Here is a 57,671-nt window from a genome sequence, read left to right as displayed (position 1 = left end):
CCAGATATCGTTTTTCTCCTTTAACAGCCTGAATATATAAGATATTGTTTACAGGTATCAAATGTTCTTTTCCATGTGAGTCAATTACAATTTTAGTTATATGAGAATGTTTATATCGACGGATGATATCGGAAAGTAGTTTTTCTATTCTTGTATAACTAACAGGTTTTGTAAGGAACTGAAAAGGCTGTACATCAAAACTTTCCTGCATGTATTGTGGATAGGATGTTACAAAGACAATGAAAACATCATCATATAATTCATCACGTAGATATCGGGCGATCATCATACCATTAATTTCAGGCATTTCGATATCAAGCAGTAAAATGTGAAATGTCTGCTCCTTTTGTGCCTGCAGAAGGGCTGCCCCAGAACGGAAGGATTCGATTTCAAATTCAATATTATAAGATGCCATATAATGTTTAATGTGTTTTTCCAAATGAATAATGTCTGTTTGTGTGTCATCACAGATGCCGATTCGTAATATCATAAATTCCTCCTGTTTTTCCAGATGCCAATATATACACTTATTACACCCTCGACCATACACAGCATAATAATTCCGCAATAGGTGATCTGGTGATGTAGATATAGAAAACCTGTTAAGATTGTTAAAATGAAACAGGTTATCAGGCATCGGTGAAATAATTTCTTTTTCTGATGTTCAGATAAACGCTTGTTTTTTGTATCTACTGGTGCAACCGGAAGTATCATACACCAGGTGAGCAGATATAGGATAAATATCCAGACAGGCTTTATATGTTTAAGAATAAGCGAACAAGAAAAAATAGTTATAAGATAAATCCCATAGGATAGTATGGTACAGCCAAGTCTGGTATTTGCATGAAATCCACCTGCGAAGTGGCGGAGAGGAATGGTGACCAGAAGATAGCAGAGCGTTAGGTCGAGGCGGTGTACGAGTAAACCGATAATAAGAACAACTATATCATATAGTAGGGCTTCAATCAGATAATCAAACAGATAAGCATAGATTGCCTGTTGTTCTTTTGATATCTGTCCATCTTCGGTTAAGGTATCTGCCAGATATGTTCCAAGTTGTTTCATGTGTATTGTCCCCCTTTTTATAGATAAAGCCAGTATAACATGATTTAAAAAAAAGTGCATTTTTTTGGAGTGAACGGTCGAAATTAGGGAGCAAATGGTATAACTACTACCGTTCACTCCTTAATTTCGACCACTCACTCCCAAATCGACACAATTTGCAAATAATATGCTAGAATATAACTACGGTTTGGATTTTAGCCGTGATAAACAAAGGCTAAATAATAAGAAAGGGGGAGATGCTTATGAAGAAGGCAATAGCCAGACTAATCTGTAAGTTTGGAACACAGCTTTGTGCTGTGGCTATGGTCATTGCACCACTGGTATCTGATGTATGTAAGAATAAGTATTATCAGGCAGAAGAACCAGAAGGATTAGATGCATTTGCAGATAGTCAGAGATTCAAATTGAGGGGATAAAAGCAGAAAGCGATTCTTCAAATAATGAAGCACGTTATATTTTCCATGTTGTTTATAATAAGAAAAATCGACTGTAAATGGAAAATATGACGTGCTTTTGTTAAATAAAAATATTGAGCGCAGAGAGGTGGATATCATGATAAAAATAGAACATTTGACAAAAAAGTATGGAGAAGGAGATTCCTGTTGTCTGGCGCTTAATGACGTTAGTGCAGATATTCAGGAAAATACATTTACAGTTATTACAGGCAAAAGTGGAAGCGGAAAAACAACATTATTAAATATGATCGGATTGATTGATAAGCCGGATTTTGGAAGCATATTGGTTGAAGACAGGAATATATTGGACTATGGTAAAAAAGACTGTTTACGATATCGTCGGGAAATGATTGGAATGGTATTCCAGTTTTTTCAGTTAATACCGGTTCTTACATGTCGGGATAATATTATGATCGCAAATGAATGTGTAAAGAAATGTAAGAAGGATTATTTTGATACATTGACAGAACAATTAGATATAAAAGATCTTTTAAATAAATATCCGGATCAGTTATCAGGTGGACAACAACAACGGATTGCAATCGCGAGGGCATTGATCAATCAACCCAGGATCATTCTGGCAGACGAACCAACCGGTAATCTGGATTCGGAGAACAGCAGACGTGTCATTGATCTGTTGAAACAGACAACAAATGAATATGGCATGACTTTGCTCATGGTGACGCATGATGCTGATATTGCAAAGCAGGCAGATCACTGTATTCATCTTGTTGACGGAAGAATCCAGCAGAATTAAGGAGGGGAAACAATATGAAGTGCCGATTGATATTTCACAATATCCTGCACAACAGGAAAAAAGCGGTTCGGGCAATTATAAGTATTTGTTTTTCTGTTATGCTTATCTTTTCCTCGATCAATGCATATATATCATTTCAGGATATGCGGCTGCAAAATGCGTATCAGACAAATGGAGAATATAATATTACTTTACATAATGTAACATATAAGGTTCGTGACTGGATATTGGAGCAGTATAAGGATCAGGCAACACTTGGTGTAGAAAAAATAGTTGCAAATGTAAATAATGAATTATGCATCGTGGATAGTGATGCAGCTTCGATCACTATGAATCATTACCAATTAGAAAAGGGCATTTTTCCCCAAAAAGAAAATGAGATTGCTATATCGGCAACAGCCAAATACAAAAATGTATATATTGCTAAACAATTTGATCTGGGAGACACAGTTACCTTCAAGGATCAGACCTATACGATTAGTGGAATTTTAAATGATTATGATTATAGTACACAGGACGTCTATAAGGTTGCGATCGTAAATGGAAGTATACGGGGAAATTTATACAACATCTATATTCATTTTAATGATCGACGGGACTATCAGCCGGGATATAAAGCAATAAAAAAATATATGGATCTGAGTTCCAAACAGATTTTTAATGGTGATATCGCCCATGGATTTATGGAAGGATACCATATGATTACAAATGGAGATCTGAATGCGATAGAGATTGACAGATCAGGCGGGCTGGAGGATACCAATATTGGACAACTCCTCATGGGTTTTATCATACTAATCATACTTACTTCACTCATTCTTGGTATTCATATTTTCCTGTCGTATATGAGTGAAAGAAGTAATCAGCAGGGAATCCTAATGAGTCTTGGATTTTCAAATAGCTATATTTTTTCGGCATATTTCCTGGAGGGTTTCATTCTGATAATTATTGGATGTGTGCTTGGACTTATACTTGGAAGATATATTACCATTTTGATCTTTAAGCTTATACAGTCATTACGAACCATCCCACTGGAACATTTCGCTCCACAGTTCCAGCCAATTTCATATATGGTCATTTGGGGAATCTGTGTATTGGATTTTATAGTTGGAATCTGTCCTGTATTAATATATCGTTCAAGAATGAAAATGATCGATATTATGAAAGGTGGAAAGAACAATTATAAGGTAAAGGATAAACGTGGATCTGAAAAAGGAAATATCATGATGCGGTATTCCATTCGGGATACCGGAGATTATGAAAAGGTATTTTCATTCCTGTCTCTTGTCTTGATCGGAATGGTAACGATGCTGGTTCTTATGGTAAATCGTTATGTATCATATCAGTTATTGTCTGAGGAAAGTCAGGATGTACAGTTTTCACTAATATCCGATGATGTCAGTCATATGGACGATTTTGAAAATCTGATACCGGGCGTTTCCTACTATGATGAGGTTTATGATACTATGGGTGAGTTTTTCATTGATCCTTCTCTTATCAATATGGACTATGCAGATGATTTGATATTTTCAGATGATGAAAAGGGTGTGTGGTGTGAGATTGTTGGTGTCAGTGAAAAACAATATAACCGAAAAATAGAGATGTCACAGGAGGTCAGCTATAATAAGTTTGTCCAATCTGGAGGAGTGATCATAATTGATAATTATAAGAATACAGAAGATTGTATTTTAAATGATATCCCGGATACACTAAAGTATGCGGGTCGTCAGGAGGAAGAAGGACCGGTATTTTCAGAGGGAGAAGTACCGGTTTTCGGAAGAAGCAGATTCTTAAACTGGAAGGATCAGAATGGAATCGCTATCATTGTTCCTGAAGAGCTGTTTAAAAAACAATTCGATTATACAAATGTACTTATTAATATAAATGTAAAGTCGGGTTATGAGTTAAAGGCAGCAGAGTTTCTGAATACACATGCACCTGTATATGAATATTCTTTCTTTGATACTTTGACAGATTACATCCGGGATCAGGATAATAAGAAAACGATTCAGGGTGGTACTTATGGAATTTTTGTAATCATTATGGTAATTAATTTCCTGGCAGTTTTATATATTCATGCACTGACATTCGTTCGACGCAGACACAACTTTGCCATCCTGAAGGCAATTGGCCGCACAGACAGCAGTATTATTTTGCCGATGCTTCTGACCAAGATTGGTCAGGGAATTGTTGTATCTATTGTAGCTGTCTTTATAGTGACACTTTTGTGCCGCTTATATTTGTCAGAAATAACAAAAAATATTGTGTTAGTTGATGGCTGGAAAAGCATAGCACTGGTGCTTGCATTTGTTCTGTTTATTCAGATAGTGGCAATTTTTATGGATGTTATTCAATTAAAAAGACAAAGAATCTTAAGGGATCTGAGAGAGGAATAAGGGAGGGTAATTATGAAAATGAAGGTAAAGATTCTTTTATGATAAGAGCTGACACGATAACAATAGAATTGTTAGGTGTCAGCTCCTTTTTTTAAGATATATTATTTCAATTCTTTCAATATCTTTAAGGTATATTTCCATGTTCTGCGGACACTTTCCACGTTCATGGATTCGTTGGTTGTGTGGATATCGTCCATATCCGGTCCGAAGGATACACAGTCAAGTCCCGGAAGTTTAGAAGCAAAGATTCCACATTCTACACCGGCATGGAGTGCCTGTATTACAGGTTCTTTTCCATACTGCTGTTTGAATATTTTTACCATCAGATCGCGAAGCGGAGAATCTTCCCGGTATTCCCATGCGGGATAATCTCCGGTTACTGTCAATGTTCCGCCTGCAAGAGTGGCGAGAGATTTCAGGCTGTTTAGCAGAGCATCTTTTTCGCTTCCGATACTGCTTCGGACGGAGCTTTTAAAAGATACCATGCCATTTGTTGATTGATCGTCTGGTTTGATCGTTGACAGGATACCGAGGTTCAGGGAAGTCTGAACCAGCCCTGCGATATCTTTGCTCATTTTCCGGACACCATTTGGGTAAGTCATTAAGACATCGATCACGGTATGGGTAGATGTATCCGTCATTGTGGCTGTCGGAAGATCAACAGGCTCTAAGGTGATACAGATATCCGGGTCTGTATGGGTGCATTCATGACGGATGATCTGATTCCACTTGGAGATGAGATCCTGAAGACTTGCGTGCGCAGAATTCGCTGGAATATCTGCATGGCCTAGTGTGTTTATGTCAGACATATCGGTATCAGAAAAGATAACGACAGCTTCTGCATCGGTCGGAATGGCGTTATCCTTTAAGCCACCGGAGAGTGTAGATAATTTCATATCAAAATCGTTTGCAAGGGCGTTCAGAACACGTCCTAACACCTTGCTGGCATTTGCACTTTGCTTGTTGATCTCGACACCGGAATGACCGCCACAGGCATGTGCGACAGAGAGCTTATAGGCAGATGCCTTTTCGTTCGTATTTTCCCATTTAACAGGGATCTGAACATCTGCGGTTGCGCCGCCTGCACAACTGACAAGCAGATAGCCTTCGTCCTCGGAATCAAGATTTAACATGATACGGGATGAAAGTGGTGTGCAGTCAAGAGCCGCCGCACCGAGCATGCCAATCTCCTCATCAACCGTGAAGACTGCTTCCAGTGGTGGATGTGGGATATCGTGAGAGTCGAGTATTGCAAGTGCAAAAGCGACAGCGATTCCATCATCACCGCCAAGGGTCGTGCCTTCTGCGCTGATAATGCCGTTTTCCAACTTGAGTTTCAGACCGTCGGTATCCATATTGATCGGGCAGTCCTTTTCTTTCACAGCAACCATGTCAATATGTCCCTGCAGCATGACAGGGGCGGAAGTTTCATAGCCGGATGTTCCCGGCTTAAAGATAATGACATTGTTGGAAGCATCTTTGATATATTTCAGTTTATGTGCTTCGGCAAATGTAGCCAGATAATTACTGATCGCATCGGTATGACCGGAGCCATGTGGGATGGAGCAGATTTCTTCAAAATAATGGAATACATTTTGCGGTTCTATAGATGATAATATAGACATATGTGCCTCCTTGAAATAAGCTCATGATATAATGCTGAAAAATCACTTGCTTGCAAGAGATGATTTTTCGAATGCATTGAGTGATGAAATCACGATATAATGCTGAAAAATCACTTGCTTGTAAGGGATGATTTTTCGAATGCATTGAGTGAGCTATGCTTACACTATAATATAAAATAAAATGTGCATATCCAGTATAACACAAGATATGCACAGATAGTTGTTGTATTATTTTCCAAGGGCAGTTGTTCGTAAAAAAGATTCCTGATATTTTCTTGGAGTGACTCCAGTTGTCTTTCGAAATACTTCTGTAAAATAACTCTGGCTGGGAAATGCCAGAATTGAGGAAATTTCAGAAGGCGAGAAATCAGAATAAAGTAACATATTTTTCGCTGTTTCAATTTTTTTATCACGAATATAGTTGCTGATTGTCTGACCGGTTTCCTTTTTAAAAAGCCTGGATAGATAGGAGATATTTAATCCTGTCAGCTTAGCAAGTTGTTCTGCTGTGATATGGGTATGAAGATGATCATAGATATAATCCAGACAGACAGCAATATGGAGTGATGATATTTTAGATTTTCGAAGGTTTCGCATTCGTTTCGCATAATCCATACACATGGCAGGATGAAGTGCTGCAACTTCCTCTGGCGTTTTGCAACGGTCCGCTTTTTGGATATAGAAATCGCTCAGACTGTAGGCATTTGACAATTCCATACCACCTTCAATGCAGTAACGTGCAATAATTGCTGTTGTAATGACATAATGGTATTTTATGTTTTGAAGATAGTGGTCGGACAAAGTGCCTAATCCTTCTTTATCTAATAAGGATTCCTGACACAGCTGTTCAACCTTTGCTACATCTCCTTCTTTTATCGCTGCATAAAAGGAAACCTCCGGATTGTATGGAGCCCGCAGAAGATTATTTTCCCTTTGAACAAATTCTCGGTATACAAGTTCTTTTTTCAGTTGCATATTCTATCCCCGTTCGTATAAAACAGTCATAAGACTATATAGTAAATATGACAGATAAAACAATGAGACTATTAGTAAATTTGTATAAATTGTATCATAAAACATGACTATGGTCAATAAAACGATATAAAAGTAATATAAACGATATAAAGAAAACAGTAGTTTTCTTATACTATTTGCATAACGAAAATTTATACGGGAGGTATGTATTCATGAAAAATGCAAAAAAGATTATTGCTTTTTTAATGGCTCTTACACTTTTAGTAAGTACCATCCAGATGCCGGTTATGGCTGCAACAACAAAAAAAGCAACAATCAAGACGGTATCGATTGTAAAGCCTGAGACAAAAACGCTTGTTTTAAAAGCAAAGAAATCATACCAGTTGAAAACAAAAGTAACTGTAAATGGAAAAATCAGTAAGAAAGTAACCTACAAATCTTCAAATGAAAAGGTTGCTACCGTAAGTAAAAACGGTAAAATCAAGGCATTGAAGAAGGGAAAAACAACTATAACAGTAAGAAGCAAGGTAAATAAGAAGAAAAAGACAACCTTGAAGGTTATTGTTGGAACACCTGTTAAATCTGTAAAGCTCAATAAAAGCAAGGTGAAAACACAGGTTGGCAAGAAGGTAAAATTAAAAGCAACAGTTTCACCTAAAAAATCCAGTGTAAAGGGTGTAAAGTTTACTTCAAGCAATAAGAAGGTTGCAACAGTAAGTAAAAAGGGTGTTGTTACCTGTAAAAAGGCTGGAAAAGTTACAATTACAGCTACGGCTAAAGATGGCAGTGCAAAGAAGGCAAAATGTACAATTACTATTAAAAAGAAGAAAACTGAGCCATCCAATAAACCGGAAACACCAAATAAGCCGGGAACATCAGACAAGCCGGGAACGCCAAACAAGCCGGGAACACCAAACAAGCCGGATGATAAAGACGACCAGGATAACAAGGGCGATGAAGACAACAAGCTTTCTTATGATGGATATAATCTGAAATGGGAAGATGACTTTGATGGTGATGCGTTAAATGAGGATGACTGGAATTATGAAGAGCATGCACCAGGATGGGTAAACAGTGAATTACAGGCATATGTAAAGTCTGATCAGAATGTATATGTAAAGGATGGAAAGCTGGTTATCCAGCCTGTCAAGACAAAGAATGAAGATGGTTCATATTCTATTACTTCAGGAAGAATCAATACACAGGGTAAGCATGATTTTACATATGGATTGTTTGAGGTAAGAGCTAAGGTTCCAAGTGGAAAAGGTTTCCTTCCGGCATTCTGGATGATGCCAACAGATGAAAATCTGTATGGACAGTGGCCAAGATGTGGTGAGATTGATGCTATGGAAGTTATGGGGCAGGAAACAGATAAGGTTTATGGCACGATTCACTATGGAAGTCCACATGCGGAAAAGCAGGGAACATATACATTAGAGAATGGAAATTTTGCAGATGAATATCATACATTTTCATGTGACTGGCAGCCGGGTAAGATCACATGGTATGTAGATGGAATAAAATATCATGAGACAAGTGACTGGTTCACAGCCGTTGAGGGTGAAACAGAGGTTGCTTATCCTGCACCATTTGATCAGCCATTTTACATGATCTTAAATCTTGCAGTTGGTGGATCATGGGTTGGATATCCGGATGATGATGCAGATTATATCAATACTCAGAGTTATAGTATTGATTATGTAAAAGTATATCAGAAGGACAGCTACAATGAAGATGTAGAAAAACCTGTTAACGAAGTAATTATCCGTGATCCGGATGCAAATGGAAACTATGTAAACAATGGAGATTTTGCTAAGACAGAAGATCTCACAGATGACATAGACTGGAAATTCCTTACCGCTTTAGAAGGAGAAGGAAATGCAGTTATTAAAAACAAGGCAATTGAAATACATACAGATAAAGTCGGAACAGTTGATTACAGTATTCAGCTTGTTCAGCCATCAATTCCTGCAGAAAAAGGCGGTGAATATACAGTAACATTTGATGCATGGGCAGATGAAGCACGTACTATGAAAGTAGATGTATCTGCACCAGATCGTTCTTATAAGCGTTACCTGAATGATACAGTTGTTGATCTTACAACAGAGAAGCAGACCTATACTTATACATACACCATGACAGATAAGCCGGATGCAAATGCACGTCTGGAGTTCAATTTCGGTGCTACAGATTCAACAGCTACTGTATACATTACAAATGTATCAATTAAAAAGACAGCACAGAAGGAAATTGATAATAGTAAAAAACCTTTATCAGATGGTAACTATATTTACAATGGTGGTTTTCAGGAAGGTAAGAATCGTCTCGGTGACTGGACTGTGACAAATAACTGCCAGGCAGTAGTTAGCGTAACAGGATTGGCAGATGGCCGTCGTCTTATGGTAAAGGCTGATACAAAGAATAAAGCGGATGTAATCCTTTCACAGGATGGTCTTCCACTTAACGTTGAGACAGAATATGCATTGAGCTTTGACGCACAGGCAGATACAGATATGCAGCTTGATGTAGTTATTGCAGGTGAAACATTTACTGCAGATGTAACAACAGACAAACAGACATTTAACTATGTATTTAAAACACCGGAAGAGTTAACTGATGCATTTAAGACGATAACATATTTCCTTGGAAATAAGGGAACGATCTATTTGGACAATGTTCGCGTTGTTGAAAATACACTGATTAAGAACGGAAGTTTTAAGGCAGGTTTCTCCGGTTACGAAGTATATGCAGAAGGCAGCACAGATGTATCTTATGTAGTCGACAGTCAGACAGAAGATTATGCAGCAGATTTTACGATCAAGGATACAGGTGCTCAGGACTGGATGATCCAGTTAAAGCAGAACAATATTAGTCTTGAAGAAGGTCAGTGGTACAGACTATCATTAAAGGCAAAATCAGATATGAACCGTAAGCTTATGGTTGCACTTCAGAGAGATGGTTCATCTGATGATGACTGGACACCATATTCAGGATCAAAGACAGTTGATCTTACAGATGAATATCAGTCTATTGTCGTTGAGTTCAGGATGAAGAACAAGAGTGATCCTAGAACAATTTTAAGTATTTCTATGGGTGCTGTAGGCGATGTTCAGATCAAACAGCAGCATAGAATCTGTATTGATGATATTATTCTTGAGAAAATTGATGCTCCAAAGGTTGATGAGACGGAGTCAGATGTGAATCTGATTAAGAATGCAGATTTCTCAGAGGGAGACAATGGACTTTCAAACTGGGAAGGTGGTATTATGGGTGATGCTGTTGGAACACAGACAGTTGATAAGGGTGTTATCACTTATGAATTATCAGATGCTGGAACTGCTGACTGGAATGTACAGTTGAAGCAGATGGGACTGGCATTGGAAAATGGAAAGACCTATGAAGCAAGTATTACTTTAAAGTCAACCGAAGCAAGAACGGTATTATTGAATTTCATGAGCAACTCTTATAAATGGTATGGTGGAGAAACAATTGTTCTTCCAAAGAATGAAGAGGTTGTAAAAACCATTACATTCACAATGAATGAAGAGACAGATACTGATGCTGGATTCTTCCTCTCTATGGGTAAGATTGCGGATGTTGATACCCCTGCATCTACAATCACAGTATCAAATATCTCTTTAAAAAAGCTTGCTGAATAATCCACAGGCATATAAACACATAAGTATTTATGCAAGACAGGCACTGGTGATAATACCGGTGCCTGTTTCTGTTGCGCAAATAAGTTATTGAGATATTATTGTTTGTTAAAGCTGTAAACCTCGGCAATCTCGCTGATGGAGACATAGGCTTTATCATCAAGCTCATGGACAATATTCTTCATCTTTCCGATCTGGAAGCGGTTTACAACAATGTAGATCATGGTCTTTTCCTGATCCGAATAGAAGCCCTTTGCATCGATCATCGTTATACCGCAGGAAAATGTATCCGAGAGTTCCTGACAGATTTCCTGTGGTTTTGTTGTAATGATATAGGCGGCTTTGGAACGGTCAATACCTTCTACGATAAAGTCGATGGTCTTAAGTGCAGCCATATATGTAACGATGGAATAAAGAGGCAGGATCCAACTGTTCAGGATAATGCCACAGATGATGTAAAGCATTACATTATAGACCATAACAAAGGTTCCGACGGTGATGCCAAGGCGTTTGGCAAATATGATCGCAAGTGTCTCGATACCGTCCATTGCACCGCCAAAACGGATTGCAAGTCCGCTTCCTGCACCGGAGATCAGACCGCCAAAAAGTGCGCATAGAAGCAGATCGGAGCCTGCAAGTGGGGATACAAACCGGACATCGATAGGAAGGATGTCGGTAATCAACCATGCGCCCAGAGAGTAGATTGCAACTACATAGATCGCATAGATGGTGAAGGTAGATCCCTGTTTTTTCCAGCCATATAAGAATAGTGGAATATTTAAAATAATAAGGAAAACAGAAAGTGACAGGTGTTCCGGAGTGATCTGGCTTAGCAGCATGGAAGTACCGGATATGCCACTGTCATAGAGATTAACAGGACTTAAAAATATCGTAATACCGAAGGCATTGATAAGCCCGGCAATGGTCAGCCCGAGGATATTTTTCCAGTGTAGGGAACGAAAGATGGTTTTTAGTTTATTCATATAAAAGCCTCCTGTTCTGTCATATACATTTTTTACTATGGTCAAATATTACATGAGAAAACCATTGATTACAAGAGAATTGTGTTTAATTTAATTAAATCTTTACTGGAAGTTTATTGTTTTCTTGCATTCGTATTTGTCAGAGAGTAAGATAGACTCATATATTATGTGATATTAGAGGAAATAGAATAATATGAAAAATGTTTCAGAAATTATAAATCAAGGAAATAAAAATGCAGAGCTTCCGGCATGGTTAAATATGCGGCATGCATGGAGTGCCAGTGATGCAAAGCGGGATGAAGGGTTGGCATATCCGGATAATGTAATTCAGATCAAGAATTTGGACTATAAAAAAGAGCCGGATCATCAGAAGTGGTGTGAGGCAGTTGAATTATTAGCTTCACAGAGAACTATGGGGGAAAAGACATCGGAAAAGTATAGTCGGATTTTCTATTATAATGAACCGGACGATGCTTCGAATCTTGATTCTGAACGTTATGCATCAAACAGTTTATTTGATATATATTATCCGGCTGAGTTGGATGCACAGACATCATATCCGGTGATCGTCAGCGTTCATGGCGGTGGATGGTTTTATGGAGATAAAGAGCTGTATAGTTATTATTGCTGCCATCTGGCATCAAAGGGATTTGCGGTTGTGAATTTTAATTACCGGCTGGCACCTCAGAACAAATATCCGGCAGCGATTGAGGATGTGGCATACATTATCCATTATATTCACGAGAATGCAGGGATGCTTCATCTGGATATGGAAAAGTTTTATATGCTGGGGGATTCAGCAGGAGCACAGCTTACGGCAAATTACTGTATTATTGCCGGGAATGCAGCGTATCGGAACAAGCTGGATTTCTTTACATATGACAGACTTCCAAAGGCTGTGTGTCTGAATTGCGGAGCATATGAGATGGACAAGCGGGAGGATAATATTTCCGACTGGTATATGAAGAACGAAGATGAAAGTTATGCAGTATCTGAAGAGCAGAGAAAGCTGTTCCTTTCACAGCTTGAGTATCTGACGAAAGATTTTCCACCGGCATATCTGATGTACAGTGTAAATGATGATCTGAGATTTCAGACCATTTATCTGGATGAACGAATGGAGAAGCTGGGTATCCGGCATGTGATCCGGTCATTTGGAGAGAAACATCCGGACAGCGGACATGTATTTCACATTAATCTGAAAAACCCGGAAGGCGTACAGTGCAATGAGGAAGAATGTGCATGGTTCCGTCAATATGAATAAGTACATGGCGGTTCATATAGAAAGTATATGCATTTGTAAGACTTGAAAAAATATGAAATGAAATTTGGAGTATAAGAAAATGGCAGAAGGTTGTAATCATAATTGTAGTAGTTGTGGAGAGAGTTGTTCATCAAGAACCGCTCCTCAGAGTTTACTTGAAGTACCACATGAAGGAACAAAGATCAAACATATCATAGCAGTTATCAGTGGAAAAGGCGGTGTCGGAAAATCATCCGTAACGACATCCCTTGCGGTTACCTTGAATCGTCTTGGTTATAAGACTGCGGTTCTGGATGCAGATATTACCGGACCTTCGATTCCGACAGCATTTGGAATAAATGAAGAACCGGAGAGAGGCGACGATTTCCTGTATGCGGTTGAAACAAAGACCGGAATCAAGATGATGTCGATCAATCTGTTGATCGAAGATCAGACAGCACCGGTTATCTGGCGTGGTCCGATCATCGCGGGAGCAGTAAAACAGTTTTATACGGATGTTGCCTGGGGAGACATTGATTATATGCTGGTTGATTGTCCGCCCGGAACCGGAGATGTACCGCTTACGGTATTTCAGTCTCTGCCGGTGGATGGGGCAGTTATTGTTACAACACCTCAGGATCTGGTGTCTCTTATTGTGGAGAAGGCAGTCCGTATGGCGGACGATATGGGAATCCGTATCTTAGGTCTGGTTGAGAATATGTCATATTTCAAATGCCCGGATTGCGGCAAAGAGCATAGCATCTTCGGTGAGAGTAAAGTAGAGGAGATACAGGATCGTTTTGGTATCGAGACGGTCGTAAAGCTTCCGATCGACCCGGCACTTGCCGGCTTGATGGATGAAGGTAAGATCGAGGATATGCCGGAATCAAAGCTGAAGGAATTCGCACAGACGATCGTGGGAAAGATAGGATGAAACTTAGAAAATTACTGGAAAGCTGCCACCTGTGTCCGAGAAAATGCGGGGTGAACCGCATAAACGGACAGACAGGGGCATGTAATGAAACATTATCAATATCAGCCGCAAGGGCGGCATTGCATATGTGGGAGGAGCCTTGCATTTCCGGAGAGAACGGATCGGGCGCGGTATTCTTTTCCGGGTGTTCACTTGGATGTGCATATTGCCAAAACCATGATATATCCGGGGGCTTGAATGGAAAAGAGATCACGATAAAGCGCTTATCGGAAATCTTCTTTGAGTTAAAAGAGCAGGGAGCCAATAATATCAATCTGGTAACGCCGGATCATTTTATTCCTCAGATCATAGAGGCAATCGATATGGCAAAGGAGCAGGGGTTCAATCTTCCGTTTGTCTATAATTGCAGTGGATATGAGGAGATCGACGCCCTGAAGCTGTTAGATGGATACATTGACATTTACCTGCCAGATTTTAAATATATGTCGGCAGAACTGGCGGCGAGATACAGTCACGCACCGGATTATCCGGAGGTGGCGAAAACGGCACTGGCGGAGATGGTACGGCAGGTTGGAGGAGATCAGACAACATTTGACGAGGATGGCATCATGAAGCGTGGTGTTATTGTCCGTCATCTGGAGCTTCCGGGATGTATCGAGGATTCCAAGGCTGTCATTCGTTACTTATATAAAACATATGGAAATAATATTTACATCAGCATTATGAACCAGTATACTCCGATGGAGGGAATCGGTGAGAAGTTCCCGGAATTGAACCGCAAACTGACGGAACGGGAGTATGATGAACTGGTTGATTATGCGATTTCGATCGGTGTAGAAAATGGTTTCATCCAGGAAGGGGAAACGGCATCAGAAAGTTTTATACCTCCATTTACAAATGAAGGGATATGATGCAGAAATGTCCGGTATAATAGTTGAAACAGATCAGATGAAAATATCTGGTTTAAAATAAAAAAGGAAAGGAAGATGGGAGTATGAAAAACATCTTAAAGCAGGCGGCAATGAGTATTTTACTTGTTGCGCTGGTGTGTTCTTTCTGTATAACACCTGCAATGGCAGCGACAGAGTTTATCGGAGAGACAAAAGAAAACAGTGCAGTTGTTTCAGATGAAAGTGCAGAACTTGCTGCAAGTTCAGGCTGGGTAAAGAAGAGTTCCGGCCGTTTTGAATATTACAGCAAGGCAGGCAAGGTAACGAAGAAGCTGGTGAAGAAGAATGGGTTCTTCCGTTATTATCTGAAAAAGAATGGCAAATGGAAAGCGCAGAAAAAGGTATGGGTGACAATCTCACATAACCAGTATTATGCGAACGCAAAAGGCAAGGTCACCACGATCTACTATGGTGCCAGCAAAAAGGCAAAGCGGTATTCCGGTGGTAAATGGAAGTATGTGAAGAATGATACTTTGCGTCTGGCAAATGGGAACGTGTATTATTTCAGTGCAAATGGTATCCGTCAGACGAAGCATAGCTGGTATAAGATCAATGATAATCGTCATGTTCTGGTCGGCGAAAAGGGTTCCGATACCGTAGATTATCTGTTGAAGAAGGATCGCGGTGCATGGAAATGTTATGTCAGCACAAAGAAAGGCTGGGATAAGTTCAGAAGCAAGTGGGCACAGGCATATGGCAAGATCTATTACTTTGATGCAACCGGAAAGGCATCCAGAATCTACTATGTGGAGTCCATGAAATGCTATGAATACAAAAATGGCAAATATGTAATGTGGAGAAATACAACAAAATACATTGGTAAATATCTGTTGTATTTTGGTTCCGATGGTGTACGTGTTACCAAATCCGGTTGGTATAGGATATCATCAGATAAAGAGATTTATGTAAATTCACAGGGAATTGTTACGGATTCCAGAACACCTGTAAAAGAAACAACCGGACATTCTGCAACCGGCTGGTATACGATCAAGCTTAGTAATGGCAGTACAAAGCAGGTATATGGATATTTTGATTATGATGCAGAAAATACGATCATCCGTCAGTTAAATGCATACAGAAAGGCAAATGGTCTTAATGAATTGACAAGATCACAGAGCCTGATGAATTCTGCAAGAGTACGAGCATATGAGTGTTCTTATTCCTTCTCACATACAAGACCGAATGGTACGCAGTGTTTTACTGCTTCATCAGAAATGAATGGCGAAAATATTGCAGCCGGATATCCTTCTGCAGATGCAGCAATGACAGCCTGGAAAAATTCACCGGGACATGATGCAAATATGAAATTGTCACTATTCAGTAAAATTGGTGTTGGTGTATTTGTAGCAGTATCCAGTGATAATTGTGGATATAAATATTACTACGTTCAGAACTTTGGTATTTAGAAACAGATTGTATATTTTATTCATAAAGTAAAAGGTACTTCAGAATGTTTAACATAATTTGTATGACATTCTGAAGTACCTTTATTTTTATAAGCCTGCTTTTATAAGGTCATTTTCATCAGAAAAAGTAATGCAGTTATACAAGAATAAAACCTGATCGTAGTCTTCGACGTTTACCAGATTGCTGATAGATTGATTTGTGTACCGGAGATCGATCATGGTCACGGTATCGTAGTTGTTGATTAGAAACTGCATCATGGAATTGGCATAGCTGTCCTTGATCACCAGAATGGAACGCTTGTCAGTTCCGGCTGTATCTTTTGGATCGGATGCAGCTTCTGCAGTCGTTGTGTTGTTTCGATGGAGCGTTGCAACCGCTACGTTCTGTCCGGTATAGGATGCGTATTTGTCTTTTACGTCCAGATAGTCACGGAAGAAAATGGAGTCATAGGAAGCTTCTTTATCAAGTCCATTCGAGGTTGTCATGGATGGTGTTGCACTATTATCTGCCAGAGTGTAGAAATCAATCTCATCTTTTGTAACAGACTGATCTAAGGTCTTTGAGAACAGGGTTCCCTGAAATTCTGTGCTGGCGGTTTCCTTTGTAAAATCCTTCAATTCATAAGGAGTATATCCAAGTTCTGCTCCGGCAGACTGATATGCATAATATGCACCGAGGGATGTCCAGTGGTGGTCGGTACGATAATAGATATACTCGCTATCATGTTCCTTTAATGTATTATATATATTGATCGGTGTCACACCGGATAGTTCGTTATAACAGGATTCGATCATGTCTTTTTCATCAACTGATACATTCTTAACAGCCGAAGGCAGCAGGGAATCTCCATAGACACCGACAGAGGTCGGACACAGCATGAAGTAGGTTGGAATCTCCGAATGCTTTGCAGCGAAGCTGTTAATGACAGCAAGATTTGTATGGATCTTATCAGCATCATATGCCGCACCGATATCGTCATAATCTGAAAGTACCTGCAGCATCTGGTCGTTTTTCGTATATACCGTTGAGATCTCGGTTTTTCCCATCAAGCGTTCAGAATCGTTCATGGCTGATATCCATTGTTCGCGACCATAGAATCGGTCGGAGAACCAGGAATCAAAACCGTTCATAAATGTCTCATCCTTGATGGAAGAAAGATTGACGGTTGGAAATTCCGACAGATAACGATTTTCATTTTCGGAAAAAGGCGCTTTCTCTTTTGGCAGCTTAAAAAGTGTCAAAATGGGAAGAACAATGATGATACATGCAAATATGATAATTCCGATTTTTTTATGCATAAGGGCTCACCTCTAAAAATTAAAGTACAAAAATGGGTTATAGCTTGCATTGACAAGGTAGGCGGTGGAAAGCAGCATCAGAATCGCCATCAAAATGACGCTTCCGTAATTGCCGACAGCCGGAACTTTGTCTGCGAGCTTAATAGCCAGCTTCTTTGGCAGATCCGTAGAACCGATGATCGCAATGATGAATAACAATCCGAAGTTCACAAGGATATATATGGTATAACTGTCGTAGAAGCTACTGCCAAAGCGGAACATCCGTCCCATATAGGAGAATGCCTGTGCGATCGTTGATGTATCAAAGAGTACCCATCCAAGCATGACGAGGACGATCGCATAAACACGTTTTATAATAGAAGGAATCTTTGTAAAGATATCCTGCTTTCCTGCTTTTGTCAGAGCAGTTGTAACCAGCTTTTCTATAATGATCAGAACACCGTACAGAGAACCCCACAGAATGAAGTTCCAGCTTGCACCATGCCAGACACCGGTTAAGAACCAGACGACTGCGGTATTGAAGATTGTGCGTGCAAGTCCTTTACGGCTGCCACCCAGAGGAAAATAGACATAGCTCTTGAACCAGCCGGAGAGGGTCATATGCCATCTGCGCCAGAATTCACTGATACTCTTCGACATATACGGATAATTGAAATTTTCCGGGAAATGGAAACCGAGCATCTTACCCAGACCGATCGCCATATCAGAATAACCGGAAAAATCAAAATAGATCTGTAAGGTATAAGCGGCAATACCAAGCCATGCGGTTGCAACCGGAAGCTCGGATAAGTCCATAGCTTTGACATTTGTCCAGACAACACCGATATTATTTGCGATCAGAACCTTCTTGCCAAGACCGACCGCGAAGCGGAGAATACCATCCCAGATCAGGTCGATGTCGATCACACGTTCATTCAGCTCGGCAGCTACATCTTCATAACGAACGATCGGACCTGCTACGATCTGTGGGAACAGCGTGACAAAGGCTGCAAAGGTGATCGGATTCTTCTGAACAGAGATGTTCTTCCGGTACAGGTCGATCGTATATGACATGGACTGGAAGGTAAAGAAGCTGATACCGATCGGAAGCAGAGAGGTCGGTGAACCATAGTGCGTTCCGAATATGTTATTAATATTTTCTATGATAAAATTGCTGTATTTGAAAAAGCCAAGCAAAGACAGATTCATGACCATCGATACGATCAGTGCAAGCTTTCGAAGTGCCTGACGGTCGCCTGCCTTATAAATGACCAGACCTGCAAAATAATCGATCATCGTCGATGCGATCAGTACAAATACATAGATTGGTTCGCCCCATGCATAGAAGAACAGACCGCTGATCAGGATGAACAGATTCCGTAACTGCTTCGGGACAATATAATAGATAACCAGTGTAACCGGTAAAAAAATATATAAAAATGTCAAACTGGAAAAGACCATGTGATACCCCAACTAACTTCATTATTATGTCGACTTCTGTCGCCGTAACAATTATAAAGTTAACGTATGGTAGTGTCAATCAGATTAAATATTAAATATTTGTGAGAAACCGGCTAAGAAACGGGAAAATATATAGATTGTGTGCATAGTTACAATACCGGCAGGCATATACAGATATACAGCAGTATTAAGACTACCAATATAGGATTTTAAGGAGATGAGAAAAAATCAGCCCATGTGAAACCATGTGACTATATAAAAGAACTGCCTTACTTAGACTCGTTGTGGTTTCTATGATCTGCATATACGTGATTCGCAAATGTTCCTGTGCCAACTCGCCTTTCAGGCTCAGACAGGCACCCACATTTGCTCGTATATGCATCTCATTACGAAATCCTCACTAATGTCTTAGTAAGGCAGTTCTTTTATATAGATTGTATAGTTTCACATGGGTGTCCGTCTATCGGATAGCGTCCTTCATGCGCTTTACATAGTCTTTGATGTAAGGCACGCAGTCCCTGCCATATTTGGCGCAGAGCTTGACAATGGCAGAGCCGACGATCACACCATCAGCATGAGCAGCCATTTCCTTCGCCTGCTCCGGTGTGGAGATTCCGAAGCCGATCGCACACGGAGTATCCGTTACGGCTTTGACCAGCTTGGTCATAGCATCGATATCGGTCGTGATCTTGCTTCTTGTTCCGGTAACACCGAGAGAAGAAACACAGTAGATAAATCCATTTGCTTCTTTTGCGATCATGCTGATCCGGTCATGGGAGGTTGGTGCGATCATGGATACCAGATCCAGATCATACTTCTTACAGATGCCGTCGAACTCATCCTTTTCTTCGTAAGGGATATCCGGCAGGATCAGTCCGTCAATGCCGATCTCCTTACAAATGCCGATAAATTTTTCAGAGCCGTAAGAGAAGACAACATTTGCATAAGTCATAAATACCATAGGGATGGTAACTGTCTTACGGAGCTTTCTTATAAGGTCAAATACATCATTTGTCGTAACATGGTTTGCGAGTGCGCGGATATTTGCACCCTGGATAACAGGGCCTTCTGCGGTTGGATCTGAGAATGGGATACCAAGTTCGATCAGGTCTGCACCTGCTTCTACCATGGCATATACGATCTGTTCTGTTGTTTCAAGATCAGGGTCACCACATGTAACAAATGGGATGAACGCCTTTCCGTTTTTGAATGCATTTTTAATATTACTCATAGAGATCCTCCCCTCTGTATCTGGCGATGGCGGCAACGTCCTTATCGCCTCGTCCTGAAATGTTAATAACCATGATCTGGTCTTTGTCCATCTGTGGTGCAAGCTTCATTGCATAGGCAACTGCATGAGCACTCTCGATCGCAGGGATAACACCCTCGATCTTGGACAGATATTCAAATGCATCAACAGCTTCATCATCTGTAACAGCGACATATTCTGCTCTGCCGATGTCATGCAGGTATGCATGTTCCGGTCCGATTCCCGGATAGTCAAGACCTGCGGAAATAGAATAAACCGGTGCGATCTGTCCGAATTCATCCTGACAGAAGTAGGACTTCATACCGTGGAAGATACCAAGTCTTCCGGTGTTGATCGTTGCGGCTGTCTCAAATGTATCAATTCCACGTCCGGCTGCTTCACATCCGATCAGACGAACGCTCTTATCCGGAATAAAGTTATAGAATGCGCCGATCGCATTGGAACCGCCACCGACACAGGCGAGAACTGCATCCGGCAGTCTGCCTTCCTTCTCCATAAGCTGTTCCTTGATCTCCTTGCTGATAACAGCCTGAAAATCACGAACCATCTCAGGGAAAGGATAAGGTCCCATAACAGAACCAAGAACATAATGAGTATCTTCAATTCTGGAAGTCCATTCACGGAAGGTTTCGGAAACGGCATCCTTTAATGTACCGGTACCGGTTTCTACCGGGTGAACCTTTGCACCTAATAATCGCATACGGTAGACATTTAATGCCTGACGGATGGTATCTTCCTTACCCATGAAGATCTCACATTCCATACCCATCATGGCAGCAACTGTAGCAGTTGCAACACCGTGCTGACCGGCTCCTGTCTCAGCGATAACTCTTGTCTTACCCATTCGTTTTGCAAGGAGCATCTGACCGATAACATTGTTGATCTTATGTGCTCCGGTGTGATTCAAGTCCTCACGCTTCAGGTAGATCTTTGCACCGCCGAGATCCTCTGTCATTCTCTTGGCATAGTACAGACGGCTAGGTCTGCCGGCGTATTCATTTAACATTTCTGTCAGCTCCCGGTTGAATTCCGGGTCATCTTTGTATTTCTTATATGCTTCTTCAAGCTCAAGCATGGCGTTCATCAGTGTTTCCGGTATGTACTGTCCGCCATGGATTCCAAAACGTCCTTTTGACATATATGTTTCCTCCTGTATATGTTGTTTCTATATTATAAAATATCTTCAATGCTTTCTAATAAAGTTCGTTGTTCCTGCAGAAACAGGATTAGGTTCTATTCTACATCTTCCCCCCCCCGTAACCATGCAAATGCGGCTTTCTTATCAGGGCTTCGCATAAAGGTTTCTCCGATCAATACTGCATCTGTGCCATTTCCCTTTAAACGGTCGATGTCCTCCGGTGTACGGATGCCGCTTTCGGATACATAGACGACCGGTTTACCATTTATCGAATCCGGGATCAATGTCCGAAGTCTTACACTGTTCATGATGTCAACGGTAAAGGTCTTCAGATCGCGGTTATTTACACCGATAATGTCTGCGCCGATCGCGATCGCCCGCCTGACTTCTTTTTCGTCATGTGCTTCTACCAGAACGGACAGCCCGAGGCTTGTTGCAAGCTCGTAATAGCTTTTGAGCTGCTCGTCGGTAAGGATCGCACAGATCAGAAGGATCGCAGAGGCACCGATCACCTTTGCTTCATAGATCATATAAGGATCGACGGTGAAATCCTTCCGCAGGATCGGAGTGGATATTGATTCATGGATCGCTGTCAGATATTCGTTGCTTCCCTGAAAATAAAAAGGTTCGGTCAGCACGGATATGGCGGAAGCACCGGCGGCTTCATATTCTTTCGCAATCTCGATATATGGGAAATCCGGTGCAATCAGTCCTTTGGAAGGGGAAGCCTTTTTTACTTCGCAGATAAAGGAGATTCCCGGCTTTGCCAGATTGTCGCGGAAAGGAAAAACGGTATAAGGTTTTGTTCCGTTCTCTGTTTCCTTTTCTACGATCGCAAGGGCTTTTGCCTTCATTTCTTCAAATGGGATCTGTTCTTTGCATCCGGCAACCCGTTCTTTTGTTTTTGCTGCTATTTCATCTAAGATCATATATATTCCTCCATAGCGGCTCGGAGATTGAAGGTTCCGGGTCGGTTATGTGTTTTGCTTTTACAAATAATTAAGCGTTTGTTGCTACTATAAAGTCTTCCAGCTTCTTCAGACCGCTGCCATTTGCCAGAATATCGGCTGCAAGGGCGAAGCCTTCTTCAAGTGAGATCCGGTTTGTGATATGCAAAGCTGCACCGGCATTTAAGATAACGGCTGTACGCTTGCCATCTGTGATCTTGCCGGATAAGATATCCTTTGTGATCTGTGCATTTTCTTCCGGTGTACCACCGACCAGTTCGGCTTTGTCGCAGAGGGCAAATCCGTAGGCGGTTGGATCTAAGGTGTAAGTGTGAAATGAACCATTGTCAAATTCACATACAGTTGTTGTGGTAACGGCAGAGATTTCGTCCAGACCATCATTTCCATGAACGACCATGCCACGTTTTACACCGAGGTTGCTGAGTACTTTTGCAAGCGGATCAACGAGGGAGGCATCATAGACACCGAGTAACTGAAGATTTGCTTTTGCCGGATTTGCAAGAGGTCCTAAGATATTGAATACTGTAGGAATCTTGATCTCTTTTCTTGGAGCGCCGACAAATCGCATTGCTGTGTGATATTTCTGTGCAAATAAGAAGCAGGTACCAAGATCCTTCAGACAGGCTTCGCTGACTTTACAGTCTGCTGCGATGTTGACGCCAAGGGCTTCCAGGCAGTCGGCTGTTCCGCATTTGCTGGATGCTGCACGGTTGCCATGCTTTGCCACCTTACCACCGCCTGCGGCTGTTACTAATGAGGAAACAGTTGAGATGTTAAAGGTTCCTGCGCAGTCTCCACCGGTTCCTACGATGTCGATCTCCTCATTGACATCCGGTGTAAATTCACCACAGTGTTTTCTCATGATCTCAGCAAATGCTGTGATCTCCTCGATTGTTTCACCTTTAATATGAAGGGCTGTTAAGAAGCTTCCGATCTGTGCCTGTGTTGCTTCTCCACTCATAATTTCATCCATAACGGCTGCTGCCATTTCTTTGTCAAGATCCTTACCATTAACAACTGCTGCGATTGCTTCTATAATCATATTCATATCCTCCTTGAATGTATGTTCTAATAAACATTTGCGAATTCTATAAAGTATATTCATGATTAAACATTCTGACTTGCCAAAACAGTGGCATTTGAGACCGCCGGTTCTTGATGGTGCGTTAGCAGCATCTTAGTACCGCTGCAGGTCTCAACGAGCGGAAGCGTCCACTGGTTGGTAATGTCAGGAATGTTTAATCATAGAAATATAGTGCTGATTGCAAATGTTTGATTATGCCTCTAAAAAGTTTCGTAAGATGATCGTTCCTTTTGGTGTCAGAATCGATTCCGGATGGAACTGGACACCATATATTTCATAATCCTTGTGTTTGACTGCCATGATCTCATCATCGTCGGTTCGGGCAATAACGGTAAGAACATCCGGGAAGTTTTCTTCGGAAGCGGCAAGGGAATGATATCTGGCAACCTCGATCCGTTTCTGAAGTCCCTTGAACAGTTTGCAGTTGATGTCGACATTTGCAACGGACATTTTGCCATGCATCAGCTTTTTGGCGTATGTGATCGTTGCACCGTAGGTTTCACAGATTGCCTGATGTCCGAGACAGACACCAAGGATCGGAACCTTGCCGGCAAAATAGGAGATGGCTTCTTCACAGATACCTGCATCGGAAGGCCTTCCGGGACCCGGTGAAATGATGATCTTATCCGGATTCATTGCTTCAATCTCCTGACATGTATATTCGTCATTTCGTATCACCTTGATGTCAGGATTGATCTTTCCTACAAGCTGATACAGATTGTAGGAAAAGCTGTCATAATTATCGATCAGTAATATCATGCTTCGTCACCTCGTATCTTCTGAGAATTAATCAATGCATCCGTTACGGCTTTTGCTTTGTTGATGCATTCCTGGAATTCGTTTGCCGGTACACTGTCGGCTACGATGCCGGCACCGGAACGGACAAATACTTTATGTCCCTTGCGGTATGCGATTCGGATCGCGATGCAGGTATCCAGATTTCCTGAGAAATCGATATAACCGATCGCGCCGCCGTAAATACCTCGTTTGTTATTTTCAAGCTCGTTGATGATCTCACATGCCCGGATCTTCGGTGCACCGGATAAGGTTCCGGCCGGAAGAACCGCATCGACAGCGGAGATCGCATCCAGATCCTCACGGAGTGTTCCGCGTACGGTAGAGCCGATATGCATAACGTGTGAATAACGCTGGATGGACATGTACCGTTCGACTTCGACCGTTCCGAATCGGCTGACCTTTCCGAGATCATTTCTCCCGAGATCTACTAACATGTTGTGCTCTGCAAGTTCCTTTTCGTCCTTCATCAGACCTTTTTCCAGTTCCAGATCTTCAGCTTTTGTCTTTCCTCTTGGTCTTGTGCCTGCCAGTGGAAATGTGTGGAGGACACCATCCTCTACCTTAACCAGAGTTTCAGGGGAAGCCCCGGCAACCTCGATCGTGTCACCGTCAAAGTAGAACATGTAAGGAGATGGGTTTGTGCTTCGGAGCAGCCGGTAGGTATCGAACAGGCTTCCTTCCATTTCGGCTTCCAGTCGGTTGGAAAGCACGACCTGGAAAATATCTCCTTCATATATATAGTGCTTTGCCTTTTCTACCATCCGGCAGTAGGCTTCTTTGTCAAATAATGGTTTGAATTCTGTCTTAAGAACAGGAGCAGGAATATCGGCTTCTGCGCCATGGAGAATGAGTTCTTTCATTTCTTTGATATCTTGTAAGGCTTTCTGATATCCTTCTTCGATATTTGCTGTGTTGGCATTTGCGATCAGGATCAGCTTGGATCTTACATTGTCAAATGCGATCACCTTGTCAAATAACATCAGGTCGACATCCTGAAATCCTTCCTCGTCCTTTGCATCAAGCACCAGCTTCTTTTCACTGTATTTCAGATAGTCATAAGAGAAATATCCAACCAGTCCGCCGGTGAAGGTAGGGAAGCCTTCGATCTTCGGACTCTTATAATCTTTTAAAACCTCACGGATAAAGATTTCCGGATGGATGCCGGAGGTCTCTTTGATGACTGCTCCGTTCTCATCCTTTAATGTCAGTGTTCCGTTCATACAGGTGATATCCAGTTTTGGACTGTATCCAAGGAAGGTGTATCTTCCCCAGAGCTCCTGATTCTCCACGCTTTCCAGAATGTAGCAATGCTCATTTTCCGCTTTCAGTTTCTTCAACAGATTGATCGGAGTGATGATATCAGAGAGCATCTCATAACAGACCGGAACCATGTGATATCCCTGTTTCGCATATTCTTTTGCTTCGCTAAGTGTTGGTCGTATCATATGTTTCACCTCGTTCATAAATAATAGTTTAATAAGTTATTTGAAATTGTTCATGTATGGTGAGGTGCGCTTTGCCTGATCTGCTTTTTATAAAAAGAAAAAGCACCGTCAGAAGATTGTATAAAAAAATCTCATCCAAAAGCAAAACGCTTATAGGACAAGATACAAATACAACACTCCTGCGGTGCCACCTATATTCATCAAAATCTGATGCACTCAACCATATACTAACATATATGTACTTTCTATAACGGGAAGTCTCCGTCGCCCCTACTAGATTCGCTCGTTCGGTTTGCCCTCGCAAGTCCATTCACTTAAGAAATCATCACTGCAATCTCACCACCTGCAGTTCTCTGGACATGTTGTTCATAAGCTACTCTTCTTGCTCATTGGTTTGTTTTATTGTATTCATATTGCACCAGTATGATATATTTGTCAAGAGAAAATTTGTACAAAGAATTGAGTTATCTACAAAAAAACATTATACTAATCTTTATAATACAAAGAATGAGGAGGAAAGATATGAAAATAATAAAAAAATGTATTATATTTATAATTGTAGCAAGTTTGTTATTAACAAATTATGTAGGAGTTGTTAAGGCGAAAACAATTGAAGATTGTAAAACGATTTTATTTGATGTAGAAAATGAATATACAATTAACAAGGATGAATGTGTATTATATATAGGTGAAAGTCTACAGTTGGAAGTAAAAAAGAATGGGGAATCATTTCATGAAATAATATGGACGTCAGATGATCCTTTGATTGCAGAGGTTGATTCAAATGGAAAGATAACTGCTCATGGACAGGGTGAGACCACTATTGTTGGGGAAGTAGAAGATGATTATGTATTGTGTTATGTGACGGTTAAACAAGAATATATGTTAAATAGAACATCGATAAAAATGGTTGAAAAAGATTCATATCAATTAAGTGTTTCTTATAAGAATAAAAAATGTTCTAAATGACAGCCTTGCATAAAGCATGACAAGAAAAACAGCGGTGCAGACAATTAGAAATCGAAAAAGCCACATTCCGATGACTGGGCAATCCAGCACATCAGAGTGTGGCTCTTTTTATAGGCGGTCAGAGTTGCTTTCGGTTTTCTTTTGTAAGGCCGGAGATAGACAGATAGGTGAAATGACTGTTGTGATAAGAGTTGAAATATGACGGTTTTCCCGTTTTTAAACGGCGTTTGAAGTGCTGGCTGTGTGTTTTCCTGTTCAGTCGGCAAAACGGCGCAGAACGCAAACAAAGGCCGATTTTTACCTTTTTTCTGCCGCCGTTTAGCAACCACTCTGCAAGGCATCGTTTGCCGTTGTTGGGTTATCCGTTATCGGGAAAATCCACGCGCCAATTAAGTAATTACAAAAGAAAGAATTACTGGCTCTGTAAATTATCTATCTATTTTAGCAATGCGCATTTTCATATGCTTTTCGGATTTCCTCCGGCAAGTGGTCGGGAATCAGTTCCTTTAGTCTGTCCTCACTGCCGTCCTTGATTGCCTGCTCATAATACCAGCACTTGAATTTCAGCATATTCAGCGCCCGGTTCATGTGCGCGATCTCCGCTTCCATGTGGGCTTTCCGTTCCTCAAACATGGCTTTTCGCTGCGGGTAGGTGGCCGATCCTTCTACACACCAATCCATTCCTAACGGATACCAACCGAAGAAGAATTGCTGTCAAAGTGATGGCAATTTTTCTTTTTCGGCAAGTATTCAAGAAGTCATTAAGTCGTGAGTATAGTCGATGTGATAGAAAAATTATCTCATCATATCGGTTGCAACTTTTTTATGAACTCTATTGACAGCCCAGTCTCGACTGTATATAATAGCTATACACAGAATTAACAGAGGTGATGGCGTGAATATTTTGATTGATAATAAAAGTGGAACACCGATTTACGATCAGATATATTCTCAGATTAAAAGTCAAATTATCAGCGGCGCACTAAAGCAGGACGAATTGCTGCCGTCGATACGAGGTCTTGCGAAGGATCTTCGTATAAGCTTTATTACGACAAAGCGTGCATATGAAGAACTGGAAAGGGAAGGCTTTATTTACACTTTGCCTGCTAAGGGGTGCTATGTAGCTCCTAAAAACATAGAACTGCTGCGAGAAGAAAATCTGAAAAAGATTGAAGAGTATATTGATGAGATTGTCAAACTCGCTGTTTCCTGCAATCTAAGCAAACAGGAAATTATAGAAATGGTCAATTTCAGTCTGGAGGAACAATAATGAACGCACTTGAGATTAAGAATCTTACGAAGTCATACCCCGACTTTACGCTCGACAACTTAAATCTGACACTGCCAAGTGGCTGTATTATGGGGCTTGTTGGCGAGAATGGTGCCGGTAAAAGCACCACCATAAAGCTCATTCTTGATATGATTCACAAAGACAGTGGTAGTATTACCATTCTCGGAAGGGACAACGGGGACAATATTAAACTTACAAAAGAGGATATCGGCGTTGTGCTGGACGAGGTGGGTATCCCTGAATGTTTGACCGTTAATCAGGTCGGAAAGGTAATGAAGCATACCTTTCAAAACTGGAACGATGCCGAATATTCTCGACTGGTACAGAAACTTGCACTGCCGGACAAAAAGCAGTTCAAAGAATTTTCTCGTGGAATGAAGATGAAGCTGGGAATTGCCGTTGCTATGTCCCATAACAGTAAGCTACTGATTCTGGATGAAGCGACATCAGGGCTTGACCCAGTGGTTCGTGATGAAGTTGTTGAGATGTTTAGCGAGTTCACAAGAGATGAAAGCCACTCTGTTCTCATTTCTTCTCACATTGTCAATGATTTGGAAAAGCTTTGCGATTATATCGCATTTTTGCATAAAGGGAAGCTTTTGCTGTGTGAAGAAAAAGATTTATTGCGGGAGGAATATGGTCTTGTTCATTGTTCCATTGATGAATTTCAGGCGATTCCATTCAACTCCGTTAAGTATAAAAAAGAAAATGCTTACGGCGTGGAAGCAATGGTGTTGAGAAATGCTGTTCCTTCCGATATTCATATCAGCCCAATCAGTATCGAAGAACTGTTTGTATTTATGGTTAAGGAGGCGAAATAACATGAAGGGACTTCTATTGAAAGATTGGTATATGATACAGAAGTATTGCAGATCATACATTCTCATTACCGCTGTTATTATTGGGATATCCCTTGCAAATGGTGAGAATTTGTTTTTTACATTCTATCCCTGTATGTTGTGTGGTATGATCCCTGTTACCCTGCTTGGATATGATGAACGTAGTGGGTGGATGCAGTACAGCGGGACAATGCCCTATGCAAAAGAACAAATCGTTTCTGAAAAATACTTAATCGGGGTACTTGTTCAACTAACTATGTTGCTCGTTACGGGAATTGCACAAGCAACAAAAATGATGATTGCCGGTGATTTTGTTCTTGGAAAGCTTGCTGTCCTTATGCTGTTGATGCTGGTCGTATCAATGCTTGCGTCCTCCATACCGCTCCCGTTCATATTCAAACTGGGTGTGGAAAAAGGAAGGACTGCTTACTATGTGATGATCGGTTTTGTATGCGGTGCAAGTGTTTTGGCAACCAGTTTCTTCAGGAGTCAGCTTGGGATAGAAATCAAACCCAACTTGGTGTTGGCAATACTTGCTGTCGTTGGAGTTGGAGCATGTGCACTTTCTTGGCGTATGGCTATCACTTTTTATAAAAAGCGTGAGATACAATAATAAACCTTAGCTAAATGAAATGACTGTCAGTGTACCTCTTGAAGTTTTCAAGGCAAGTGAAATTGAGCAGAAAGAAGTGCAATGGCTGTGCTATCCGTATATTCCGTTCGGCAAAGTTACGCTGTTGCAGGGCAATCCCAGCGATGGAAAAAGCAAGCTAATGCTTTCCATTGCCGCCCTGCTCTCAAAGGGCGAACCTCTGCCCTTTACCGAAACGGAAGCAAACGAGCCTATGACTAACCGTTCTATGGGAAGACAATGAGACCGTCAGCGAGGTGCTTACAGCGGCGCAAAATGGTGCGATTGAAGTTTTTGCTTCGCGCTATGGCGGCTTTGAGCAGGTCGGCAGTCTGTCGCAGAGTTTTTCAAGAAACGATGTCCAGACAACGACGCAGCCGGGAGATATCGTTTTATATTCCGGCAATCAGCTTGTCATATTCTTCGGCTCCAATTCGTGGAGCTATACGCGTCTGAGCCACATTGAAGGACTTTCTACTGATGAACTGACCGCATTGCTGGACAAAGACGTAGCAGTTATTGAAATAAAAACGGCTAAAATAACAATCGATCATAAGGGCTTGGGACTTTCCCAAAAATGAAAACAGAGCGTTTCGGCAGTCAGCCGGAGCGCTCTGTTTTTCCGGTGTGGGGCCACACAGGATTTGCTTGCTACTCTGCAAGTAAATCCCGGTCAACCCACGCCGTTTTTCGCAAGTGTATCTACACTTGCTGTGCTTGCTCTTCCTCCAACAATCGCATTGACTCGAACGTTTGTTCTTGTTATAATTGGAATGAGAGATTGAAAAAAGCCTTGGAATGCAGTTGATTTTCATTGGCAAATGGCGGCATCGCCGCCTTGATTACCGGCTTGCACAGGCGAACGAGCCTGTCAAGGACGCGCAGCGAGGCAAAGCCAATTCCTTGACAGATTTGCTCGGCTGTGCTACCAGCCATCCCGAAATTACGGAGGACATACGAAGATGAAAACAGACAATTTCTGCAAAGAGAACCGTCCCGAAGCAAAGAAAAAATTGCGTCTGCCCGATCAGTTGGAGCTGGTGATGGAGGACGGGACTGTGTATCGTGTACGCAGCTTCTTTGTCGCAGAGCAGCAGATGGGGGACGTGCTGGATGCCCTCTCCCTCGAAAAAGTCAATCGGGAGAACTGAATCCCGGCACATTGCCCAGTGGAATCTATAGCCGTGCTGTGGTATAATCATTGCAGATTTCTGATTGTATCACGCACTGCATTTCGGGAGGTTAAATAAGAAAATGCAGGAAAATTATATCGTTGGTATTTACGCACGGCTGAGCCGGGACGATGAGCGTGCCGGGGAATCCGTGTCCATAGAAAATCAAAAGGAAATGCTCTCCCGCTATGTGCGGGAACAGGGTTGGACGCTGTACGATTATTACTGTGATGACGGCGTTTCGGGTACGACCTTCGACCGTCCGGGACTGAACCGACTGGTGCAGGACGCCACGGATCACAAGATCAATCTTGTCCTCTGCAAAGACCTATCGCGCCTCGGTAGAGATTACATCGAAGCGGGCAAGTACACAGACTTTGTGTTTCCGTCCCTCGGCTGTCGATTCATCGCTTTGAACGACGGCGTTGACACGCTCCGCAAGAACAATGAGATGCTGGTCATTCTGAAAAATGTGATGAATGACCTCTACGCGCGGGACACCAGCAGCAAGATCAAGGCAGTGAAGCTGTCCATGTTCAAGAGCGGCAAGTATGTCGGCTGCTATGCGCCCCTCGGCTATAAGAAAAGCGAGGCGGACAAGCACGTTCTTGAGATCGATCCGGTGACGGCTCCCGTGGTGCGGCACATCTTCGATCTGCGCTTGCAGGGGTACGGCTTCCGCAAGATCGCCTTGCAGCTCAACGCGGAAAAAGTCCCTGCGCCAAGGAGCTTCTATTACATGGCGGAGGGGCGGGAAAATCTGCGTGGCGAGACACCGTTCTGGAACGATGTGACGGTCAAAACCATTCTCCGCAATGAGGTTTATATCGGTCACATGGTACAGAACAAGACCGGCACGGTGTCCTACAAAAACCACAAACAGGTCAGCAAACCGGAATCCGAATGGATCAAGGTGGAAAACACCCATGAGCCGTTGATCCCACAAGAGACGTGGGACGCCGTGCAGCGGATGGACAACCACCCGGTAAGAGGGCGCAGCGGCAAGAGCGGCACGGTTGCCCTCTTTGGCGGTCTACTTCGGTGTATGGACTGTGGATCGTCCATGCGGTATATGCGGGACTATCGCAAAAAGGTTTCCGAGAAAGAGCCGGAATACAAGGCGTATGTCTGCAACCGCTACGCATCGGGCGGCAAAAATGCCTGTTCGTCCCATTACATCAACCAGAAGGTGCTGACGCAGATCGTCATGACAGACATTCGTTGCAAGGCAATGTGGGCGCAGAACAGCCGTGAGACGCTGAGGACGCAGCTTTTAGCGAGGGAACAGAGCGCCAGCGTGGAGCGCACCAGAACATTGCAAGCAGAGCTGAACGCCATCGGCAAACGGCTTCCGGAGCTGGATAAGCTGATTCAGTCCGCTTATGAAGATAAGGTTTTGGGGCGCATCCCGGAAAGCGTGTGCGTTAATCTCCTCAATCAGTATGAGGCCGAGCGCCGGGAAAAGCAGGAGCGCCGCAAGGAACTGACAGAACAGCTTGCCGCCCGCCTCGAAACAGAATCCTCTGTGGACGCATGGCTGGACATGATGCAGGATTACGCCCAGCTTGAGGAATTAGACCGTCCCACGCTGGTGCGCCTGATTCAGAAAATTGAGATCAGCGAACGCTATACCGTGGACGATCACGAGGAACGCGATATTCACATCTACTACAATTTTGTCGGATACATCGAAGCATAAGCCGTCATTCTTTATTCGAGGTTGACTAACCAATTGTTTGGAAATCAAAAAATTCTCAAATTGCAGATGTAGATAAAAATGGAAAGATAAAAGCAAGAAAAGCAGGATCAACAAAGATATGCGCAACAGTAGAGGGGAAGGAAATATATTGTAATGTTAAAGTAAAAAAAGTGCAATATACATTGAGTAGTAATCAAATACGTTTATATATAGGGCAAAGCAAAAAAATTAAAGTTAAAACAAATGCCTCAAATAAAAAATTTAAAGTAATATGGAAGTCACTTAATAATAAAGTTGCAAAAATTAGTAAGAATGGCAAAATTCAAGCGGTAGGAAAGGGAAAAACAAGAATATACGCATTGATAAATGGAAAACGGTATTATTGCTATGTGAATATCTTAAAAAAGAAGCCTACATACGGAGAAATAACTAGAAAAGCAAAGACAATGAATGATTCCAAAAATGGAATTACTTATAAGACCGTTGATGCTGGAAATTTCGCAAAATTATTAGGGACTAAAGCAACATCATTGTTTTATAATGAGGAACAGTTATATATTTTAAATGGAGATTTTCAACCATATATAAATATAGTTAAAAATGGAAGTACAGCAAAAATTAACTTGAAAATGTTCTTTAATATTACGGCATTTTCATATGAAAAATTTGATGTTGAATATAATTATTGTGAATTTATATCATCGAACCGAAGAGTCAAATTCAGTATGCCTGATTATAGTGAAAATAGCTTTTATAACTATAAGAAAGATTTGTACGAAACTGATTATCAAAATAGTATAGATATTTCATCTAATACTAATAAAAATACTGAAAAGTTAAATAAGTTAATTAACATTATGTCATCTGGAAAATTTACTATAAAATTTACTAATGATGACGGTGGATGGTGGACTATGGAAGTAAATAATTCGAGTGTAATCAAAAATTGGATAAAGATTTTAAAAGATTATAAATTGTTACTTTCATTATATTGAAACTAAATTTGAATAATAATTATGTTCGAAAAAAGGTACAATTATTTCGATGGAAAACCTTGTTTATTCGTTAAAAATCACTATAATAAAAGTAAGATGACTCGCTATGCGCAAGTATAGCTTTTAATACTGAAAATATACGGAACGTGTATATAATGCATGATATATGATTCGTATAAATAATCAATGGAGGACTATAATCGTGGAAGAACGTAAAAATTTTGGTTTCGGTGTATTGATCGATATTTTGAAGAAAAATCCAAAAACAATTGTTTTGACTGAAGGTACTGATCCCCGTATTCTGGAAGCATCTTCGAGACTTCTTGCAAGTAACTTCCTGCATCCGATTCTTGTAGGAGATCCTGATAAGATTTATGAAGTTGCAGAGGAAAGCGGTTTTAATATAAGAGGTTCCGAGATCATCAATCCAAGGAATTTTGATCGTATGGATGAGATGGTCGAGATGTTCTGTGAACTCAGAAAGAGCAAGGGCGTGACACCGGAGCAGGCAAGAGAGATCCTGTATCAGAACAACTACTTTGGTACGATGCTTGTTAAGATGGGGATTGCAGATTCGCTTCTCGGTGGTGCTACATATTCAACAGCAGATACAGTAAGACCTGCTTTACAGCTGATCAAGACAAGACCGGGCAACACACTGGTTTCATCCTGTTTCATTCTGGTACGTCCGTTTGCAACAGGTGGTAATGAAGTGTTCGCTATGGGTGACTGTGGTATCAACATTAAGCCAAATGAAGATGAGCTGGTTGAGATCGCAGAGGAGACTGTTCGTTGTGCAAGAATCTTCGGTGTAGATCCAAAGGTTGCTTTCTTAAGCTATTCAACCTATGGCTCCGGTAAGGGCGAAGATGTGGATAAGATGAGAAATGCAGCAAGAAAGACAAAGGAACGTAATCCTGATCTTCCAATCTCCGGTGAGATCCAGTTCGATGCAGCCGTATCACCTAGAGTTGCAAAGAAGAAATGTCCACAGTCAGAGGTTGCAGGAAATGCAAATACCTTTATCTTCCCTGATATCAATGCAGGAAATATCGGTTATAAGATCGCACAGAGAATGGGTAACTTCTCAGCATATGGCCCGATCCTGTTAGGACTTAATTCTCCTATCAACGATCTGTCCAGAGGATGTACAGCAGATGAGGTTTATTCTATGGCGATCATCACAGCAGCATTAGCAGATAATAAAGATGCGTAAAGTGTAGATAGATAAAAGCCGGACACTATCTTTTTAAACCAAAGATAGTGTCCGGCTTTTATCTACTGTCTAAAGATGATTATTCTATTTGCAGGAATTCTGCGGCTGTTAATATTTGTGGCTTTTGCAGTTTTGATTCTGCTGATTTTTCATTGCAAGAAAGTGTGATTTTTCTTGAAATAAATGGGTAAATGGTTTACCATAATATCATGAGTATTTAGTATGGGATTGTAGCGCTTTTTTAGCGTGAAGGGCGAACAAATGACGCCTGTGAGACAGAAAAATTGGGACAGCATATTTGTGGGTGTCAGAATGGAGATTTGAATGAATTTCGTATATTCATTGTTTTTGCAGAGAACTGGAGAGGAACTTTCACAATTTGATAACAGAATTTCTAACATGCTTCCAGTGGCTGCCGGTCTGGTTTTTTTTGATATGCGAAACTATCGTAATGATAATGGGGAATTTAATGTTTATATAGAGTGGAATGAGGAATTGAATTCCATCCTGAATGACAGACTGCCTTCGGGTGGTTATTTTATAAAGGCAACAAGAAAACAGGCAAGACAGTTGGAAGAAAAAACAGGTGGAATTCCTGTTTATATGAAGTTGATCGCACATGAGGGCAGGCTGTATCCGTATCGCACATATGTGATGTGGAATGGCAGGCCTTTTAGTGTGGAATTTAACGGAAATATATTGATCCCGGTTGATTATAAGAAGAAAGCAGAGAACGTGAGGATACAGGGTTCGCAGAATGGCGGTAAAGGAAATCGTACGGATGTATCTGGAAGCCAGATGAGCAGTCAACGAAGCTTATTCGGTACAAGCCAGAGCAAAATATTAGCAGGCAGTCAACATGGAACTTTTGTTGGTAGTGAACGTGAATTCTGGACAAGCAGTAGTCGACCTTGGATGTATGAGTGGGAATATGAGAATGGCAGCCAGAGAAGTCTATTCGGTGGTAGCCAGAGAAGTCTGTTTAGGACAAGTCAACGTGGAAATTTCTTTGGAAGTCAAGGTAGATTTTGGGGGACAAGTCAGCAGGGATTCCTTTTTGGAAGTCAGCGGGAGTTTTTGACAGGTAGCAATCGGGGATTCTTTTTTGGAAGCCGGAACGGCTTTTTCTATGGCAGCAACCGAGGCTATCTGACGGGTAGCAATCGTGAATTCTGGACAAGCAGTAATCGACCTTGGATGTATGAGTGGGAATACGAGAATGGCAGCCAGCGTGGATTTTTAGCAGGCAGCCGGTACACACCGACATTTTATCAGGCAACAGATGGCGGGGCAGATGATTATGATATTCCGCATTGGTATTACATGCCGCCGGAATGGCAGCTTATAAACCGGTCAAAACGACCATGCAGCAGAAAAGGCGGAAACAGCACATTTGGCTATGGGCTGGATTTAATATAGAGCGGAAGCACCCCTTGACTGAGAAGGTCAAGAGTCTGCAGCTAATCAATATTTAGCTGGTTTTCAATTATTTTGAAAGGACAACATATGGAAGGATTTCATTCTTTATGGTCAAAACCTTATATGGCAGGGAGACATACAGAAGAGTACTGGATGCAGGACTATGAAGTCCTTACGATGATCCTTTCGGCGTTGATGTGGAGAAAACACAATGGGGGGATCCGTTTGTGCGCCGATGCAGAAGCAATCGCATTTGTCGAGAAAATGGGTCTCTACCACATCTGGAATCTCGGAATCGAGGAAATTACAGTGCCGGAAGCGGTACCGGAAAAGGTGTTCTGGGCAGCCGGCAAATTATATTCATTGAAAAAAATGCAGATGCCAGCGGTCATGGTGGATCTGGATCTGATCATCTGGAAAGATATACGGAATATTATAAAAGATACGGATATCTGTGCAATACACAGAGAAGGGATATTCCCTGATGTGTATCCGGGAAAAGAGTTTTTCCATATGAAGCAGGAGTATCGGTTTGACCCGGACTGGAGCTTTGAGGTTCTTCCGGTCAATACCTGTATGTTATATATCGCGGATGAAGCGTTTAAGAATTATTATGTTGACAGTTCGATCACATTTATGGAGAATTGTCTGGAGACAGAGGAGAATCTTTGCCATATGGTATTTGCGGAACAGCGGCTTCTTGCGATGTGCGCAGAGAAGCAGGGAAAGCAGATATCATCTTTTTTTCCCGGTTCGGCACAGATCGAGAACCAGGATATCTTCACACATTTATGGGGCTATAAGAACATTCTGAAATTCAATTATAAAGAAAGGGAAGCTTTTAACCGTAAAATGTATGATCGCATCGTCCGGGAATTTCCGGAAGAAGAGACGACACTCAAGCAGCTTCCGATATCAGGACTATAGGGAGAATGGTATGAAACTTTTACGCAAAATACCAAAGGAAATATACATATATATCGCATGGGGCATACTCGTAGGGGCAGTGAACTTAGGGTCTGCCTGGTTTTTTATGTACAAATGCGGGATAAATGAGATCTATGCCAATTATATGTCGTGGATTTTGTACAACTATGTGTCATTTGCGACAAACCGCAAATCTGTATTCCACACAAAGGCAGCCACGGTAAAGGCATATTTTATCGAACTGGCATTATTCTATCTGAGCCGGGTATCTACACTTCTGATCGAAACGGGAATTATCTTTGCGCTTGTCACCGGACTGAAATGGAATGCGATGGGCGTTAAGGTGTTTACATCGATCCTTGTGATCTTTTTGAATTATTTCATCAGTAAGAAATTTATCTTTTCTATTCAATACGAAAAGAAAAATAGTGGAGAAATGTTGTCGGAAGACGAAGTATGTCGTGAAATCGTGAGATAATTAATAAAAACTTTACAAGATTTATTTCCATATTTTTGTAAAATGTAGTACAATATCGGCGTAACCATGCATTCTGTGCAGTATGTGTGGTTTATACATAAGCTGACAAAGTAAATTTTTATAGAATTTAACAATGCAGGATTTCTTCTATATCTTTCACAGATAATCTGGATGGTATACATATGGAAGAAAATGGAAATCATACTTTATATTAAGGAGAATTATTGAATATGAGTAGAAGAGTAGTGATTACAGGAATGGGAGCGGTTACTCCACTTGGCTTGAATGTGGATGAGTTCTGGAACGGCTTAAAAGAAGGCAGACATGGTTTTGGACCGATTACACAGTTTGATGCATCAGAATATAAGTGCAAGGTTGTAGGTGAAGTAAAAGGATTTGTAGCAAAAGATTATATTGATCCAAAGGCTGCAAGAAGAATGGCAAGATTTTCACAGTTCGCGGTTGCAGCAGCAAAGGAAGCAGTTGCAGATGCAAAGCTTGACATGACAGCAGAAGATCCATACATGGTTGGAACCTGTGTTGGTTCCGGTGTAGGAAGTCTTCAGGAACTTGAAAGTGCATATGAGAAGATCATGACAAAGGGACCGAATCGTGTAAGCCCATTTACAGTACCTATGATGATCAGCAATATCGCAGCAGGTAATATTGCGATTCAGCTTGGCTGCAAGGGAAAGAGTATTGATGTTGTTACAGCATGTGCATCCGGTACAAACAGTATCGGTGAAGCATTCCGTACAATTCAGTATGGAGATGCAGATGTAATGATCGCCGGTGGTACAGAAGCAGCAGTTTCACCGATCGGTATCTCGACATTTGATGCATTAACAGCGTTGTCATCATCTGATAATCCGGACAGATGCTCAATTCCATTTGATAAAGAGAGAGATGGTTTCGTTCTTGGTGAAGGTTCCGGTATCGTGATCTTAGAGGAACTGGAACATGCTAAGAAGCGTGGCGCAAAGATTTATGCAGAGATCAGCGGATACGGATGCTCCAGTGATGCATTCCATATCACAGCACCGGAAGATTCAGGCGAGAGCCCTGCAAAAGCTATGTTAAATGCTGTAAAAGATGCAGGCGTATCCCCGGAGGATGTTGCATATATCAATGCACACGGAACCAGTACACATTTAAACGATCTGGTTGAGACCAGAGCAATCAAGAAAGCATTTGGCGATCATGCAAAGGACATCAAGATTAATTCTACAAAGTCTATGACAGGACATCTTCTTGGCGCAGCAGGTGCGATCGAATGTATCGTTACAGCAAAGACGATCGAGGAAGGCTATATCCACAGAACCCGTGGTCTTCATGAGAGTGAAGAAGAACTGGATCTTGATTATTGTAAAGAGCCATATGAGCAGGAGGTTGATTGTGCGATCAGCAATTCTCTTGGATTTGGCGGACATAATGCATGTATTCTTTTACAGAAATATAAGGAGCAGTAAAAAGAAATGTTATTTATTAAGAAAAAGGCAAAAGAAGCCGAGATGGAAAAAATGAAGGCTGTCGAAACAGAACAGCCAAAACCGGAGACTGTAAAATGTCCGAAGTGTGGAGCTGAGCTTGATAAGCAGAGAGTTGTAAAGGCAAAATATATCTGTTATGAATGTGGTTCTTATTTCCGTGTTAAGACAAAGAACCGTATCAAGATGGTAACAGATCCAAAGTCATTTGAACCATGGTTTGAAGATATGCCGATGTCAAATCCGTTAAATACAGCCGGATATGAGGATAAGGTTAAGGCTGCGCAGGAAAAGACAGGACTGAAAGAAGCGGTTACAGTCGGTAAGGCTCTGATCAATGGTGAGCCGGCTATGATCGGTATCTGTGATGCCAGATTCCTGATGAGCAGTATGGGCTATGTTGTTGGTGAGAAGATTGCCAGAGCGGTTGAGCGTGCGACAGAAGAAAAGCTTCCTGTATTCATGTTCTGTTGTTCCGGTGGTGCCAGAATGCAGGAGGGTATCATTTCCCTGATGCAGATGGCAAAAACCTCCGCAGCATTGAAGAAACATTCGGAAGCCGGATTGTTATATGTATCGATCCTTACAGATCCTACAACCGGTGGTGTAACAGCCAGCTTTGCAATGCTTGGCGATATCATCTTAGGTGAGCCTGGTGCTCTGGTTGGATTTGCAGGCCCTCGTGTTATCAAGCAGACGATCGGACAGGATCTTCCGGAAGGCTTCCAGCGTTCAGAGTTCCTGGTAGAGCATGGTATTATTGATGGTATTATCACCAGAGATAAGATGAAGGATACCATGTATCAGTTGATCGTTACACATAAACAGAGAACCGGTTATGCAAACTTCGATAAGGAAGAAGACGAGAAGTTTGATATCAGCGAGATCTTAAAGGAGAGATTGACTTCTGTTGAGAATAAGACTCCTTGGGAGAAAATTCGTGGTACAAGACAGATGACTCGTCCTTGCGCACTTGATTATATTGATTATATCTGTGAAGATTTCCATGAGATCCATGGAGACAGAACAATGAATGACGATAAAGCGATCGTTGGTGGTATCGGTCATATCGATGGACAGCCTGTAACAGTGATCGCACAGGTAAAGGGTTCCAGCATGACAGAGTGTATGGAGCGTAACTTCGGTATGCCGCTTCCGGATGGATACCGTAAGGCACTTCGTCTGATGAAACAGGCAGAGAAGTTCAATCGTCCTATCATCACATTTGTAAATACACCTGGTGCATTCTGTGGACTGGAAGCAGAGGAGCGTGGTATGGGTGAAGCAATCGCAAGAAACCTTTACGAGATGTCAGCCCTTAAAGTTCCTGTACTTTGTATCCTGATCGGTGAAGGCGGTAGTGGTGGAGCACTTGCTATGGCAGTTGGTAATGAAGTATGGATGCTTGAAAATGCAGTATATTCCATTCTTTCACCGGAAGGCTATGCATCTATTCTCTGGAAGGACAGCAATCGTGCAGAGGAGGCGGCAGAGGTTATGCAGCTTACCGCACAGGATCTTTCAAGACTTGGTGTGATCGAGAAGGTTATTCCTGAGTATGGCGGAGCAGATAAAGAATCTGTCCCATATATCGGTAAATTTATTAAGATGAATGCAAAGGAATTCCTGAAGAAATTCGATGGAATGAGCGGCGAGGAGATTGCTGCTGCAAGATATAAGAGATTCCGTGAGATGTAAATAAAATAAAAAACAGGGATATAACGTTGAGGGCATCATAATGATTATGATGCCCTCGATGTTACATCCCTGTTTTTATATAAATCCTAGATCAATGACTCGTACAGCTTGGTGATATCCTCAACGCTTGTCTCCTTTGGATTGCCTGGGCGGCATGCATCATCATATGCAGACTGAGCAAGGAAAGGAATATCCTCCGGTTTTACGATATCTTTTAAGTCGGCAGGAATTCCAACATCCTGTGATAGCTGACGAACAGCATCGATGGCTGCCTTTCTATATTCTTCCTGTGTCATATCGTCAACGCCGGCAACTCCCATAGCACGGGCAATCTCACGATATTTCTCGCCGGTTGCTTCTGCGTTATATTCCATAACAGTAGGAAGGATGATCGCATTTGCAACACCATGTGGTGTATCGTACAGAGCTCCCAGAGGGTGAGCCATAGAATGAACGATACCAAGACCTACATTTGAAAATCCCATACCGGCAACATACTGGCCAAGTGCCATATCAGCTCTGCCTTCCGGTGTATTTGCTACAGCACCACGAAGGGAACGGGAAATAATCTCGATTGCTTTTAAGTGGAACATGTCAGATAATTCCCATGCAGCAGCGGTAATGTAACCTTCGATCGCATGTGTCAGGGCATCCATACCGGTTGCAGCAGTCAGACCCTTTGGCATAGAACTCATCATCTCAGGATCAACAAATGCAACGACTGGAATGTCTTTTGGATCCACACATACCATTTTACGGTTTTTCTCTACATCTGTGATAACGTAGTTGATCGTAACCTCGGCAGCAGTTCCGGCTGTTGTAGGTACAGCGAAGATAGGTACGGATTTATTCTTGGTAGGAGCAACGCCCTCAAGACTTCTGATATCAGCAAAATCCGGATTTGCGATCACGATTCCAACGCCCTTTGCTGTGTCCATGGATGATCCGCCACCGATCGCAATGATGTAATCAGCTTCAGCAGCCTTAAAAGCAGCAACACCAGACTGAACATTCTCGATCGTAGGGTTTGGTTTAATGTTGGAATAGATCTCATATGCAAGACCTGCGTTGTCCAGAACATCTGTTACTTTCTTAGTAACACCGAACTTAATAAGATCAGGATCAGAGCAGACAAATGCTTTCTTGAAGCCACGGCCGATAGCCTCTGTAGCGATCTCTGCGATTGCGCCTGCTCCATGATAAGATGTTTCGTTTAATACAAATCTGTTAGCCATATAAATAATACCTCCTATTATGTAACTGTGTGCAGGTGACTTGTATATACTGCACAAATCAATTTATATATTCTCTACAAAAACAAGGCAAAAACACCTGTTAAGTATAGTGTAATACACTTTGCTGTTGTTGACAATATACAAATAACAAGAAATATTATAGTAATAATTATAAATAATATCTAAATTTACTTGCCGGCTGCATCTGCTTTTAATCCTGCGCGCCAGTTCAGATAAGAAATGCCGATGATAACGGCATACCCGATAAAGCTCAATGCATCCGGTATCTGGCTGAAGAAGATGAAACCAAGGATTGCCGAGGTGATGATCTGCGAATAATCGAAGATCGATATTTCCTTTGCCGGAGCATGTGAATAAGCAGCCGTGATCGAGAACTGACCGACAGCAGCGGAGGCACCTGCCATTAACAGACAGAACAACTGGAAAAATGACATCGGTTTATAAAAGGCGATCACAAATGGCAGCATGACCAGAGTCGAAAATGCGGAGAAAAAGAATACGATCTGTGGATTTTTTGCACCGTGGTTGCTTAGATATCTTACTGCCGCATAAGCAGCGCCTGCACCCATACCGCCGGTAAAACCGATGAGACCCGGAGCAAAATCAGCGAAGTTCAGGGATGGTTTGATAACAAATAAAGCACCGATGAATACCCCGATCAGAGCAGCATATTGTTTCAGACTTGCCTTTTCCTTTAACAGGAAGATCGAGAAGATAACAGCGGCAAACGGTGACAGCTTATTTAAGATCGAAGCATCGGCGATGTTCATGTGATCGACTGCATAGAAGTTACACATGATACCGAGTGTGCCGCAGATCGACCGCATAAACAGCATCGGAATATGTCGTTTCTCATAATGCAGTCCGACATCACTTCGGATCAGGACAACAAGCGCTATGAATGCTGCGACCAGGTTACGGAAAAATGCTTTTTCAATCGTAGGAAGATCGCCGGATAATCGTACGAATACGTTCATAAAAGAAAAACCGACACCGGCCAGAATTATATAAAGAATTGCTTTTGTTTTCTCTCGCATATAAAAACACCACTTTCTGTTTGTTAGATATTTGCGAAAATAAACAGTATTTTCGCATTATGCCGGTATATGAAGACACATTCCATAGCAATGCTCATTATAGCATGTTTTCGTATTTGTCAGCAGCCAAAGTTTTATGAAACACTTTATACTTGCTTTATAAACTATACACAATTTATTCAAAAAACTTGTCTATCATACATTCTAGAAAAAGTGTAAGAAAAAATAATTTAAATAATTGATGCAGAATAGGAGATCATACATGAGCAGGGTAATAGGAATAGATTTAGGAACGACAAATAGCTGCGTGGCCGTTCTGGAAGGCGAACAGGCGACAATCATACCGAATGCCGAAGGCAACCGTACCACACCATCGATAGTAGCCATTACGAAAAATGGCGACAGACTGGTGGGGGATGCTGCAAAGAGACAGCTTACGGTAAATGTAGACAGAACCATTGCATCGATCAAGAGAGAAATGGGAACAGCATATAGAAAAAGAATAGATGGAAAAGATTATTCACCACAGGAGATATCGGCGATCATTCTGTCAAAGTTAAGAGCGGATGCAGAAAACTATCTAGGTGAGCCGGTTCATGATGCGGTCATCACGGTTCCGGCGTATTTTGATGACAGTCAGAGACAGGCGACGAAGGATGCCGGAAAGATCGCAGGGTTAAATGTACTTCGAATCATCAACGAGCCGACATCAGCGGCACTTGCCTATGGTCTGGATAACGGACAGGCACAGAAGATTCTGGTATATGACCTTGGTGGCGGAACCTTTGATGTATCCGTGATTGAGATCGGAGATCATGTGATCGAGGTTCTTGCAACTGCAGGCGACAATCATCTTGGTGGTGATGATTTTGACGAGCGTCTGGTGCAGTATGTGATAAAGTCATTTAAGAAAGAAACAAGGATCAATCTGGAGAAAGATATAACAGCGGTACAGCGTATCCGGGAAGCATGCGAAGAGGCAAAGAAGGAATTATCCAGTACGCTGCAGACTCATATCAATCTTCCGTTTATCACGGTCGTAAAGAACGAGCCGAAGCATCTCGATATGCTCATAACCAGAGAGTTGTTCAATGAGCTGACAGATGATCTTGTAAAACGGACAGACGGTCCGGTCAATCAGGCACTTCGGGATGCAGGTATATCAGCCGGAAGTTTAGATAAGGTATTATTGGTTGGTGGGTCAACCAGAATCCCTGCCGTTATGGACGAGGTTAAGAGGATAACCGGAAAAGAGCTTTCGAAGAATCTCAACCCGGATGAGTGCGTTGCGATGGGAGCTGCGATTCAAGGAGGAAAGCTCAGTGGTGGTCTGACCGTTACGAATAAGGTAAATGATATTTTGCTGATGGATGTAACACCATTGTCTCTGTCAATCGAGACTTTAGGTGGTATTGCAAATGTACTGATTCCAAGAAACTCACCAATTCCGACCAGGGTATCCAAGATCTTTACGACGGCCGGAAATTTCCAGCGTGATGTAGAGGTAAAGGTGTATCAGGGCGAACGCAAATATACCAGAGATAATAAGCTGCTTGGTAACTTCCGCCTGAGTGGAATCAAGCGAGCACTTGCAGGAGTTCCGCAGATCGAGGTTACATTTGATCTTGATGTAAATGGTATCCTAAAGGTATCTGCAAAGGATCTTGGCAGAGGCGTGGAACAGCAGATCGTTATCACATCCAGTACGAATCTTTCAGAGGAAGAGATTCGCCGGGCAAGAGAAGATGCCATGCGGTATGAGGAAGAAACTCAGGGCAACAAGGAAAATATGGATATCTGGAATGAAGCTGAAGCATATGTATATAAAGTAGAAAATCAGCTAGAGGTACAAAGTCAGAAACTGGATAAGGCTCAGATCAAGAAGATTCGGAGAGATCTGGAATATCTGAAGAAGCTCGTATGCCGGACGGATGCTGACCGGATCACGGATATAGAAGCAGGCAATATAAAGGATGCTTACAGACAGTTGCAGGAATCTGCAATGATCCTTGGATAGGCAGAATATTACGAACATCGGATTGGAAATATATAGATAGAATAAATGACCTGAAGGTACTGAAATGGCAGCAGATCTGCAGGGCAAAGAAAGAATGGTGCTGATATGAGAGATAAGATTTATAACTTTATGCGAACAAGATATGGAAATGACCAGTTTTCGTCATTTCTGACTTGGACAGGAGTGCTCCTGATCATCATAGATGTCTGGGCGAAGACAGGAGTTTTGTATTTCCTTGGACTCGCTTTCTTTATCTATGGGTATGTGCGTATTTTTTCCAAGAAATATGACAAGCGTGCGGCAGAAAACAAGTGGTTTCTAAGCCATACAGCAAGTGTTCGCAATCTATTTAAACGGATGAAGAAAAGCAAAGAAGCCGGAAAAGATTATAGGATCTTTACCTGCCCACGTTGCGAGCAAATGATCCGGATTCCACGAGGCAAGGGCAGGATCGAGATAAGATGTCCGAAATGTGGGAATACTTTTATTAAGAAAAGCTGATTGGAGACAGGCGCGTGTTTGGATATATAGTAGTAAACCAGCAGGAAATGAAATTTAAAGAATTTGACGAATACCACAGGTATTACTGCGGGTTGTGCAGGGCATTAAAAGAAGATCAGGGCGCAAAAGGCCAGTTGTCATTAAGCTACGATATGACATTTCTGGTGCTGCTGCTTACCGGATTGTATGAGCCGTCAGAGGAGCGGGGTACAAAAAGGTGTGTGGTCCATCCGATGACAAAGCATGAATATGCTAGAAATCTGTACTCCGATTATGCAGCGGATATGAATCGTATTCTTACATATTATAAATGCATGGATGACTGGACAGATGATAAGAAGCTGTTTCGTAAGCTGTATGCGGAGCTTTTAATACCGAAGAAAGAGCTGGAAAAGAAAGACAGCCGGTTATATGATTACAGACAAAAGATTGATACTATTGCAGATCGGCTTGCAAAGATTAGTGAGCTTGAGAAAGAAAACAGTGAAGATCTGGATCGTCTATCAGGATATTTTGGTGAAGTGCTGGCAGAGATATTTGCCGTAAGAGCTGATGCATGGGAAGAAAATCTGAGAAAGATCGGTTATTATCTTGGAAGATTTGTATATATTCTGGACGCTTACGATGATATCGAAAAAGACAGGAAAAGACACAGCTTTAATCCACTGATACACAAGTTGACATGCAGTGAAGAAACGAAGACAGAGGACATTCCGGTGGAGGAATGGCAGATGCTTGCAGACTGGGTAAAAGAAGTCCTGATGATGCAGGCGGCAGAATGTGCCAGAGAATTTGAGAAGCTTCCGATCATAAAAAATGTGGAAATTCTCAGAAATATCGTGTATTCTGGCATATGGAATAATTATTATAAAGCAACTGCCGAAAGATGCGGTAGCAGAGCAGATAACAGGCAGAATGGAGAATAAATGAAAGATCCTTATGAAGTACTGGGATTGCCGCATGGTGCCAGTAATGATGAAGTAAAAAGTGCATACAGACGATTGAGCAGAAAATATCACCCGGATGCGAATATCAACAATCCAAATAAAGCTGAGGCAGAGGAGAAGTTCAAAGAGATCCAGCAGGCATACAAGGCGATCATGGATGGTGATACCGGTTATGGAAATTCATACGGAGCAGGTGGATATGGCAGCCCATATGGAAATGGTTCATATGGTTCAGGCAGTTACCGAAACAGCAACAGCGGTGGAAGAACGACTTATGATGAGTCAGATCCGTTTGGCGGATTCTATGGCGGCTTTGGACCGTTTGGTGGGTTCGGCGGTTATACCGGCGGAAGACGGGAGGAATATGATCCAAACGATCAGGATTCCAGATATTTTCAGGCAGCCAGAAACTATCTGCGGTCAGGCAGTTATGAGGAAGCAAGAACAGTATTGAACCAGATTCAGGATCACAATGCAAAATGGCATTATTATTCCGGTGTGTGCAATGCCGGACTTGGTAATCAGATCCGGGCGCTTGAGATGCTTCAGAGAGCGATACAGTTAGAGCCGGATAATATGGAATACAAGCAGGCGTACGAACAGATCAAGAGTGGATCGAAATGGTATATGGATCAGGGACAGGGCTACGGCATGGATATGTCAGGTCGGGATATGACAAAATGCTGTAATACATTCTGCACTACCCTGCTTTGTCTCTCCTGCTGTGGTGGGAATATGTGCTGTTTCCCTTGTGGCGGCTATTATTCAGGCGGTTATTAGAAGGAAAATCCCTTATGAAACTGTTCAGATATTGGTATGCCCCATAGGGCAAGAGCGTATAAATAACTATAAAAACAGAAAATAATTGAAAAATCATTGTAAAATTGCAAGATTAATTAGACTTTGGTCTAAAAAATATGTATTTTTCTACAAAAAATTAAGACATGTATTGAGAAATACATGTTTTTTTGTTAAAATAATATAGGTTTCTTCCAAAAATTCTCATGGTAAAATCGGTTATTATGATGAATCAGGACGAAAGAGATATAAAGGATCCGGATGATACCGGCATCTGATTATAGAAAAATCGTCAGGGATGCATTCTGGCGTGCAATTTTCAAGGAGGATACGATAAATGAAAAAGTTGATTGATTTCGACAAAGAGGGCTTCAAAAAAGAGGTTATTACAAATGTGAAAACATTGTACAGAAGACCAATCGAAGAGGCAACTCCACAGCAGGTATTCCAGGCTGTCAGCTACGCTGTTAAGGATGACATAATAGACAGATGGATAGCAACACATAAGGAATATGAGAAGAAGAACGTTAAGACAGTTTACTATCTGTCCATGGAGTTCCTGATGGGTAGAGCCCTGGGAAACAATCTGATCAATCTGACATACTATGATGCAGTAAAAGAAGCATTGGATGAACTTGGATTTGATCTGAATCTGATTGAGGATCAGGAGCCGGATGCAGCACTTGGTAACGGTGGTTTGGGACGTCTTGCAGCATGTTTCCTGGATTCTCTTGCAACACTTGGTTATCCGGCATACGGATGTGGTATCCGTTATCGTTATGGTATGTTCAAGCAGGCGATCAAGGATGGTTATCAGATCGAGCTGCCGGATGACTGGTTAAAGGATGGCAACCCATTTGAAATCAAGCGCCCGGAGTATGCTGTAGAAGTTAAATTTGGCGGTTATGTAAGAGTTGAGAACAGAGATGGAAGAAATTACTTTATTCAGGATGGTTATCAGACTGTTCGTGCCGTACCATATGATGTTCCGGTTGTCGGTTATGGCAACAATGTTGTAAATACACTTCGTATCTGGGATGCAGAAGCAGATCAGGAATTCTGTCTTGATTCATTTGATAAGGGTGAATATGAAAAGGCTGTTGAACAGCAGAACCTTGCTAAGACGATCGTTGAAGTTCTTTATCCAAATGATAATCACTATGCAGGCAAGGAATTAAGACTGAGACAGCAGTACTTCTTCATTTCAGCGTCTGTTCAGAGAGCAATCCTGAAATTCAAGGAGAAGAACAGCGATATTCATAATCTTCCGGATAAAGTTACATTCCAGATGAATGATACACATCCAACAGTTGCAGTAGCAGAGTTGATGAGAATCCTTATGGATGAAGAAGGTCTTGAGTGGGATGACGCATGGGATATCACAACCAGAACATGTGCATACACCAACCATACGATCATGGCTGAGGCTCTTGAGAAATGGCCGATCGAATTATTCTCAAGATTACTTCCTCGTATCTACCAGATCGTAGAAGAGATCAACAGAAGATTCGTACTGAAGATCCAGTCTATGTATCCGGGCAACCAGGATAAGGTTAAGAACATGGCTATCCTCTATGATGGTCAGGTTAAGATGGCACATCTTGCTATCGCAGGTTCTTACTCTGTAAATGGTGTTGCGGCACTTCATACAAAGATTCTGGAAGAGAGAGAGCTGAAGGATTTCTATGAGATGAGACCTGAGCAGTTTAACAATAAGACAAATGGTATTACACAGAGACGTTTCCTTCTTCATGGTAATCCGCTTCTTGCAAGCTGGATCACAGATAAGATCGGTGATGAATGGATCGTTAAGCTTTCAAATCTGAAGAAGTTAAAAGTATATGCTACTGATGAGAAGTATCAGCAGGAATTTATGAATATCAAGTACCAGAACAAGATCCGTCTTGCAAATTATATCAAGGAGCATAATGGCGTGGATGTAGATCCTCGTTCTATCTTTGATGTACAGGTTAAGAGACTTCATGAGTACAAGAGACAGCTTCTTAATATTTTACATGTTATGTATCAGTACAACGAGCTGAAGACAAATCCATCATATGATATGTATCCAACAACATATATCTTTGGTGCAAAGGCTTCCGCCGGTTATAAGAGAGCAAAGCTTATCATCAAGCTGATCAACTCCGTTGCAGATGTTATCAACAACGATGCATCTATCAAGGGTAAGATCAAGGTTGTATTCATTGAGAACTACAGAGTATCCAATGCAGAGCTGATCTTCGCAGCAGCAGATGTCAGCGAGCAGATTTCAACAGCTTCCAGGGAAGCATCCGGTACCGGTAACATGAAATTTATGTTAAACGGTGCAGTTACACTTGGAACCATGGATGGTGCAAATGTAGAGATCGTTGAAGAAGTTGGTGAAGAAAATGCAGTTATCTTCGGTTTAAGAGCTGAAGAAGTTATGAAGTATGAGCGTGAAGGTGGATACAATCCAAAGGATATCTACAACAATGATGCAGCAGTAAGAACTGTTCTTACACAGCTTATCAATGGTATGTATTCTTCTGATGATCCGGATCGTTTCAGAGATCTGTATGATTCACTTATCAACGAAGATGTATACTTCATCCTTAAGGATTTTGCTTCTTATGTAGAAGCTCACAGAAAGATTGATACTCTTTACAGAGATGAGAAGAACTGGGCTAAGATGGTTATGCTGAATACAGCATGCGCCGGTAAGTTCTCATCTGACAGAACAATCGAAGAGTATGCAAAAGAGATTTGGAACCTCAAAAAGGTTAAAGTCACATTAGACTAGAACTGTAAAATATAACATATATAAATAATGAGACATATATACATTTATGCCGCAGAACGCTCGCGCTCTGCGGCATAAATGTATTATAGGGGGCTTTCAATAAGTGATATCTCCATTTCGGAGGGGTTATTTTTTTAGCTTCACTTTTTTAGTGGCAGTGTATATCTTGCGGCGGGAGGCTTTGGAAATTTTATTTGAGTAGATGTTGCCTTTGCACTTCTGGTCTGCATATACACCGAAGGTCACTTTGGATATTTTATTGCCGGTCACTTTGATATTTGCCTGGAGAGCTGAGATACCAGGACCTTTTTTATTGCCGGTAATCGTGTTGTTTTTAACTGTCACTTTATATTGTGTGGAAGCCGGTTGTACATAGATGGCTGCCTTGGAGCTTCCGGATATTGTATTTTTATCGATGGTCAGCACATTTTTGGTACTGCATATATTAATACCGCTTGTTGCTGCCTTCTTGATCGTATTTCCCGAAACTGTTTTCTTTATAGTCGATGCGTTGAAGACCTGAAGACCGTATTTTCCGGCTGATAGGATCTGGTTGTTTGTAACTCCTCCGGTTACGGTTGACTTTGTGGAGATGCAGATCGCAGTATCGTTGCTGTTTTCCATAGCGTTGCCAATAATGGAACCGCGAACCTTGGAACCGTTATAAAGGAAGATTGCTCTTCCACAGGAATATTTTGCAGTTCCTGCCTGGATCTTGTTTCCGGTTATGGTTTTAGAGGCTGACTTCTGAGACAGCTTGATCGCAGGAGCATTTTTGCCGATGGCTGTGATCGTGTTGTTTTTGATCTTTCCGGCTTCACAGTTATTGTACAGGCTGATACCTGTATCTGTACAGCCGCCGGTGATGGTATTGGATAGAATATCTGCCACCGTAGAGTTTGTACTGAGACTGATGCCGCCGCTTGCACATTTCTTTATTTTATTCTTGGATAATAAACCGGTACAACCGCTGTTCTGATAGATGTGGATACCATAACCGCCGCAGTTGGAAATTGTGTTGCTGATAATATCCTTAGCCGTTGATGAGAAATGAATGGCAATACCGTGTCCGGTCATTCCGGAGACCTTGTTGTTTGACAGGACAAGTCCTTTTGCATAGCTTTGAATAAAGATGCCGTCTCGTTCATTTTTCAGAGGATCCTTTGCGCTGAATCCCTTTCCGGTAACGGTATTGTTTGTAAAGGTACAGTTCCAGGCATCAGTGATGTGGATGCCGGTAACGGCTGTTGTGATATTGTTATTGGATACGGTTACACCGGTAATGTAATAATTTCCGGTAGGGAAATATTTACCGTCCGCACCTTTCATTTTTTTCAACTGGTTGTGGCCAAATACCTTAATAGCTGCAGGATTCTCACAGGATGGAGAATACTTTAAGGTGATCGTGTTATCGCTGATGACAGAGTTCAGATTGTAGATGATCTTTCCTTTGTATGGTTGTTTACTGTCCAGAATGGTAGAAATAACAGAGCCTTCGTAGGATTTAAAATTCTGGAACAGGATACCGCCGCCGCAGTTTGTGATCGTATTGTTTTTGATCTCACAGTTGCGGTAGTTAAGTCCGATAATACATTCTTCCATAACATTATTGAAGGTATTGTTATTGATCTTGATATTCTCATGGTAAGCACCCAGAAGAAGTGTATGGCTGCCAATGCCACGGATGACATTCTGAAATTTACATCCGGTGATCTCAACGTTTTTCATTGTTGTGCCATCCTGAACGACACCCGGAAATGCGGCTTCTTTACATGGAGTATCAAGCTGAAGGGCTTCCTGGTTGACGTGGGCGTTAGTCACACCGGTTTCCCGTCCGTTATTTTTGAAAGTACAGTTTTTTACATAGAAGCCATTGATCGCACAGACCTCCATCTGATGCACACAACCGCCGCCCGACAGGGTGATACCGGACAGATTTACATTTGTTGCATGAAAGAGACGGATCATACTGGAAGTATTCTCGCTGTTTCCGATCAGCGTTCCGCCATTGATCGTTATATTTTTAAATCCATCATATCCGGTGCAGAGATCACTTTTGTTGTAGTTTGTCTGGTCTTTGTAGGAGCCGGGAGTACCAGATATGATCATGTTGAATTTACCATTGTCTGCACAGGTCAGTGTAACACCTTTCAGATTTAATGTGGTGTTGCTGAAAATACGGGCTGTCGATGACAGGGTATAAGAACCGGAAGGAACGGTTACAGTAATGATACTGTCCGTCTGATCTGCCATATCTCTGGCCGCTTTTAAAGCTGTGTTTAATTCTGTTGTAATGTCAGTTCCGTTTTTGACAGTCAGTGTGATCACACTGTCAGTGATAAGCATGTCGTCATTCGATGCGGCGGCAAAGACCGGCGCTGTTGTAAAACCGGAAGCCGGCATTGCAGCATTTGAGCGAAATGCAGTTCCGAAGATAAGACCGGATGCAAGGACTGCTCCCGCCATACATGAGATAAGATGTTTTTTCATAAAACTTCCCCTTTCAAAAATATCAGATGTTCTGGTTAACTGTTAAAAAACAGATGCCACTAAGTATCTGCCTGACAGGATCAGGCGGTAAAGTTTCCGCTTGTATAGGAACCATAGATGCTGAGATTTCCAAAGGAACGATAGGCACGAACACGATAGTAGATTGTTTTGCCCTTTGGAAGATCCTGTAAAGCATAGGATGTCTGTTCCTTGCCAAGCTGTTTTGTCGATTTGCCGGAAAAATGATCGGTTGTACTGTATTGTACTTCATAGCCACTGATTCCTTTGACCTTCTTCCATGATAAGGTTGCCTGATTGCGTGCTGTATTCATAGAACAGGTGAGATCCGTTACCGTACCGCATATTTTCTGGTCAGTGTCATTAATCGACAGATCTTTATTTGCTATATCGTTATATATATTATTGCTGATCGCACCGGATACGGATGAGGAAGCAGCAATACCATATTTGAAATCAGTAATATCGTTGTCAGAAATAGCTACATTACATTTGGATAGTTGCATACCATTTAATGATGCAGATCCACATAAGGTATTTTTGACAACTGTCAGCAGGTAATTGCTGTGTGCAGCAATGTTGATCGGGGCATTGCCTTTTGCGGAAATATAGTTATACGAGATAGTTGTATCGTTATTGATGCTCTGGACATTGATGCCGTAATTGCTGCACTCACTGATTGTATTATTGTTGATGCCGCCACAGACCGTTGCTTCTTTTTCCAGAAGGATACCGTTGGTTCCACTTCCATTGATAGAGTTTCCTTCAATGTTCTGACCGATGCTGCTGGCTCCATTTACTGCGATCGCACTTTTACCAATGGAAGAGAGTACATTTTCACTGACCAGCTCTGCAACCTTGGAATGATTGGCAATAGATACGGCATACAGGGCTGCATCCGAGATCGTGTTGTTTTTTACGGAACCAGCAATTTTGGAGGCCTTATCAACCAGAATTCCCATTCCGGAGGAGACGTCCGTTTTTGATGCATAGATCCGGTTGGATGAAATCTCTTTTGCAAAAGAGCGTCCGGTAATCTCAATTGCATTTGCAACGGTTGCTTTTGTTTTATCACCCATGTCACGTACCCGGTTTGTCGAGATCAGCCCGGTACGGCTGTTGCTGTATACTTTGATCGCCGGATTGCCACTGACAGCACCAAAGGCATTTCCTGTTATGTTCGTGACACGGCTGTTGTTCCCAACCAGAATACCGCCGGCTTTGCAGTTTTTTACAATGTTGTTTGCAATATCATAGATACATGCACTGGAGTCTGTCAGAAAGATTCCGGTTCCGGTACAGTTTTTAAAGGTGTTATTTTCAATCGCAGAGGCGGTACTGTTGTCCGTAATATACAGACCATAACGCGGCATGTTCTTAATCTCATTTCCGGTTACGGAGATATTCTTACTGGACTGATCAATACGGATGCCATCTCTGGAAGTTCGTAATTTGTCATCCGGCGAGAAATTATATCCATTGATTGTATTACCGGATACCTCGCAATCTCTTGCATCGGATAAGGTGATACCGTCTCCCGGTGTGATGATCGTATTGTTTCGTATAATAACGGAGCTGATATAGAAATCTTCATCCGGCAGAGGAAATCCATCTCCTCCTGTGATGTTGCTGTTCAGCTTTCTTCCATAAACGAAGATTCCGGCAGTTTTTAATGTTGTCGGATGGTAGGTCAGCTTCATGGTGTTGCCGCTGACTTCTGTTACTGCATTGTTGATAACAGCGTTGTCGATCTTCTTTGCGCCATTTAAAACCGTTGTGTTCATGGATACTTCGTATTCCTTGGCATTCTGAACCAGAATACCGCCGCCGCAGTTGGTGATCGTGTTGTTCTTTACTTCACAGTTTACATAGTTTAAGCAGACAACACATTCTTCCAGCACATTGATAAATGTGTTATCGTTGATCTTGATATTCTCGTGATATGCACCGCAGAGCATGGTGTGTGTTCCGACACCACGGGCAATATTCTGGAATGTGTTGTGTGTGATCTCCACATTCTTCATAGGGGTTCCGTCCGGATAAGTGCCGGGATATACCAGTTCACTGTATGGCATATCGAGCTGTATGGCTTCTTCTTTTTCAAAGTTTTTGGTATCGTCAGCACGTTTGCCGTGGTTTTTAAATGTGCAGTTTCTGACATAAAAGCCGTCGATCGCAGCAACCTCTAGCTGATGTACGCATCCGCCGCCCGTGAAAGTAAGACCGTCAAGGGTAATATTAGTAGCATGAAAGATACGAACGATACAACTCAGATTGGCTTCGGTGCTTTCCCAGATTCCGCCCAGAACCGTGATATTCTTATAGGCATCATAGCCGGAGCAGGCTTCACTGTTGTTGTAATCGTCATAGTCTTTGTAATTTTCTGTTGATGATGGACCGGTGATCAGCATATTGAACCGATGGGAACCGGCAAATGTAAAGTGAACATCCGTGACATCCAGCGTTGTATTGCTGTAAATATGCAGCGCAGCGGAAAGAAGATAACTACCTTTTTGAACCCTGACTGTAACAATCTGCCCGGAGCTTTCGGCAAGATCTCTGGCATTGATCAGCGCTTCGTTCAGCTTTTGGGATATGTCGCTGCCGTCTTCCGCAGTAACCTGTATAACAGTGTCTTCGGAACTGGTTTCTTCCGCAGATACAGAAAAAGAAAATCCGTAGAGGAGCAATGGAAGAATCAGCAGATGCAAAATAATATATGTAAGTTTCTTCATTATATATACGCCTTCTTTGTTTTTATTCCTAATGGATCGGATCTACATGATCCTTATTTGTTTCCGATACGATGTAATGTGGCCGGTTTTTTACTTCCAGATATGTCTTGGCAATGTATTTACCCATAATACCCATGCACAGGAACTGAAGTCCAGCAATAAAGATGATGATACAGGCAAGAGATGGCCAGCCGGCAACCGGATCTCCGAATATTTCTTTTCTTATAATAATGAAAATAACCATAAGAAAGGAAAAGATCGTCAGAAAAATGCCAAGCCCGGATGCAAGGGACATCGGGGTTTCGGAAAAATTGATGATTCCATCGACCGCATATTTGAATAAGCCCCAGAAACTCCATTTTGTTTCTCCGGCAATGCGGTTTACATTTTCATATTCCAGCCATTTGGTCTTAAAACCGATCCAGCCAAAGATACCCTTTGAGAATCGGTTGTATTCGCACATGGCGACGATACTGTCTACCATTTCACGCTTCATCAGACGAAAATCCCTGGCACCATCGACAACATCTGCGTCCGAGATCTTGTTGATAAGTTTATAAAAATTCCTTGCAAAGAAGGAACGGATCTTTGGTTCTCCGATCCTCGATACCCGCCGGGTGGCAACGCTGTCATAATCCTCGGTTTCCAGACAGTGGAGCATATCAGGCAGCAGGGCAGGGGGATCCTGCATATCTGCATCCATGATGGCGGCATAGTCACCATCTGAATTACAGAAGCCGGCATACATGGCAGCTTCTTTTCCAAAGTTTCTTGAAAATGATATATATTTGTAATGAGAATCCGTATCACAGATTTCTTTCATGACGGAAAGGGTTGTATCTGTAGAACCATCATTGATCAGAAGTATCTCAAATGTATATTGATCCAGAGTCTGGATTACTTTGTTCAGTTCGTCCTTAAATAAAGGAAGTGCTTCCGCTTCATTGTAACAGGGAACGATCAGATTCACTTTTTTCATATAACTTCTCCTTGTGCCGCTGCCATATGAACTGGCAGAACGGTATTCTTTAATTTTAGTTCAGGGAGAATGGAGTGTCAAGGAATCTGCCAGCGCTTTTGAAAATATAAGATTTGCATATGTATGTTGTTAGATGCTATAATAAATCCAAATGAGCAAAAAAAGTTTTATTGCACAGGAGAGAAGGAATATGAAGGTAAAAGCAAAATCATTTGAGGCATGGAAGGTTATCATGATCACCCTTGTCTTTTTATCATATTGTGTGGGGATGATGCCGGGAGAAAAAGCGCAGGCAGTTTATGACAAATATCTGGATAATGGGATATTTGGAATGGCATTTTTCTTTGTTCTGGTAGGATTTGGAATCGGTATTCATTACCATAAGAAGTTTATTAATCTGAACAAGAAGAATTATCTGGAATTTCTTGGAAAGAAGCTGGGAATTCTGTATCCGCTTTATATGATCATGCAGACAGTATTCCTGATCCTCGCATTGTGCAGCCATCCCGGTTCACAGGAAATTAAGACACTGATCGTGAAGTATATCATCAGTATACCGATGCTTCAGGCAATGATACCGAAGGCTGGATATTATATGGCACTGAATCCGGTCAGTTGGTTTGTATCAGCAATCTTTCTGATCTATCTTCTGGCTCCGGTGATCGGTATGCTGGCGGCAAGAATGAAGCGGGATCTGAAAAGAAGCGGATTGGTGATAGTCGGGCTGATCGTTGTATATATAATTGTTGCAGGACCACTTGCTGATGCAATGGTATTGAAGCAGGATATGCCATATCTGTTTCTGATGAATCTTATTTTATTCTGTATTGGTGTCTGGCTTGCAAATTTCAGACTGAATATTCGGATCGAGACAGATCGTTCCGCTGGAAGAAATCTTCTGACCGGAGCAGAGCTGGTAGTGCTTGTGGCAGCGGTTCTCATTTATCTGGGAACAGTTGGGAAATATGGAATTCCTACAGCACTTCTGAGATTGCTGTTGTATGTGCTGATCGTGATGGTATTTTCTTATGACGGTGGAATGATTTCTCATATATTTACATTATCACCATTTGGAATCTTAAGCTCTATGGTATTTGATTTTTACCTGACCCAGTATTTTGTGATCCGTTATATTGGAACTCCGATCCAGAAGAGATTTGGAGACAGTGGTAAGGATATAGTTATCAGTATCATTTTGGCTTATATCATTAACTGGTGCATCGTATTAGTGATCAAGGTAATTAAAAAGATATATCGAAAGCTTCACTACAGGGTATCTTCCTTTGCCGGAGATCTTGGAACAGATGGGGTTGTAGATGATTATCTGGATGATGGATATGAAGAGATCGATCAGACCAATATCAATACGGAAGCTTATGACCGAAGCCGGTTGGATCCAATGG

General features: G+C 41.8%; 48 protein-coding genes and 1 other annotated feature (2 of these 49 cut by a window edge). Of the genes, 29 read left to right on the top strand and 19 right to left on the bottom strand.

What is annotated here, in order from left to right; translation table 11 throughout:
* Window positions 1-490, bottom strand: partial view of a LytTR family DNA-binding domain-containing protein gene (locus tag DXB77_RS09420; RefSeq protein ID WP_182439471.1) — the 5' portion only. 242 nt of this gene lie to the left of the window's left edge; only the first 490 of its 732 coding nucleotides appear in the window; its start codon is at window positions 488-490; its stop codon lies beyond the left edge, outside the window.
* Window positions 487-1,065 carry an accessory gene regulator B family protein gene (locus tag DXB77_RS09415; RefSeq protein WP_117822444.1) on the bottom strand — a complete coding sequence of 193 codons (579 nt, stop codon included), beginning with the start codon at window positions 1,063-1,065 and terminating at the stop codon, window positions 487-489. Before DXB77_RS09415 ends, DXB77_RS09420 begins: the two co-directional genes overlap by 4 nt.
* Before the next feature lie 242 nt (window positions 1,066-1,307).
* Between DXB77_RS09415 and DXB77_RS13030 the strand changes: the two genes are divergently transcribed.
* The 3 genes from DXB77_RS13030 to DXB77_RS09405 all read left to right on the top strand — a co-directional run bounded on the left by DXB77_RS13030 (window position 1,308) and on the right by DXB77_RS09405 (window position 4,673).
* Window positions 1,308-1,481 carry a hypothetical protein gene (locus DXB77_RS13030; RefSeq protein WP_173783748.1) on the top strand — a complete coding sequence of 58 codons (174 nt, stop codon included), beginning with the start codon at window positions 1,308-1,310 and terminating at the stop codon, window positions 1,479-1,481.
* Window positions 1,482-1,617: 136 nt separating this feature from the next.
* On the top strand, window positions 1,618-2,277 hold the full coding sequence (locus DXB77_RS09410; RefSeq protein WP_207665160.1) for an ABC transporter ATP-binding protein: 660 nt from the start codon (window positions 1,618-1,620) through the stop codon (window positions 2,275-2,277).
* Window positions 2,278-2,291: 14 nt separating this feature from the next.
* On the top strand, window positions 2,292-4,673 hold the full coding sequence (locus tag DXB77_RS09405) for an ABC transporter permease (RefSeq protein ID WP_118663101.1): 2,382 nt from the start codon (window positions 2,292-2,294) through the stop codon (window positions 4,671-4,673).
* 101 nt (window positions 4,674-4,774) lie between these two features.
* On the opposite strand, the gene DXB77_RS09400 is transcribed toward DXB77_RS09405, so the two are convergent.
* Both DXB77_RS09400 and DXB77_RS09395 read right to left on the bottom strand, forming a co-directional pair.
* Complete coding sequence (locus tag DXB77_RS09400; RefSeq protein ID WP_118663100.1) at window positions 4,775-6,298, bottom strand: aminoacyl-histidine dipeptidase; 1,524 nt, start codon at window positions 6,296-6,298, stop codon at window positions 4,775-4,777.
* A gap of 228 nt (window positions 6,299-6,526) precedes the next feature.
* A complete protein-coding gene (locus DXB77_RS09395) occupies window positions 6,527-7,273 on the bottom strand; it encodes an AraC family transcriptional regulator (protein ID WP_118663099.1) in 747 nt (248 codons plus the stop codon).
* A gap of 212 nt (window positions 7,274-7,485) precedes the next feature.
* Here DXB77_RS09395 and DXB77_RS09390 point away from each other — a divergent pair, with 212 nt between their 5' ends.
* The gene (locus tag DXB77_RS09390; RefSeq protein ID WP_118663098.1) at window positions 7,486-10,932 is read left to right on the top strand and encodes a carbohydrate binding domain-containing protein; all 3,447 of its coding nucleotides are present in this window, start codon (window positions 7,486-7,488) and stop codon (window positions 10,930-10,932) included.
* Window positions 10,933-11,027: 95 nt separating this feature from the next.
* Here DXB77_RS09390 and DXB77_RS09385 read toward each other — a convergent pair whose 3' ends face one another.
* Window positions 11,028-11,912: a YitT family protein gene (locus DXB77_RS09385; RefSeq protein WP_118615052.1), complete on the bottom strand. Its 885-nt coding sequence runs from the start codon at window positions 11,910-11,912 to the stop codon at window positions 11,028-11,030.
* A gap of 193 nt (window positions 11,913-12,105) precedes the next feature.
* Here DXB77_RS09385 and DXB77_RS09380 point away from each other — a divergent pair, with 193 nt between their 5' ends.
* From DXB77_RS09380 to DXB77_RS09365, 4 genes are all read left to right on the top strand, one after another.
* Window positions 12,106-13,176 (top strand): alpha/beta hydrolase, encoded by a 1,071-nt coding sequence (locus tag DXB77_RS09380; protein ID WP_118663097.1) that lies wholly within the window; start codon window positions 12,106-12,108, stop codon window positions 13,174-13,176.
* A gap of 79 nt (window positions 13,177-13,255) precedes the next feature.
* Window positions 13,256-14,089, top strand: coding sequence for an Mrp/NBP35 family ATP-binding protein (locus DXB77_RS09375; RefSeq protein WP_118663096.1), 834 nt, complete (start codon window positions 13,256-13,258; stop codon window positions 14,087-14,089).
* The gene (locus tag DXB77_RS09370; RefSeq protein ID WP_118615058.1) at window positions 14,086-15,000 is read left to right on the top strand and encodes a radical SAM protein; all 915 of its coding nucleotides are present in this window, start codon (window positions 14,086-14,088) and stop codon (window positions 14,998-15,000) included. Before DXB77_RS09375 ends, DXB77_RS09370 begins: the two co-directional genes overlap by 4 nt.
* A gap of 83 nt (window positions 15,001-15,083) precedes the next feature.
* Window positions 15,084-16,445, top strand: a complete 1,362-nt coding sequence (locus tag DXB77_RS09365; protein ID WP_117807922.1) for a CAP domain-containing protein — start codon at window positions 15,084-15,086, stop codon at window positions 16,443-16,445.
* Between the two features lie 87 nt (window positions 16,446-16,532).
* Here the strand turns inward: DXB77_RS09365 and DXB77_RS09360 are convergent, their stop codons facing one another.
* The 8 genes from DXB77_RS09360 to trpE form a co-directional block, all read right to left on the bottom strand.
* Window positions 16,533-17,744 carry a DHHW family protein gene (locus DXB77_RS09360; RefSeq protein ID WP_117807920.1) on the bottom strand — a complete coding sequence of 404 codons (1,212 nt, stop codon included), beginning with the start codon at window positions 17,742-17,744 and terminating at the stop codon, window positions 16,533-16,535.
* A 12-nt stretch (window positions 17,745-17,756) separates the two neighbouring features.
* Window positions 17,757-19,184 carry an MBOAT family O-acyltransferase gene (locus DXB77_RS09355; RefSeq protein ID WP_118482924.1) on the bottom strand — a complete coding sequence of 476 codons (1,428 nt, stop codon included), beginning with the start codon at window positions 19,182-19,184 and terminating at the stop codon, window positions 17,757-17,759.
* Between the two features lie 460 nt (window positions 19,185-19,644).
* Window positions 19,645-20,415, bottom strand: coding sequence for a tryptophan synthase subunit alpha (gene trpA, locus DXB77_RS09350; protein ID WP_118482922.1), 771 nt, complete (start codon window positions 20,413-20,415; stop codon window positions 19,645-19,647).
* The gene (gene trpB / locus DXB77_RS09345; protein WP_118482920.1) at window positions 20,408-21,592 is read right to left on the bottom strand and encodes a tryptophan synthase subunit beta; all 1,185 of its coding nucleotides are present in this window, start codon (window positions 21,590-21,592) and stop codon (window positions 20,408-20,410) included. The genes trpA and trpB overlap by 8 nt, the downstream gene beginning before the upstream one ends.
* A 95-nt stretch (window positions 21,593-21,687) precedes the next feature.
* A complete protein-coding gene (gene trpC, locus DXB77_RS09340) occupies window positions 21,688-22,521 on the bottom strand; it encodes an indole-3-glycerol phosphate synthase TrpC (protein ID WP_118663095.1) in 834 nt (277 codons plus the stop codon).
* Between the two features lie 70 nt (window positions 22,522-22,591).
* A complete protein-coding gene (gene trpD / locus DXB77_RS09335) occupies window positions 22,592-23,602 on the bottom strand; it encodes an anthranilate phosphoribosyltransferase (protein WP_118663094.1) in 1,011 nt (336 codons plus the stop codon).
* A gap of 234 nt (window positions 23,603-23,836) precedes the next feature.
* Entirely contained in the window at window positions 23,837-24,403 is a 567-nt protein-coding gene (locus DXB77_RS09330; protein WP_008401724.1) for an aminodeoxychorismate/anthranilate synthase component II, read from the bottom strand.
* A complete protein-coding gene (gene trpE, locus DXB77_RS09325; protein ID WP_118663093.1) occupies window positions 24,400-25,887 on the bottom strand; it encodes an anthranilate synthase component I in 1,488 nt (495 codons plus the stop codon). Before trpE ends, DXB77_RS09330 begins: the two co-directional genes overlap by 4 nt.
* Window positions 25,888-26,037: 150 nt before the next feature.
* Window positions 26,038-26,286 (bottom strand) — a binding site (T-box leader).
* A gap of 123 nt (window positions 26,287-26,409) precedes the next feature.
* Here trpE and DXB77_RS09320 point away from each other — a divergent pair.
* Window positions 26,410-26,856 (top strand): Ig-like domain-containing protein, encoded by a 447-nt coding sequence (locus tag DXB77_RS09320; protein ID WP_182430040.1) that lies wholly within the window; start codon window positions 26,410-26,412, stop codon window positions 26,854-26,856.
* Between the two features lie 441 nt (window positions 26,857-27,297).
* Here DXB77_RS09320 and DXB77_RS09315 read toward each other — a convergent pair whose 3' ends face one another.
* Complete coding sequence (locus DXB77_RS09315; protein ID WP_182430041.1) at window positions 27,298-27,537, bottom strand: hypothetical protein; 240 nt, start codon at window positions 27,535-27,537, stop codon at window positions 27,298-27,300.
* 214 nt (window positions 27,538-27,751) lie between these two features.
* Here DXB77_RS09315 and DXB77_RS09310 point away from each other — a divergent pair, with 214 nt between their 5' ends.
* The 14 genes from DXB77_RS09310 (at window position 27,752) to DXB77_RS09250 (ending at window position 40,708) form a co-directional block, all read left to right on the top strand.
* The gene (locus DXB77_RS09310) at window positions 27,752-28,126 is read left to right on the top strand and encodes a GntR family transcriptional regulator (protein WP_033121791.1); all 375 of its coding nucleotides are present in this window, start codon (window positions 27,752-27,754) and stop codon (window positions 28,124-28,126) included.
* Entirely contained in the window at window positions 28,126-28,968 is an 843-nt protein-coding gene (locus DXB77_RS09305) for an ABC transporter ATP-binding protein (RefSeq protein WP_033121792.1), read from the top strand. Before DXB77_RS09310 ends, DXB77_RS09305 begins: the two co-directional genes overlap by 1 nt.
* Before the next feature lies 1 nt (window position 28,969).
* Window positions 28,970-29,599 carry an ABC-2 transporter permease gene (locus DXB77_RS09300; RefSeq protein ID WP_118663092.1) on the top strand — a complete coding sequence of 210 codons (630 nt, stop codon included), beginning with the start codon at window positions 28,970-28,972 and terminating at the stop codon, window positions 29,597-29,599.
* Window positions 29,600-29,618: 19 nt separating this feature from the next.
* The gene (locus DXB77_RS09295; RefSeq protein ID WP_033121794.1) at window positions 29,619-29,861 is read left to right on the top strand and encodes an AAA family ATPase; all 243 of its coding nucleotides are present in this window, start codon (window positions 29,619-29,621) and stop codon (window positions 29,859-29,861) included.
* 13 nt (window positions 29,862-29,874) lie between these two features.
* The gene (locus DXB77_RS13025; RefSeq protein WP_182428835.1) at window positions 29,875-30,198 is read left to right on the top strand and encodes a cyclophilin-like fold protein; all 324 of its coding nucleotides are present in this window, start codon (window positions 29,875-29,877) and stop codon (window positions 30,196-30,198) included.
* A gap of 381 nt (window positions 30,199-30,579) precedes the next feature.
* Window positions 30,580-30,768, top strand: a complete 189-nt coding sequence (locus DXB77_RS09290; RefSeq protein WP_033121795.1) for a hypothetical protein — start codon at window positions 30,580-30,582, stop codon at window positions 30,766-30,768.
* Window positions 30,769-30,871: 103 nt separating this feature from the next.
* On the top strand, window positions 30,872-32,488 hold the full coding sequence (locus tag DXB77_RS09285; RefSeq protein ID WP_118663091.1) for a recombinase family protein: 1,617 nt from the start codon (window positions 30,872-30,874) through the stop codon (window positions 32,486-32,488).
* A 182-nt stretch (window positions 32,489-32,670) separates the two neighbouring features.
* The gene (locus DXB77_RS09280) at window positions 32,671-33,483 is read left to right on the top strand and encodes an Ig-like domain-containing protein (RefSeq protein WP_182439470.1); all 813 of its coding nucleotides are present in this window, start codon (window positions 32,671-32,673) and stop codon (window positions 33,481-33,483) included.
* Window positions 33,484-33,685: 202 nt separating this feature from the next.
* On the top strand, window positions 33,686-34,699 hold the full coding sequence (gene pta / locus DXB77_RS09275) for a phosphate acetyltransferase (RefSeq protein ID WP_021944306.1): 1,014 nt from the start codon (window positions 33,686-33,688) through the stop codon (window positions 34,697-34,699).
* Window positions 34,700-35,023: 324 nt separating this feature from the next.
* Window positions 35,024-36,118, top strand: coding sequence for a hypothetical protein (locus tag DXB77_RS09270; RefSeq protein ID WP_117807905.1), 1,095 nt, complete (start codon window positions 35,024-35,026; stop codon window positions 36,116-36,118).
* Window positions 36,119-36,205: 87 nt separating this feature from the next.
* Window positions 36,206-37,045 (top strand): DUF6734 family protein, encoded by an 840-nt coding sequence (locus DXB77_RS09265; protein ID WP_309295076.1) that lies wholly within the window; start codon window positions 36,206-36,208, stop codon window positions 37,043-37,045.
* Window positions 37,046-37,055: 10 nt separating this feature from the next.
* A complete protein-coding gene (locus DXB77_RS09260) occupies window positions 37,056-37,523 on the top strand; it encodes a GtrA family protein (RefSeq protein WP_008401732.1) in 468 nt (155 codons plus the stop codon).
* A gap of 230 nt (window positions 37,524-37,753) precedes the next feature.
* A complete protein-coding gene (fabF, locus tag DXB77_RS09255; RefSeq protein ID WP_117807902.1) occupies window positions 37,754-38,992 on the top strand; it encodes a beta-ketoacyl-ACP synthase II in 1,239 nt (412 codons plus the stop codon).
* 6 nt (window positions 38,993-38,998) lie between these two features.
* Window positions 38,999-40,708 (top strand): acetyl-CoA carboxylase carboxyltransferase subunit alpha, encoded by a 1,710-nt coding sequence (locus DXB77_RS09250; protein WP_118663089.1) that lies wholly within the window; start codon window positions 38,999-39,001, stop codon window positions 40,706-40,708.
* 86 nt (window positions 40,709-40,794) lie between these two features.
* Here the strand turns inward: DXB77_RS09250 and fucO are convergent, their stop codons facing one another.
* Both fucO and DXB77_RS09240 read right to left on the bottom strand, forming a co-directional pair.
* A complete protein-coding gene (gene fucO / locus DXB77_RS09245) occupies window positions 40,795-41,943 on the bottom strand; it encodes a lactaldehyde reductase (protein ID WP_117807899.1) in 1,149 nt (382 codons plus the stop codon).
* 188 nt (window positions 41,944-42,131) lie between these two features.
* Window positions 42,132-43,001 carry a DMT family transporter gene (locus tag DXB77_RS09240; protein WP_118663088.1) on the bottom strand — a complete coding sequence of 290 codons (870 nt, stop codon included), beginning with the start codon at window positions 42,999-43,001 and terminating at the stop codon, window positions 42,132-42,134.
* Between the two features lie 262 nt (window positions 43,002-43,263).
* On the opposite strand from DXB77_RS09240, the gene dnaK reads away from it, so the two are divergent.
* The 5 genes from dnaK to DXB77_RS09215 all read left to right on the top strand — a co-directional run bounded on the left by dnaK (window position 43,264) and on the right by DXB77_RS09215 (window position 50,046).
* A complete protein-coding gene (gene dnaK, locus DXB77_RS09235) occupies window positions 43,264-45,018 on the top strand; it encodes a molecular chaperone DnaK (protein ID WP_117807895.1) in 1,755 nt (584 codons plus the stop codon).
* Between the two features lie 105 nt (window positions 45,019-45,123).
* On the top strand, window positions 45,124-45,519 hold the full coding sequence (locus DXB77_RS09230; protein WP_118663087.1) for a hypothetical protein: 396 nt from the start codon (window positions 45,124-45,126) through the stop codon (window positions 45,517-45,519).
* A gap of 14 nt (window positions 45,520-45,533) precedes the next feature.
* A complete protein-coding gene (locus tag DXB77_RS09225; RefSeq protein ID WP_118663086.1) occupies window positions 45,534-46,445 on the top strand; it encodes a DUF5685 family protein in 912 nt (303 codons plus the stop codon).
* The gene (locus DXB77_RS09220; protein WP_021944315.1) at window positions 46,446-47,246 is read left to right on the top strand and encodes a DnaJ domain-containing protein; all 801 of its coding nucleotides are present in this window, start codon (window positions 46,446-46,448) and stop codon (window positions 47,244-47,246) included. It begins immediately after the preceding gene.
* A 355-nt stretch (window positions 47,247-47,601) separates the two neighbouring features.
* Window positions 47,602-50,046, top strand: coding sequence for a glycogen/starch/alpha-glucan phosphorylase (locus DXB77_RS09215; protein WP_118663085.1), 2,445 nt, complete (start codon window positions 47,602-47,604; stop codon window positions 50,044-50,046).
* 126 nt (window positions 50,047-50,172) lie between these two features.
* Here the strand turns inward: DXB77_RS09215 and DXB77_RS09210 are convergent, their stop codons facing one another.
* The 3 genes from DXB77_RS09210 to DXB77_RS09200 all read right to left on the bottom strand — a co-directional run bounded on the left by DXB77_RS09210 (window position 50,173) and on the right by DXB77_RS09200 (window position 56,268).
* Window positions 50,173-52,536, bottom strand: a complete 2,364-nt coding sequence (locus DXB77_RS09210; RefSeq protein WP_118663084.1) for a right-handed parallel beta-helix repeat-containing protein — start codon at window positions 52,534-52,536, stop codon at window positions 50,173-50,175.
* Window positions 52,537-52,616: 80 nt separating this feature from the next.
* A complete protein-coding gene (locus DXB77_RS09205; protein ID WP_118663083.1) occupies window positions 52,617-55,289 on the bottom strand; it encodes a right-handed parallel beta-helix repeat-containing protein in 2,673 nt (890 codons plus the stop codon).
* A gap of 28 nt (window positions 55,290-55,317) precedes the next feature.
* Window positions 55,318-56,268, bottom strand: coding sequence for a glycosyltransferase family 2 protein (locus DXB77_RS09200; RefSeq protein ID WP_021944319.1), 951 nt, complete (start codon window positions 56,266-56,268; stop codon window positions 55,318-55,320).
* Between the two features lie 190 nt (window positions 56,269-56,458).
* On the opposite strand from DXB77_RS09200, the gene DXB77_RS09195 reads away from it, so the two are divergent.
* Window positions 56,459-57,671, top strand: partial view of an acyltransferase gene (locus DXB77_RS09195; protein WP_182439469.1) — the 5' portion only. Its footprint extends 32 nt past the window's final position; 1,213 of the gene's 1,245 nt are visible here — the first part of the coding sequence; the start codon lies at window positions 56,459-56,461; its stop codon lies beyond the right edge, outside the window.

The sequence above is a fragment of the Clostridium sp. OM05-9 genome, assembly GCF_003481465.1.
In the GTDB taxonomy this organism is placed as follows: domain Bacteria; phylum Bacillota; class Clostridia; order Lachnospirales; family Lachnospiraceae; genus Coprococcus; species Coprococcus ammoniilyticus.
Note: the sequence above shows the minus strand (reverse complement) of the source record. Positions and strands in the feature narration are given on the sequence as shown.

Excerpts from the sequence above, each read along its gene's own strand:
- DXB77_RS09415 (WP_117822444.1), bottom strand. The coding sequence starts at position 1,065 with ATGAAACAACTTGGAACATATCTGGCAGATACCTTAACCGAAGATGGA.
- DXB77_RS13030 (WP_173783748.1), top strand. The coding sequence starts at position 1,308 with ATGAAGAAGGCAATAGCCAGACTAATCTGTAAGTTTGGAACACAGCTT.
- DXB77_RS09410 (WP_207665160.1), top strand. The coding sequence starts at position 1,618 with ATGATAAAAATAGAACATTTGACAAAAAAGTATGGAGAAGGAGATTCC.
- DXB77_RS09405 (WP_118663101.1), top strand. The coding sequence starts at position 2,292 with ATGAAGTGCCGATTGATATTTCACAATATCCTGCACAACAGGAAAAAA.
- DXB77_RS09400 (WP_118663100.1), bottom strand. The coding sequence starts at position 6,298 with ATGTCTATATTATCATCTATAGAACCGCAAAATGTATTCCATTATTTT.
- DXB77_RS09395 (WP_118663099.1), bottom strand. The coding sequence starts at position 7,273 with ATGCAACTGAAAAAAGAACTTGTATACCGAGAATTTGTTCAAAGGGAA.
- DXB77_RS09390 (WP_118663098.1), top strand. The coding sequence starts at position 7,486 with ATGAAAAATGCAAAAAAGATTATTGCTTTTTTAATGGCTCTTACACTT.
- DXB77_RS09385 (WP_118615052.1), bottom strand. The coding sequence starts at position 11,912 with ATGAATAAACTAAAAACCATCTTTCGTTCCCTACACTGGAAAAATATC.
- DXB77_RS09380 (WP_118663097.1), top strand. The coding sequence starts at position 12,106 with ATGAAAAATGTTTCAGAAATTATAAATCAAGGAAATAAAAATGCAGAG.
- DXB77_RS09375 (WP_118663096.1), top strand. The coding sequence starts at position 13,256 with ATGGCAGAAGGTTGTAATCATAATTGTAGTAGTTGTGGAGAGAGTTGT.
- DXB77_RS09370 (WP_118615058.1), top strand. The coding sequence starts at position 14,086 with ATGAAACTTAGAAAATTACTGGAAAGCTGCCACCTGTGTCCGAGAAAA.
- DXB77_RS09365 (WP_117807922.1), top strand. The coding sequence starts at position 15,084 with ATGAAAAACATCTTAAAGCAGGCGGCAATGAGTATTTTACTTGTTGCG.
- DXB77_RS09360 (WP_117807920.1), bottom strand. The coding sequence starts at position 17,744 with ATGCATAAAAAAATCGGAATTATCATATTTGCATGTATCATCATTGTT.
- DXB77_RS09355 (WP_118482924.1), bottom strand. The coding sequence starts at position 19,184 with ATGGTCTTTTCCAGTTTGACATTTTTATATATTTTTTTACCGGTTACA.
- trpA (WP_118482922.1), bottom strand. The coding sequence starts at position 20,415 with ATGAGTAATATTAAAAATGCATTCAAAAACGGAAAGGCGTTCATCCCA.
- trpB (WP_118482920.1), bottom strand. The coding sequence starts at position 21,592 with ATGTCAAAAGGACGTTTTGGAATCCATGGCGGACAGTACATACCGGAA.
- trpC (WP_118663095.1), bottom strand. The coding sequence starts at position 22,521 with ATGATCTTAGATGAAATAGCAGCAAAAACAAAAGAACGGGTTGCCGGA.
- trpD (WP_118663094.1), bottom strand. The coding sequence starts at position 23,602 with ATGATTATAGAAGCAATCGCAGCAGTTGTTAATGGTAAGGATCTTGAC.
- DXB77_RS09330 (WP_008401724.1), bottom strand. The coding sequence starts at position 24,403 with ATGATATTACTGATCGATAATTATGACAGCTTTTCCTACAATCTGTAT.
- trpE (WP_118663093.1), bottom strand. The coding sequence starts at position 25,887 with ATGATACGACCAACACTTAGCGAAGCAAAAGAATATGCGAAACAGGGA.
- DXB77_RS09320 (WP_182430040.1), top strand. The coding sequence starts at position 26,410 with ATGAAAATAATAAAAAAATGTATTATATTTATAATTGTAGCAAGTTTG.
- DXB77_RS09315 (WP_182430041.1), bottom strand. The coding sequence starts at position 27,537 with ATGGATTGGTGTGTAGAAGGATCGGCCACCTACCCGCAGCGAAAAGCC.
- DXB77_RS09305 (WP_033121792.1), top strand. The coding sequence starts at position 28,126 with ATGAACGCACTTGAGATTAAGAATCTTACGAAGTCATACCCCGACTTT.
- DXB77_RS09300 (WP_118663092.1), top strand. The coding sequence starts at position 28,970 with ATGAAGGGACTTCTATTGAAAGATTGGTATATGATACAGAAGTATTGC.
- DXB77_RS09295 (WP_033121794.1), top strand. The coding sequence starts at position 29,619 with ATGACTGTCAGTGTACCTCTTGAAGTTTTCAAGGCAAGTGAAATTGAG.
- DXB77_RS09290 (WP_033121795.1), top strand. The coding sequence starts at position 30,580 with ATGAAAACAGACAATTTCTGCAAAGAGAACCGTCCCGAAGCAAAGAAA.
- DXB77_RS09285 (WP_118663091.1), top strand. The coding sequence starts at position 30,872 with ATGCAGGAAAATTATATCGTTGGTATTTACGCACGGCTGAGCCGGGAC.
- DXB77_RS09270 (WP_117807905.1), top strand. The coding sequence starts at position 35,024 with ATGAATTTCGTATATTCATTGTTTTTGCAGAGAACTGGAGAGGAACTT.
- DXB77_RS09265 (WP_309295076.1), top strand. The coding sequence starts at position 36,206 with ATGGAAGGATTTCATTCTTTATGGTCAAAACCTTATATGGCAGGGAGA.
- DXB77_RS09260 (WP_008401732.1), top strand. The coding sequence starts at position 37,056 with ATGAAACTTTTACGCAAAATACCAAAGGAAATATACATATATATCGCA.
- fabF (WP_117807902.1), top strand. The coding sequence starts at position 37,754 with ATGAGTAGAAGAGTAGTGATTACAGGAATGGGAGCGGTTACTCCACTT.
- DXB77_RS09250 (WP_118663089.1), top strand. The coding sequence starts at position 38,999 with ATGTTATTTATTAAGAAAAAGGCAAAAGAAGCCGAGATGGAAAAAATG.
- fucO (WP_117807899.1), bottom strand. The coding sequence starts at position 41,943 with ATGGCTAACAGATTTGTATTAAACGAAACATCTTATCATGGAGCAGGC.
- DXB77_RS09240 (WP_118663088.1), bottom strand. The coding sequence starts at position 43,001 with ATGCGAGAGAAAACAAAAGCAATTCTTTATATAATTCTGGCCGGTGTC.
- dnaK (WP_117807895.1), top strand. The coding sequence starts at position 43,264 with ATGAGCAGGGTAATAGGAATAGATTTAGGAACGACAAATAGCTGCGTG.
- DXB77_RS09230 (WP_118663087.1), top strand. The coding sequence starts at position 45,124 with ATGAGAGATAAGATTTATAACTTTATGCGAACAAGATATGGAAATGAC.
- DXB77_RS09220 (WP_021944315.1), top strand. The coding sequence starts at position 46,446 with ATGAAAGATCCTTATGAAGTACTGGGATTGCCGCATGGTGCCAGTAAT.
- DXB77_RS09215 (WP_118663085.1), top strand. The coding sequence starts at position 47,602 with ATGAAAAAGTTGATTGATTTCGACAAAGAGGGCTTCAAAAAAGAGGTT.
- DXB77_RS09210 (WP_118663084.1), bottom strand. The coding sequence starts at position 52,536 with ATGAAAAAACATCTTATCTCATGTATGGCGGGAGCAGTCCTTGCATCC.
- DXB77_RS09205 (WP_118663083.1), bottom strand. The coding sequence starts at position 55,289 with ATGAAGAAACTTACATATATTATTTTGCATCTGCTGATTCTTCCATTG.
- DXB77_RS09200 (WP_021944319.1), bottom strand. The coding sequence starts at position 56,268 with ATGAAAAAAGTGAATCTGATCGTTCCCTGTTACAATGAAGCGGAAGCA.